At 69.7% G+C, this 57,093-nt stretch carries 51 protein-coding genes (1 of these 51 only partly in view); 21 read left to right on the top strand and 30 right to left on the bottom strand.

Annotation, left to right across the window (positions count from 1 at the left end):
- The 8 genes from OL599_RS19560 to OL599_RS19595 form a co-directional block, all read right to left on the bottom strand.
- The coding region (locus OL599_RS19560) for a heavy metal translocating P-type ATPase (RefSeq protein ID WP_264715594.1) at positions 1-1,762 on the bottom strand (1,762 nt) is incomplete at its 3' end.
- Positions 1,763-1,769: 7 nt separating this feature from the next.
- Positions 1,770-2,264 (bottom strand): FixH family protein, encoded by a 495-nt coding sequence (locus OL599_RS19565; protein WP_264715595.1) that lies wholly within the window; start codon positions 2,262-2,264, stop codon positions 1,770-1,772.
- A 23-nt stretch (positions 2,265-2,287) separates the two neighbouring features.
- Entirely contained in the window at positions 2,288-3,766 is a 1,479-nt protein-coding gene (ccoG, locus tag OL599_RS19570; RefSeq protein WP_264715596.1) for a cytochrome c oxidase accessory protein CcoG, read from the bottom strand.
- Positions 3,767-3,782: 16 nt separating this feature from the next.
- Positions 3,783-4,652: a cytochrome-c oxidase, cbb3-type subunit III gene (gene ccoP, locus OL599_RS19575; RefSeq protein WP_264715597.1), complete on the bottom strand. Its 870-nt coding sequence runs from the start codon at positions 4,650-4,652 to the stop codon at positions 3,783-3,785.
- Positions 4,653-4,664: 12 nt separating this feature from the next.
- On the bottom strand, positions 4,665-4,820 hold the full coding sequence (locus OL599_RS19580; RefSeq protein WP_264715598.1) for a cbb3-type cytochrome c oxidase subunit 3: 156 nt from the start codon (positions 4,818-4,820) through the stop codon (positions 4,665-4,667).
- Between the two features lie 9 nt (positions 4,821-4,829).
- Positions 4,830-5,549 (bottom strand): cytochrome-c oxidase, cbb3-type subunit II, encoded by a 720-nt coding sequence (gene ccoO / locus OL599_RS19585; protein WP_264715599.1) that lies wholly within the window; start codon positions 5,547-5,549, stop codon positions 4,830-4,832.
- A gap of 4 nt (positions 5,550-5,553) precedes the next feature.
- Complete coding sequence (gene ccoN, locus OL599_RS19590; protein WP_456306709.1) at positions 5,554-7,074, bottom strand: cytochrome-c oxidase, cbb3-type subunit I; 1,521 nt, start codon at positions 7,072-7,074, stop codon at positions 5,554-5,556.
- The gene (locus tag OL599_RS19595; protein ID WP_264715600.1) at positions 7,067-7,276 is read right to left on the bottom strand and encodes a hypothetical protein; all 210 of its coding nucleotides are present in this window, start codon (positions 7,274-7,276) and stop codon (positions 7,067-7,069) included. The genes ccoN and OL599_RS19595 overlap by 8 nt, the downstream gene beginning before the upstream one ends.
- Positions 7,277-7,440: 164 nt before the next feature.
- Here OL599_RS19595 and OL599_RS19600 point away from each other — a divergent pair, with 164 nt between their 5' ends.
- The 10 genes from OL599_RS19600 to OL599_RS19645 all read left to right on the top strand — a co-directional run bounded on the left by OL599_RS19600 (position 7,441) and on the right by OL599_RS19645 (position 19,695).
- Positions 7,441-8,199 carry a sulfite exporter TauE/SafE family protein gene (locus OL599_RS19600; RefSeq protein WP_264715601.1) on the top strand — a complete coding sequence of 253 codons (759 nt, stop codon included), beginning with the start codon at positions 7,441-7,443 and terminating at the stop codon, positions 8,197-8,199.
- Positions 8,200-8,276: 77 nt separating this feature from the next.
- Positions 8,277-10,313 carry an ABC transporter substrate-binding protein gene (locus OL599_RS19605; protein ID WP_264715603.1) on the top strand — a complete coding sequence of 679 codons (2,037 nt, stop codon included), beginning with the start codon at positions 8,277-8,279 and terminating at the stop codon, positions 10,311-10,313.
- Positions 10,314-10,444: 131 nt separating this feature from the next.
- The gene (locus OL599_RS19610) at positions 10,445-12,439 is read left to right on the top strand and encodes an ABC transporter substrate-binding protein (protein ID WP_264715604.1); all 1,995 of its coding nucleotides are present in this window, start codon (positions 10,445-10,447) and stop codon (positions 12,437-12,439) included.
- A gap of 35 nt (positions 12,440-12,474) precedes the next feature.
- Positions 12,475-13,425, top strand: a complete 951-nt coding sequence (locus tag OL599_RS19615) for an ABC transporter permease (protein WP_264715605.1) — start codon at positions 12,475-12,477, stop codon at positions 13,423-13,425.
- 2 nt (positions 13,426-13,427) lie between these two features.
- A complete protein-coding gene (locus OL599_RS19620) occupies positions 13,428-14,558 on the top strand; it encodes an ABC transporter permease (protein ID WP_264715606.1) in 1,131 nt (376 codons plus the stop codon).
- Positions 14,551-15,546: an ABC transporter ATP-binding protein gene (locus OL599_RS19625; protein ID WP_264715607.1), complete on the top strand. Its 996-nt coding sequence runs from the start codon at positions 14,551-14,553 to the stop codon at positions 15,544-15,546. Before OL599_RS19620 ends, OL599_RS19625 begins: the two co-directional genes overlap by 8 nt.
- Positions 15,543-16,553 (top strand): ABC transporter ATP-binding protein, encoded by a 1,011-nt coding sequence (locus OL599_RS19630; protein ID WP_264715608.1) that lies wholly within the window; start codon positions 15,543-15,545, stop codon positions 16,551-16,553. The genes OL599_RS19625 and OL599_RS19630 overlap by 4 nt, the downstream gene beginning before the upstream one ends.
- Positions 16,554-16,585: 32 nt before the next feature.
- A complete protein-coding gene (locus OL599_RS19635) occupies positions 16,586-17,614 on the top strand; it encodes an acetylserotonin O-methyltransferase (protein ID WP_264715609.1) in 1,029 nt (342 codons plus the stop codon).
- Positions 17,615-17,855: 241 nt separating this feature from the next.
- Entirely contained in the window at positions 17,856-18,218 is a 363-nt protein-coding gene (locus OL599_RS19640; RefSeq protein ID WP_264715610.1) for a MarR family transcriptional regulator, read from the top strand.
- A 118-nt stretch (positions 18,219-18,336) separates the two neighbouring features.
- Entirely contained in the window at positions 18,337-19,695 is a 1,359-nt protein-coding gene (locus OL599_RS19645; RefSeq protein WP_264715611.1) for an NAD(P)H-dependent oxidoreductase, read from the top strand.
- 49 nt (positions 19,696-19,744) lie between these two features.
- Here OL599_RS19645 and OL599_RS19650 read toward each other — a convergent pair whose 3' ends face one another.
- The 3 genes from OL599_RS19650 to OL599_RS19660 form a co-directional block, all read right to left on the bottom strand.
- On the bottom strand, positions 19,745-21,355 hold the full coding sequence (locus tag OL599_RS19650; RefSeq protein WP_264715612.1) for an FGGY-family carbohydrate kinase: 1,611 nt from the start codon (positions 21,353-21,355) through the stop codon (positions 19,745-19,747).
- A 65-nt stretch (positions 21,356-21,420) separates the two neighbouring features.
- Positions 21,421-22,476: a glycosyltransferase family 4 protein gene (locus tag OL599_RS19655; protein ID WP_264715613.1), complete on the bottom strand. Its 1,056-nt coding sequence runs from the start codon at positions 22,474-22,476 to the stop codon at positions 21,421-21,423.
- Between the two features lie 101 nt (positions 22,477-22,577).
- Positions 22,578-23,615: a glycosyltransferase family 4 protein gene (locus OL599_RS19660; RefSeq protein WP_264715614.1), complete on the bottom strand. Its 1,038-nt coding sequence runs from the start codon at positions 23,613-23,615 to the stop codon at positions 22,578-22,580.
- A gap of 179 nt (positions 23,616-23,794) precedes the next feature.
- Here OL599_RS19660 and OL599_RS19665 point away from each other — a divergent pair, with 179 nt between their 5' ends.
- A complete protein-coding gene (locus OL599_RS19665) occupies positions 23,795-25,570 on the top strand; it encodes an ABC transporter ATP-binding protein (protein ID WP_264715615.1) in 1,776 nt (591 codons plus the stop codon).
- Between the two features lie 455 nt (positions 25,571-26,025).
- Complete coding sequence (locus OL599_RS19670; RefSeq protein WP_264715616.1) at positions 26,026-26,733, top strand: DUF2270 domain-containing protein; 708 nt, start codon at positions 26,026-26,028, stop codon at positions 26,731-26,733.
- A gap of 60 nt (positions 26,734-26,793) precedes the next feature.
- On the opposite strand, the gene OL599_RS19675 is transcribed toward OL599_RS19670, so the two are convergent.
- The 10 genes from OL599_RS19675 to OL599_RS19720 all read right to left on the bottom strand — a co-directional run bounded on the left by OL599_RS19675 (position 26,794) and on the right by OL599_RS19720 (position 38,579).
- Positions 26,794-28,026, bottom strand: a complete 1,233-nt coding sequence (locus tag OL599_RS19675) for a NupC/NupG family nucleoside CNT transporter (protein ID WP_264715617.1) — start codon at positions 28,024-28,026, stop codon at positions 26,794-26,796.
- Positions 28,027-28,057: 31 nt separating this feature from the next.
- Positions 28,058-29,164, bottom strand: a complete 1,107-nt coding sequence (locus OL599_RS19680; protein WP_264715618.1) for an alpha-hydroxy acid oxidase — start codon at positions 29,162-29,164, stop codon at positions 28,058-28,060.
- Between the two features lie 69 nt (positions 29,165-29,233).
- Positions 29,234-30,412, bottom strand: coding sequence for a fumarylacetoacetate hydrolase family protein (locus OL599_RS19685; protein ID WP_264715619.1), 1,179 nt, complete (start codon positions 30,410-30,412; stop codon positions 29,234-29,236).
- A 61-nt stretch (positions 30,413-30,473) separates the two neighbouring features.
- Positions 30,474-31,415, bottom strand: a complete 942-nt coding sequence (locus OL599_RS19690; protein ID WP_264715621.1) for an N-carbamoyl-D-amino-acid hydrolase — start codon at positions 31,413-31,415, stop codon at positions 30,474-30,476.
- A 43-nt stretch (positions 31,416-31,458) separates the two neighbouring features.
- A complete protein-coding gene (locus OL599_RS19695) occupies positions 31,459-34,260 on the bottom strand; it encodes a phosphoenolpyruvate carboxylase (protein WP_264715622.1) in 2,802 nt (933 codons plus the stop codon).
- 56 nt (positions 34,261-34,316) lie between these two features.
- A complete protein-coding gene (locus OL599_RS19700; protein WP_264715623.1) occupies positions 34,317-35,447 on the bottom strand; it encodes a DegT/DnrJ/EryC1/StrS family aminotransferase in 1,131 nt (376 codons plus the stop codon).
- 9 nt (positions 35,448-35,456) lie between these two features.
- Positions 35,457-36,428, bottom strand: a complete 972-nt coding sequence (locus tag OL599_RS19705) for an NAD-dependent epimerase/dehydratase family protein (protein ID WP_264715624.1) — start codon at positions 36,426-36,428, stop codon at positions 35,457-35,459.
- A gap of 136 nt (positions 36,429-36,564) precedes the next feature.
- Positions 36,565-36,915, bottom strand: a complete 351-nt coding sequence (locus OL599_RS19710) for a RidA family protein (protein WP_264715625.1) — start codon at positions 36,913-36,915, stop codon at positions 36,565-36,567.
- 63 nt (positions 36,916-36,978) lie between these two features.
- A complete protein-coding gene (locus tag OL599_RS19715; RefSeq protein WP_347403219.1) occupies positions 36,979-37,809 on the bottom strand; it encodes a metal ABC transporter permease in 831 nt (276 codons plus the stop codon).
- A 29-nt stretch (positions 37,810-37,838) separates the two neighbouring features.
- Complete coding sequence (locus tag OL599_RS19720; RefSeq protein ID WP_264715626.1) at positions 37,839-38,579, bottom strand: metal ABC transporter ATP-binding protein; 741 nt, start codon at positions 38,577-38,579, stop codon at positions 37,839-37,841.
- 166 nt (positions 38,580-38,745) lie between these two features.
- Here OL599_RS19720 and OL599_RS19725 point away from each other — a divergent pair, with 166 nt between their 5' ends.
- Positions 38,746-40,023 (top strand): DUF445 domain-containing protein, encoded by a 1,278-nt coding sequence (locus OL599_RS19725; protein WP_264715627.1) that lies wholly within the window; start codon positions 38,746-38,748, stop codon positions 40,021-40,023.
- 13 nt (positions 40,024-40,036) lie between these two features.
- Positions 40,037-41,068, top strand: coding sequence for an LLM class flavin-dependent oxidoreductase (locus OL599_RS19730; RefSeq protein ID WP_264715628.1), 1,032 nt, complete (start codon positions 40,037-40,039; stop codon positions 41,066-41,068).
- Here the strand turns inward: OL599_RS19730 and OL599_RS19735 are convergent.
- From OL599_RS19735 to OL599_RS19745, 3 genes are read right to left on the bottom strand one after another with little or no spacing between them, the layout of a single operon-like run.
- Entirely contained in the window at positions 41,033-41,326 is a 294-nt protein-coding gene (locus OL599_RS19735) for a hypothetical protein (RefSeq protein WP_264715629.1), read from the bottom strand. The two genes, OL599_RS19730 and OL599_RS19735, sit on opposite strands and share 36 nt — an antisense overlap.
- A gap of 54 nt (positions 41,327-41,380) precedes the next feature.
- Complete coding sequence (locus tag OL599_RS19740; protein ID WP_264715630.1) at positions 41,381-41,830, bottom strand: NfeD family protein; 450 nt, start codon at positions 41,828-41,830, stop codon at positions 41,381-41,383.
- The gene (locus OL599_RS19745) at positions 41,827-42,795 is read right to left on the bottom strand and encodes an SPFH domain-containing protein (RefSeq protein WP_264715631.1); all 969 of its coding nucleotides are present in this window, start codon (positions 42,793-42,795) and stop codon (positions 41,827-41,829) included. The genes OL599_RS19740 and OL599_RS19745 overlap by 4 nt, the downstream gene beginning before the upstream one ends.
- A gap of 82 nt (positions 42,796-42,877) precedes the next feature.
- On the opposite strand from OL599_RS19745, the gene OL599_RS19750 reads away from it, so the two are divergent.
- From OL599_RS19750 to OL599_RS19760, 3 genes are all read left to right on the top strand, one after another.
- The gene (locus OL599_RS19750; RefSeq protein ID WP_264715632.1) at positions 42,878-43,663 is read left to right on the top strand and encodes an SDR family oxidoreductase; all 786 of its coding nucleotides are present in this window, start codon (positions 42,878-42,880) and stop codon (positions 43,661-43,663) included.
- Between the two features lie 115 nt (positions 43,664-43,778).
- A complete protein-coding gene (locus tag OL599_RS19755; protein ID WP_264715634.1) occupies positions 43,779-44,528 on the top strand; it encodes a PEP-CTERM sorting domain-containing protein in 750 nt (249 codons plus the stop codon).
- 47 nt (positions 44,529-44,575) lie between these two features.
- The gene (locus OL599_RS19760) at positions 44,576-45,331 is read left to right on the top strand and encodes a trypsin-like serine peptidase (protein ID WP_264715635.1); all 756 of its coding nucleotides are present in this window, start codon (positions 44,576-44,578) and stop codon (positions 45,329-45,331) included.
- Between the two features lie 22 nt (positions 45,332-45,353).
- Here OL599_RS19760 and OL599_RS19765 read toward each other — a convergent pair whose 3' ends face one another.
- The 3 genes from OL599_RS19765 to fusA all read right to left on the bottom strand — a co-directional run bounded on the left by OL599_RS19765 (position 45,354) and on the right by fusA (position 49,746).
- A complete protein-coding gene (locus OL599_RS19765; RefSeq protein ID WP_264715636.1) occupies positions 45,354-47,231 on the bottom strand; it encodes a DUF3857 domain-containing transglutaminase family protein in 1,878 nt (625 codons plus the stop codon).
- An 81-nt stretch (positions 47,232-47,312) separates the two neighbouring features.
- A complete protein-coding gene (locus OL599_RS19770; RefSeq protein ID WP_264715637.1) occupies positions 47,313-47,627 on the bottom strand; it encodes a hypothetical protein in 315 nt (104 codons plus the stop codon).
- A 31-nt stretch (positions 47,628-47,658) separates the two neighbouring features.
- Positions 47,659-49,746, bottom strand: coding sequence for an elongation factor G (gene fusA / locus OL599_RS19775; protein ID WP_264715639.1), 2,088 nt, complete (start codon positions 49,744-49,746; stop codon positions 47,659-47,661).
- A 277-nt stretch (positions 49,747-50,023) separates the two neighbouring features.
- On the opposite strand from fusA, the gene OL599_RS19780 reads away from it, so the two are divergent.
- Positions 50,024-51,322 carry a DUF1800 domain-containing protein gene (locus OL599_RS19780; RefSeq protein ID WP_264715640.1) on the top strand — a complete coding sequence of 433 codons (1,299 nt, stop codon included), beginning with the start codon at positions 50,024-50,026 and terminating at the stop codon, positions 51,320-51,322.
- 2 nt (positions 51,323-51,324) lie between these two features.
- On the top strand, positions 51,325-52,500 hold the full coding sequence (locus OL599_RS19785; RefSeq protein WP_264715641.1) for a DUF1501 domain-containing protein: 1,176 nt from the start codon (positions 51,325-51,327) through the stop codon (positions 52,498-52,500).
- 15 nt (positions 52,501-52,515) lie between these two features.
- Here OL599_RS19785 and dctP read toward each other — a convergent pair whose 3' ends face one another.
- From dctP to OL599_RS19800, 3 genes are all read right to left on the bottom strand, one after another.
- Positions 52,516-53,550, bottom strand: a complete 1,035-nt coding sequence (dctP, locus tag OL599_RS19790) for a TRAP transporter substrate-binding protein DctP (RefSeq protein WP_264715642.1) — start codon at positions 53,548-53,550, stop codon at positions 52,516-52,518.
- 163 nt (positions 53,551-53,713) lie between these two features.
- On the bottom strand, positions 53,714-54,778 hold the full coding sequence (locus OL599_RS19795) for a YeiH family protein (RefSeq protein WP_264715643.1): 1,065 nt from the start codon (positions 54,776-54,778) through the stop codon (positions 53,714-53,716).
- Between the two features lie 31 nt (positions 54,779-54,809).
- The gene (locus OL599_RS19800) at positions 54,810-55,508 is read right to left on the bottom strand and encodes a phosphoribosyltransferase (protein WP_264715644.1); all 699 of its coding nucleotides are present in this window, start codon (positions 55,506-55,508) and stop codon (positions 54,810-54,812) included.
- Between the two features lie 123 nt (positions 55,509-55,631).
- Here OL599_RS19800 and OL599_RS19805 point away from each other — a divergent pair, with 123 nt between their 5' ends.
- Positions 55,632-56,855 (top strand): ABC transporter substrate-binding protein, encoded by a 1,224-nt coding sequence (locus tag OL599_RS19805; protein WP_264715645.1) that lies wholly within the window; start codon positions 55,632-55,634, stop codon positions 56,853-56,855.
- Between the two features lie 6 nt (positions 56,856-56,861).
- Positions 56,862-57,093: the beginning of a branched-chain amino acid ABC transporter permease gene (locus OL599_RS19810; protein ID WP_264715647.1), read on the top strand. It continues 635 nt past the right edge of the window; 232 of the gene's 867 nt are visible here — the first part of the coding sequence; it begins with the start codon at positions 56,862-56,864; its stop codon lies beyond the right edge, outside the window.

Genomic DNA, 57,093 nt, shown 5'->3' on the forward strand with positions numbered 1-57,093 from the left:
CGGCCGGATCGCCGGCGAAGGCGCGGCTGCCCAGGCGCACGTCGCCGCAGCGCAGCCCCTGCCCCGCCACTTCCTGCACGCCCTCGGCCGCCGCAACCGGCCCTGCCGCCGCAACCAACGAGCGCGCCAGCGGATGCCGGCTGGCGGCCGCAAGCGCCGCCGCCGCGTGCAGGGCGGCGCGGTCGAGCCCCGGCGTCTCCACCAGGGCCAGCACCGGCTCGGTCAGCGTGCCGGTCTTGTCGAACACCACCGTGTCGGCCTCGGCCAGCCGTTCCAGTGCGGTCGGGGATTTCAGCAGGATGCCGCGCTGGAACAGCCGCCCGGTGGCGATCACCTGCACCGCCGGCACCGCCAGCGCCAGCGCGCAGGGGCAGGTGATGATCAGCACCGCGCATGCGGTCAGCAGCGCGGTCCCGAACGGTGCGCCCTGCACGTACCACCACCACAGGAAGGTCAGAGCCGCGGCGGCATGCACCGTTGGCGCGTAGCGGCGTGCCACGCGGTCGGCCAGCACCACGAAGCGGCCGCGCCGCGCCTCCGCCGCCTCGATGAGGCGCGCGCATTCGGCCAGAAGTGTCGCGCTGCCGGTGGCGGTGGCGCGCACCGTGATCGGCTCGCCCAGGTTCAGCGTGCCGGCGAACACCTGTGTGCCCGGCCCCGCCTGCACCGGCAGGCTCTCGCCGGTGACCAGGCTGGTGTCGAGCGGCGCCGCGCCGCGCTCCACCACGCCGTCCACGCCGATGCGCTCGCCCGCGGCCACCAGGATGCAGGCACCGGGGGCCACGTTTTCCTGCGGGCTGCGGCGGGTGGTGCCATCGGGCTGGATCACCGCCACCTCGGTGGCGCGCAGGGTCAACAGTTGTTCCGCGGTGGCGCGGGCGCGGCCCCGTGCACGATGGTCGAGCACGCGGCCGATCAGCAGGAAGAACAGCAGCGAGACAGCCGAATCGAAATAGGCATGCTCGCCGCCGCGCATCGTCTCGGCCAGGCTCATCGCCGTCACCAGGATCACGCCGATGCTGACCGGCACGTCCATGTTGGTGCGGCGCTGGCGCAGGGCGGCAAAGGCGGAGCGGAAGAACGGCATGCCGGCATAGGCAATGGCGGGCATGGCCACCAGGGCGGAGACCCAGTGCAGCAGTTCGCGCGTCGCCGGCCCCATGCCCTGCGCCAGCCCGGCCCATACCGCCACCGAGGACAGCATCACGTTCGCCGCGGCGAAGCCCGCCACCGCGAGCGCGCGCAGCAGCGCCTGCCCCGTCCGATCGGCGGCGGCGGCGAGGCAGGCGGCATCGAACGGAACCAGCCGATAGCCCAGCCGCTCCACCGCCGCCACGAACCGGTCGGCTTCGGCCGCGCCGCCTTCCCAGACCAGCCGCAGCCGGCGCGTGGTCATGTTCACGCGGCCCTGCAGCAACGCCGGATCCTGCGCCAGCGCAGATTCGATCAGCCACACGCAGGCGCCGCATTGCAGCCCGTCGACCGCCAGAGTCAGCGTGTTCCGGGCCTTGGCATCAGTGGTGACGTAGCGCGACAGGTCCCAGCGATCGGCCCCTTCCGGCCGCGGCGCGCGGGCGGCGGGGTCCAGCACGCGCCGCGCATAATAGCTGCCGAGGCCCAGGCCCTGGATGGTCTCGAACGCCGCGGCGCAACCCGGGCAGCAGAAGCGCCGCCCGGCCGGCGCCGGCAGGCCGCAATGAGCGCAGACAGTGTCGGCGGCCGCCGTTGCGATACCGGCGGCGCCGAGGACCGCGCCGCTCACCGCAGGCTCACCGCACCACGACCCGGTGCGTGCTGCGCAACGTCTGCTGGCCGGATGCGGCGGCGATCAGCAGGTCCCACTGCCCCGGTTCCGCCAGCGGCGCCTCGGCGACGTAGCGGCCGGGGGCGGTGGCGCGGAACACGACGTGGCTGGTTGTCTCCGCGCCCAGCGGGCGCCGTGCCGTGGCGCTCAGGCGCGCACCCTCAAGCGGCTGTCCTTCGCGCCCGGTCAGCAGCACGACGGGCCGCCCCGCCTCCACCGACACCGCCAGCGACCAGCCGAGCGCCGCCTGGCGTTGCGATGCCGCAAGCACCTTGTCATAGGCGTTGCTGCGATCGAACACGTCGTCGGCCGCCAGCCCGGGGAAACCATGCACCGCGGAATACGCCATGCCGAGGTTCACCAGGATCACGACCCCCATCGCGCCCGCCACGACCCACGGAAAGAACCGCCACGGCGATGCCGGCGCGCTGCGGAACGGGGTTGATCGGATGGTGGGCATCGCCTGCTCTCCCTTGCTGTCGGTCAGCGCCCGGCACGCCCGCCGGGGCCCATGAACACCGAGCGATAGGACGTCTGCTCGCCGGTGGCGGCGTTGCGCAGCGTGAAGGTGATGTCCTGCGACCCGTCCACCAGCCGCGCCGGCTGGCCGAACACCAGAACGCGGAACGTGCCGACACTGTCAGCCTCGGCGGTCAGCGTCAGGATGGGCATGCGGGCGTCGTTCTCCTCGGCCACCGCCATGCCGGCCGCTTCCAGCCCCTGCAGCGACAATGCGAAATCCGCCGCCTCGTGCGTCTTGTTGACGATCTTCACGGTGTAGCCGTTGCGCAAGGCGCCATCGCGCACCTTCACGAACAGCGGCGCGCGATCGTGCTGCACGGACAGTTCGATATGCGCGCGGGTCGCCAGCGCCACGCCCATGACCGTTCCCGCCAGGAGCAGCGCCGCGACATAGATCACCGTGCGCGCACGCAGCAGCCGGATCGGCTCGCGCCGGCCCTCGGCCCGCGCCTTCTGCCGCGCCAGCGTGTCCCAGGTGATCAGCCATTTCGGCTGGCCCGTCCTGACCATGATCTCGTTGCAGGCATCGACGCACAGGCCGCAATTGATGCATTCGAGCTGCACGCCGTCGCGGATGTCGATGCCGGTGGGACACACGTTCACACAAGCCCTGCAGTCCACGCAGTCGCCGAGCTTCTTCTCCGCCGCCGCGTCGCGCTTGCCGTGCCCGCGCGGCTCGCCGCGCCAGCCCTGATAGGTCACGATGAAGCTCTGCTCGTCCAGCATCGCCGCCTGGAAGCGCGGCCACGGGCACATATACGTGCACACCTGCTCGCGCGCCCAGCCGGCGAGCACATAGGTGGTGGCGGTGAACAGGAAGGCGAAGCCGTACACGGCCGATGACGCCTGCCCGGTCCAGAACGCGCGAGTCACCGTCGGCGCGTCGGCGTAGTACATGATCCAGGCGCCGCCGGTCCAGAACGCGACGCCGAGCCAGACCGCGTGCTTGGCCACCTTGCGCCAGGCCTTGTCGAAGCTCGCGGGGCCCTGGTCGCGGCGCATGCGCGCATTGCGGTCGCCCTCGATGCGCTGCTCCACCCACATGAACAGGTCGGTCCACACCGTCTGCGGGCAGGCGTAGCCGCACCAGACGCGGCCCGCGAGGCTGGTGACCAGGAACAGGCTGACCGCACCGAGGATCAGCGCGCCGGTGAGGTAATAGATATCCTGCGGCCAGAACTCGAGATTGAAGAAATAGAACCGCTCGTTCTGCAGGTCCAGCAGCACCGCCTGGCTCGCCCGGCCCGGGCCGCGATCCCAGCGGATCCAGGGCAGCGCGTAATAGACGGCCAGGCAGATGACCAGGACCGCCCACTTGAACGTCCGCGCCGGCCCGTGCACCGCGCGCGGATAGACCCGCACACGGTCGGCGTAGAGAGGCGCCTCGCTCATCTTCTCTTCCCCGGCTGACGGCTTGCGCGGCTTGGCCAGGCGGCTCATGAGGTCATCCTCCGGCCTACTCGCCGCCGCCCAGCGAATGCACGTAGAGCGCCAGACTCTTGATGGTCGCTTCGTCCAGCCGCTGGTTCCAGTTCGGCATCACGCCCTGGCGCGGATTGGCGATCTGCGCGCGCACCGTCTCGCGGCTATCGCCATACAGGTGCACCGCACCCTTCAGCGCCGGCGCCCCAACGTCCCGCTTGCCCTCGCCGTTGTCGCCGTGACAGGCGGCGCAGTTCTCGCCGTAGATCGCACGGCCCTTCGCCATGTCCGCGCCGGCCGTGCCCTTGCCGTACAGCGTCATCACGTAATCGGCCACCTGCGCGATCTCCTCGGGCTTGAGGATGCCGTCGGCGCCGAAGCGCGGCATCTGGCTCACGCGTGCGTCCGGATGTCCGCTGCGAATGCCATAGGTGATGGTCTGCTGGAGGTCGGCGAGCTTCCCGCCCCAGATCCAGGCGTCGCCGGCCAGCGCGGGATAGCCCGGCCGGCCTTCGCCGCTCGGCCCGTGGCAGGGCTGGCAGTTGTTGGCAAACGCGATCCGGCCCGCCGTGGTGGCCACCGCCATCAGCTGCGGGTCCTGCCGCACCTCGGCGATCGGCGTCGCCGTCAGCTTGTCCATGGTGACGGCGCGCTGCGCGGCCAGCGCCTTCACGTCGTTCGTGACCTGCACGCGCGTCGAGGCGCCGAGCACGCCAGGGAAGTAGCCGCTGATCCCCGGCACCGACGGATACAGCACGCACCACACAACGGCCCAGACGCAGGTGGCATACAACGTGTACAGCCACCATTTCGGCAGCGGCGTGTTCAGCTCCTTCAGTCCGTCCCACTCGTGGCCGGTGGTGTCCTGACCGGAAATGGAGTCCTTTTCGATCTTGGTCGGCACAGGGAGTGCTCCTTATCGGTCGTCTTCGAGGGGGATCCTGGCATCACGCTCGAAGCGCATGCGGCGCCCGGGCAGATACAGCGAGATCAGCATCAGCACGAAGACCGTGAGCATGACCACGACCGAATGGTGCCGCAGCCACAGCAGGATCTCGAGGAAGTCGTGCATCCCGCCCGCCTATTGCTGCAGTTGTTCGGTGCTGGTGTCGGCGAAGTCGACCATCGTGCCGAGCACCTGCAGATAGGCCACCAGCGCGTCGAGCTCCGTCGGCGCGCGCCCGTTGCCGGCGACCGTCACCGCCTTGGGGTAGCGCTTCAGCAACGCCTCGTTGTCCGCCGCGGGATCGGCCTGGGCTTCCAGGTCCTTCCGGGCGTTGGCGATCTGCTCGTCGGTATAGGGAACGCCCACGCCGCGGTTCTTGCGCAGATGCTCTTCGATGATGTCGTAGTTCAGCGGCGTCTGCGCGAGGAACGCGTATTTCGGCATCAGGCTCTCCGGCACCAGCGCCTGCGGGTTGATCAGGTGGGCGTAGTGCCAGTCGTTCGAATACTTGCCGCCGACGCGCGCCAGGTCGGGGCCGATGCGCTTGCTACCCCACTGGAACGGATGGTCATACATGCTCTCGGCGGCCAGGCTGTAGTGGCCGTAGCGCTCCACCTCGTCCTTCAGCGCGCGGATCTGCTGGCTGTGGCAGAGATAGCAGCCCTCGCGCACATAGATGTTGCGGCCCATCAACTCCAGCGGCGCATACGGGCGCACGCCCTTCACGTGCTCCACCGTGGTCTCGATGGTGAACAGGGGCACGATCTCGATGATGCCGCCGATCGCGATCGTGATCGCGGTCAGCACCAGCATCAGCACCGCGTTCTTCTCGATTGTCTCGTGGCGAATGAACACGGTCCTATTCTCCCGCCAGGGCGGCGCCGGCCGGCAGGGCCGCGTCACGCCGTTCGGTTACCGAAACCTCGGTAGTCGGGCTGTAGACCGTCATGATCAGGTTGTAGACCATGATCAGGGCGCCGATCAGGAACAGCACGCCACCGAGCATGCGGATCACGAAATACGGATGCACGGCGTTGACCGCCTCCGCGAAGGAATACTGCAGGAACCCGAACTGGTCGTAGGCGCGCCACATCAGGCCTTCCATGATGCCGGCGACCCACATCGAGGTGATGTAGAAGACGATCCCCAGCGTTGCGATCCAGAAATGCCAGGAGACCAGCCTGGTCGAATAAAGGCGGGCGCGGTTCCACAGCAGCGGCACCAGGTAGTAGGTGGCGCCGAAGCTGATGAAGGCCACCCAGCCCAGCGCGCCGGAATGCACGTGGCCGATCACCCAGTCGGTGTAATGGGCGAGCGCGTTCACCTCGCGGATCGACATCATCGGCCCCTCGAAGGTGGACATGCCGTAGAAGCCGACGGCGGCGACGGAGAAGCGCAGCGCCGGATCGGTGCGCAGCTTGTCCCACGCGCCCGACAGCGTCATCAGCCCGTTGATCATGCCGCCCCAGCTCGGCATCCACAGCATCACCGAGAACACCGCGCCCAGGGTCTGCGTCCAGTCCGGCAGCGCCGTGTAGTGCAGGTGGTGCGGGCCGGCCCAGATATACATGAACGTCAGCGACCAGAAATGCACGATCGACAGCCGGTACGAATAGATCGGCCGCCCCGCCTGCTTCGGGATGAAGTAGTACATCATCCCCAGGAACGGCACCGTCAGGAAGAACCCGACGGCGTTATGGCCATACCACCACTGGATCAGGGCGTTCTGCACGCCGGCATAGGCGGAGTAGCTCTTGGCTGCGTAGATCGAGACCGGCAATGCAATGTTGTTGCCGATATGCAGCACGGCGATGGTCAGGATGAACGTCATGTAGAACCAGTTGGCCACATAAATATGCGGCTCCTCGCGCTTCAGCACGGTGCCGATATACGCGACCCCGTAGGCGACCCAGACCACCGTGAGGAACAGGTCGATATGCCATTCCGGCTCGGCGTATTCCTGTCCCTGGCTGTAGCCCATCACATAGCTGAGCGCGGCCATGACGATGAAGAACTGGTAGCCCCAGAACACGAAGTTCGCCAGCGCCTCGCCACCGAACAGCCGCGCCCGGCAGGTGCGTTGCACCACATAGAACGACTTGGCGAACAGCGCCGATCCGCCGAAGGCGAAGATGGCGGCCGAGGTGTGCACCGGCCGCAGCCGCCCGAAATTGAGGAAGGAGAGCCCGAAGTTGAGCGAGGGCCAGGACAGCTCCAGCGCGAGATACACGCCGACGAGGAACGCCACGACCGCCCAGAACACGCTGGCGATCAGGAACTTCCGCACGACGTCCATGTTGTAGACCTCGGCGCGGGCAGAGACATGCTCCGCCGCCGCGGCGCGGCCCAGCCCGATACCGGCGAGCGCGATGTCAGACATGGCGGCCGACCCGGACACGCGCGGCGTCCTTCCGGTCGAAATGGCGCCTGATCAGCCCCAGCTCGAACACCAACGCGAAGCCGGCCAGCGAGAGGCCGAAGATGTAGATCTCGTTGTCCAGCGCGCCGGAGGCCATCACCAGGCCGAGAAATCCCAGCACCAGCATGAGCAGCCCGACGACAACTTCGCTGACCTCTTCCATTCCATACCCCGCAGACCTGAGGGCACACCCGCGCGGCTGTGCCGTCGATTCGTTCATCCGGTGCGGAACCTGGGTGACGGCGAAGCCGCCGGCATTGATCTGCGTCAATGCCGCGCCGCGGCCCGCACAACAGACTGGCCGATCATGAGGGGGATGCGGCGTTCGTGAGCGAGCACCTGTCGATGCTGGCGGCGCTGTGCGGCCCGCTGCTCGCTTCGGGGCTGCCCTGGGGCCTGCCGTTCGGGCTGTTGCTGGCGGGGCTGGCTGGCAGCACCATGCATTGCGCCCCGATGTGCGGGCCGTTCGTGCTCGGCCAGGTTTCCGACCGTCTCGCGCGCGTGCCGGCGGCCCGCCTGTGCGAAATGTCGCGGCTCGGCGCCGCCCTGCTGCTGCCGTACCATGTCGGGCGCCTGACCACCTACACGCTGATCGGCGCCGCTTCCGCCGGGCTCGGCGGGTTGCCCTGGCTGGACCGGCTCGCCGGCCCTTTGCTGCTGTTCGGGGCGCTGCTGTTCCTGCTGCAGGCGGCGGGCCGGATCGCCCCGGCGCTGCGGCGCCTCGCCCCGGGCCTGGACCGCGCCCCGCCCCGCTGGGTGCACGCCATCGGCGCGCTGACGCAGCGCATCGACCGCACCCGCTGGACCGGCGGCCTCATGCTGGGCCTCGCTTTGGGGTTCCTGCCCTGCGGCTTCCTCTATGCGGCCATCGCCATCGCCGCATCGACCGGCAGCGCCGGCGCCGGCGCGCTGGCCATGCTGGCCTTCGGCCTCGGCACCGTGCCCAGTCTCGTCGTGGTCGGGCTGGCCGGGCGGGCGGCCGGGCATGCCTGGCAGCGGGCGGTGCTGGCGGCCGCGCCGGTGCTCATGTTCGCCAACGGGACGCTGCTGGCAGTCCTCGCCCTGCAGCGGCTCGGAACCTTCTAGCAGCGCCCGCCGCCTTGCCTTACCGTTCCTTCCAACACCCCACGCAATGGCGGTGACGAAAAAAGGGAGGAACGATCATGACCACACGCAGGGCCCTTCTCGGCTACGCTTCGGCCATGGCCGCGGCCGCACCGACGGCCGAAGCACTGGCGCAGGCCGTCGCCGCCAGCGGACAGATCACGCAGTCCGGCCTGGTCGGCACGCTGGAAGGCGCGACGCAGGCCACCGTCACGCCCGCCGCGTTCAAGGAGGCGCCGCAACTTGCCGAGCTGGTCAAGCAAGGCAAGCTGCCGCCCGTCGCCCAGCGCGTGCCGTCCGAGCCCCTGGTGATCAAGCCGCTGGAGCGGATCGGCCGCTACGGCGGCACCTGGCGGCGCGCCTTCATCGGCCCGTCGGACGGCGAGAACGGCAACCGCATCATGGCCTCCGACAAGCTGCTGTTCTGGGACTTCACGGGCAGCAAGATCGTGCCCAGCGTCGCCAAGGCCTACGAGCTCAGCAAGGACGGCAAGACCACGACGCTGTTCCTGCGCAAGGGCATGAAATGGGGCGACGGCTCGCCGTTCACCGCGGACGATTTCGTGTTCTGGTACGAGGACCTCTACCTTAACAAGGATGTCGTGCCGTCGCCGATCGCCGACATGGCGGCCGGCGGCAAACAGGGGCGGCTGGTGAAGATCGACGAGACCACGGTCCAGTTCCAGTTCGACAGCCCGTACTACCTGTTCCCCTCCATGCTGGCGGGCGACACGCTGATCGGCGGCGGGCAGGCGGTGCGCCAATCCTCCGGCAACACCTATGCGGCCTATGCGCCGGCGAAATACCTCAAGCAGTTCCTGCCGAAATACTCGTCCGAGGCCGAAGTGGCGCGCCGCGCCAAGGATGCCGGATTCGACTCCTGGGTGCGCATGCTGCACGTGATGAAGGACTGGCAGCTGAACCCCGAGCTGCCCACCCTGGGCCCGTGGAAGACGGTGCGCCCGATCAACACGCCCACCTGGGCGATGGAGCGCAACCCTTATTATTACGCTGTGGACACGGACGGCAACCAGCTGCCCTATTTCGACAGCATCGTCATGACGCTGGCCGAGAATATCGAGGTGGTGAACCTGCGCGCCATGGCCGGCGAATACGACCTGCAGGAACGCCATATCGATCTCGCCAAGCTGCCGGTGATCCTGGAGAACAGGAGCCGCGGCAAATACGATGTCCATCTGGACCTCGCCTATAACGGCGCCGACACCGCGCTGCACATCAACATGGGCTACAAGGCCGATGCGGAGGTGGGCAAATGGCTGCGCACCGCCGACTTCCGGCGTGCACTGGCGCTGGGCATCGATCGCGACCAGATGAACGAAACCTTCTGGCTGGGGCTGGCGACCCCCGGCTCGACCGCGCCGGCGGAGGTGATGCCGGAAAGCCCGGGCCCGGAGTGGCGCAAGAAATGGTCGGTGCACGACCCTGCCGCTGCCAACAGGATGCTGGACGCCCTGGGCCTGACCAAAAAGGACAGCGCCGGCTACCGCCTGCGCACCGACAACGGCCAGCGCCTGGTGATCCAGCTGCTGGCGGTCAAGGCGTTCATGGACTGGCCGATGCACGCCGAAATGATCGCCCAGCACTGGCGCCAGATCGGCATCTACGCCGACGTGAAAGAGGCCGAGCGCGGTCTCGCCTTCCAGCGCATCGCCGCCAGCGACCACCACATCCTGGTCTGGACGAATGGCGGCACCGAGCTGCTCTACCTGTATCCGTCCTGGGCGCTGCCGGTCGACATCTCCAACGGCGCGTATGGCATGGACCATGCGCGCTGGTACGCCTCGAATGGCCAGCAGGGCACCAGGCCGGAGGATCCGCACATGTTGCGGGCGCTGGAGCTGCTGCGCGCCGCGGCCGGCCAGCAGGAGGAGGAGCGCAACAAGACCGCGCAGGAGATCTGGAGGATCATGGTCGACCAGCAGTTCCATATCGGCACCTGCGGCCAGTCGCCGGCGCTGATGGGGGTGCGGCTGGCCAGCCAGCGCCTGGGCAACATCCCCGGCCGCACCTGCATCGCGCAGCACTGCCGCACGCCCGGCAGCTCGCATCCGGAGACCTGGTTCTACAAAGCGTAACGCGGACAGGGAACGCGTGGCGGCGGGGATGGCACTGCCGCCACGGTTCGCCTAATGTTAGCGCAAGCATACGAAGACGTGGGGGGAACGAAATGACGACGCGCAGGCGCTTGCTGGGATATGGTGCGGCCATGGCGGCCGTAGGTGCGCCGACGGCGCAGGCATTGGCGCAGGCCGTCAGCGGCCAGTTCGCGCAATCCGGGCTGGTTGGCGCCCTGCAAGGACCGACCCAGGCCAACACGGTGCCTGCCAGCTTCAAGGAAGCGCCGCAACTGGCTGAGCTGGTCAAGCAGGGCAAGCTGCCGCCCGTCGCCCAGCGCATCCCCGCCGAGCCGATGGTGCTGAAGCCGCTGGAAAGCGCGGGCCGCTACGGCGGCACCTGGCGGCGCGCCTTCATCGGCCCGTCGGACGGCGAGAACGGCAACCGCATCAACGCCTCCGACAAGCTGCTGTTCTGGGACTACAACGGCAACAAGATCGTCCCCAGCGTCGCCAAGGGCTGGGAGATGAGCAAGGACGGCAAGACCACCACGCTGTTCCTGCGCAAGGGCATGAAATGGGCCGACGGCGCCCCCTTCACCGCCGACGACTTCGTGTTCTGGTTCGAGGATCTCTACAGCAACAAGGACATCGTCCCCACGCCGATCTCGGACATGACTCCGGACGGCAAGCCCGGCCGGGTGGTGAAGATCGACGAGACCACCGTCCAGTTCCAGTTCGACACGCCGTTCTACCTGTTCATCGACCTGCTCGCCGGCGACACGCTGATCGGCGGCGGCCAGTCGGTGCGCCAGGCCACCAGCTTCACCTATGGCGCCTATTCGCCGGCCCATTACCTCAAGCAGTTCCTGCCGAAATACTCCTCGGAAGCCGAGGTCACGAAGCGCGCCAAGGAAGCCGGCTTCGATACCTGGGTGCGCGCGCTGCACGTGAAGAAGGACTGGCAGCTCAACCCCGCGCTGCCGACCATCGGGCCCTGGAGGACGGTGCGCCCGATCAACACGCCGACCTGGGCAATGGAGCGCAACCCGTACTACTGGGCAGTCGACACCGACGGCAACCAGCTGCCGTATATCGACAACATCGTGATGACCCTGGCCGAGGACCTGGAGGTGGTGAACCTGCGCGCCATGGCCGGCGAATTCGACGAGCAGGAGCGGCATATCAGCCTGGCCAAGCTGCCGGTGATCCTGGAGAACCGGGAGCGCGGCAAGTACGACGTGCATCTCGACCTCGCCTTCAACGGCGCGGACACGGTGTTCCTGTTCAACATGAGCTACAAGGGCGATCCCGAGATCGCCAAATGGATCCAGACCACCGATTTCCGCCGTGCGCTGTCGCTGTCGATCGACCGCGAGCAGATGAACGAGACGTTCTGGCTCGGCCTCGGCACGCCCGGCTCGATCGCGCCGAACGAGAGCCTGCCGCAGAGCCCGGGGCCGGAGTGGCGGACCAAGTGGTCCACCTACGACCCCGCCACTGCCAACAAGATGCTGGACGCGATCGGCCTGTCCAAGAAGGACCGTGACGGCTATCGCCTGCGCACCGACAACGGCCAGCGCCTGGTGATCCAGATCCAGGCCGTCAACGCTCTGCTGCCCTGGGTGCAGCACTCGGAAATGGTCAGCCAGTTCTGGCGCAAGGTCGGCATCTACGCCGACGTGAAGGAGATGGAGCGCAACCTCAACCTGCAGCGGATCATGGGCAACGACCACCACGTCGCGGCCTGGCAGAATGGCGGCAGCGAGCTGCTGTACCTGTTCCCGCGCCACACTTTGCCCGTCGATCCCACCGAGCCGTTCCTGGGGCCGGAGATCTGCAAGTGGTACGCCTCCGACGGCAAGCAGGGCACGCCGCCCGCTGACGCCAACCTGCTGCGCGCCCTGCAGCTGTTCCGCGGCGCCGCTGGCCAGCAGGAGGATGAGCGCAACAAGACCGCGCAGGAGATCTGGCGCATCCTGGTCGACAACCAGTACGGCATCGGCATCTGCGGCCAGTCGCCGGCGGCCCAGGGCGTGCGCATCGTCGGCCGGCGGCTTGGCAACATCCCCGGACGCGCCTGCATCGCGCAGCATTGCCGCACCCCCGGCAGCTCGCATCCGGAGACGTGGTTCTATAAGGCATGATTGCCTTCCTGCTCCGCCGGTTGGCGCTGGGGGTCATGACGATATGGCTGATATCGGTCCTGTCGTTCGTGATCATCCAGTTGCCGCCCGGTGACTTCGTCGATGCCTACATCGCGCAGCTGGCCTCGTCCGGCAGCAGCGTCTCGGCCGAGGAAGCCCAGGCGATGCGGCTGCAATACGGGCTGGGCCAGCCCTTCTACGTGCAGTACGGCAAGTGGATCAGCCGTGTCGTGGTGGGCGATTTCGGCGAATCGATGGAATGGCGGCGGCCGGTCACCCAGGTGATCGGCGACCGCCTGTGGCTGACCCTGCTGCTGTCGCTGGGCGCGCTGATCGTCACCTGGACCCTCGCCTTGCCCATCGGCATCTACTCGGCGGTGCGGCAATACTCCGTGGCCGACTACATCTTCACCCTGGTCGGCTTCATCGGCATCGCCGTGCCGAACTTCCTGATGGCGCTGATCATCATGTATTTCGCCTTCAAGTTCTTCGGCGCCAGCGTCGGCGGCCTGTTCTCTGCCGAGTTCGCCATGGCGCCGTGGAGCTGGGCAAAGGCCTGGGACCTCGCCAAGCACCTGCCGCTGCCGGCGGTGATCCTGGCCCTTGGCGGCACCGCCCAGCTCATCCGCATCATGCGCGCCAACCTGCTGGACGAATTGCGCCGGCCCTATGTGGTGACGGCCCGGGCAAAGGGCCTGTCGGAGACGCGGGTGATCCTGAAATACCCGGTCCGCGCGGCGCTCAACCCGTTCGCCAGCAACATCGCCTATCTGTTCCCGTATCTGGTGTCCGGCAGCATCATCATTTCCATCGTGCTCGGCCTGCCGACGGTCGGCCCGCTGCTGGTGAAGTCGCTGGTCGCCCAGGACATGTTCCTAGCCGGCACCATCGTGCTGCTGCTGGGCGTGCTCACTGTCGTCGGCACCTTCATCTCCGACCTGGTGCTGATGTGGGTCGACCCCCGCCTGCGCCATCAGATGGATTGACCATGTTCGGTTTCATCACCGGGCGTCGCGCCCCCCAACTCAGCAAGGCCGAGCGCTTCGCGGTCGCCACCCAGCTGCAGCTCACCTGGTGGCGCTTCCGGCGGCACAAGCTCGCCATGATCAGCGGCGTGGTCGTGCTGCTGTTCTACGGGCTGGCGATCGCGGCCGACTTCCTGGCCACCACCGATCCGCACGCGACCGACGCCCGCACCAGCTACATCGCGCCGCAGCCGATCCATTTCTTCGACGAAGACGGCGCCTTCCGGCCCTACGTCAACGGGCTGAAGGGCGTGCGCGACCCCAAGACGTTCAAGCTGATCTACACCATTGATCCCAACCGGCGCACCTACCTGCAATTCTTCGCGCCGGGCTATCGCTACTCCTTCCTCGGGATCGAGACGGATATCCATCTGATCGGCCTGAAAAACCCGCAGCGGGGCGATGGCATCTACATCCTCGGCACCGACCTGCTCGGGCGCGACCTGTGGTCGCGGCTGATGGTGGCCACCCGGGTGTCGCTCACCATCGGCCTGATCGGCGTCTCCATCAGCCTGTTCCTCGGCGTGCTGCTCGGCGGCGTCTCCGCCATCTATGGCGGCGTGGTCGACACGGTGATCCAGCGCGTGATCGAGGTGGTCCGCTCCATGCCGACGATCCCGCTCTGGCTGGGGCTGGCGGCGGCGCTGCCGAATTCATGGAGCGTCATGCAGATCTACTTCGCCATCACCATCATCATCTCGCTTCTGGCCTGGACCGACCTCGCCCGCGTGGTGCGCGGCAAGTTCCTGTCCCTGCGCGAGGAGGACTTCGTGATGGCCGCCGAACTGGCGGGTGCATCGCAAGGCAGGATCATCTTCCGCCACATGCTGCCCAGCTTCGCCAGCCACATCATCGCCGCCGTCAGCCTTGCCTTGCCGGCGATGATCATCAGCGAGACCTCGCTGAGCTTCCTCGGCCTCGGCCTGCGGCCGCCGGCCATCAGCTGGGGCATCCTGCTGCAGGACGCGCAGTCGATCCAGACGCTGGCCCTGGCACCCTGGCTGCTGGCCTCCGCCGTGCCGGTGATTCTGGTGATCCTGGCCTTCAACTTCCTCGGTGACGGTTTGCGCGACGCGGCGGATCCCTATGGCTGAGCCGATCCTTTCGGTCCGCAACCTGCAGACCCAGTTCGCCGCCCAGGAAGGCGTCGTGCACGCCGTGGATGGCGTCGATTTCGACGTGTTCGAGGGCCGCACCCTCGGCGTGGTCGGCGAGAGCGGCTGCGGCAAGAGCGTCACCGCACGCAGCATCCTCGGCATCGTCGAGTCTCCCGGCCGCGTGGTCGGCGGGCAGATCCTGCTGCGCCCGGCCAAGGGGGGCGCGCCGATCGACCTGCTGACCCTGTCGCCCAAGGCGATGCGCGACATCCGCGGCCCTGAGATCGCGCTGGTGTTCCAGGAGCCGATGGCCTCGTTCAGCCAGTACTACACGATCGGCAACCAGATCACCGAGGCGATCCGCCTGCACATGGGCATGGACGCCAATGCCGCCCGTGCGCGCGCCATCGACCTGCTGGACATGGTCGGCGTGCCGCAGCCCTCGCGCCGGGTGGACGAATACCCGTTCCAGCTCTCCGGCGGCCTGCGCCAGCGCGTCATGATCGCCATGGCGCTGGCCTGCGACCCGCGCGTGCTGATCGCCGACGAGCCCACCACCGCGCTCGACGTCACCACCCAGGCGCAGATCCTGGACCTGCTGCGCGAGCTGCAGCAGAAGCGCGGGCTGGCCATCATCCTGATCACCCACGACATGGGCGTGATCGCGGAAATGGCCCATGACGTCGCGGTGATGTATCTCGGCCGCGCCGTGGAAACCGGGCCGGTCGGGGAGATTTTCTCGAGCCCGAAGCATCCCTACACCCGCGCCCTGCTGCGCTCGATCCCCACCGTCCTGGCCAAGCCCCGCACCCGCCTGCCGACCATCGCCGGCTCCATCCCGCATCCGTTCAACCGCCCCACCGGCTGCCCCTACCACCCGCGCTGCAGCGAGATCATCACCGGCCTGTGCGAGACCGCCGAGCCGCCCGCGGTCGGCGAGGCCAGCCGCGAGGTGCGCTGCTTCCTGCACGGAGGCCGGCCATGACCACGCTGCTGGAGGTGCGCGGCCTGCGCAAATACTTCCCCATCCGCAAGGGGCTGCTGCGCCGGGTGGTCGGCCAGGTGCGCGCGGTGGACGGCGTCAGCTTCACCATCCGCAAGGGCGAGACGCTGGCCCTGGTCGGCGAGAGCGGCTGCGGCAAGACCACGGTCTCCCGCTGCATCCTGCGCGCGCTGGCGCCCAGCGCGGGCGCCATCAATTTCAGCATCGGCGGCCGCACGGTCGATCTCGCCGCGCTGAAGCGGCGGCAGTTGCGGCCGCTGCGCCGGCACATGCAGATGGTGTTCCAGGACCCCTACTCGTCCTTGAACCCGCGCATGGTGGTGGGCGACATCATCGGCGAGCCGCTGCTGATCAACGGCATGACCGACCGGGCCGAGCGCCGCAAGCGCGTCGCCGAGCTGATGGAGCTGGTGCAGCTTCCCGCCGCCTATCTCAACCGCTTCCCGCATGCCTTCAGCGGCGGCCAGCGCCAGCGCATCGGCATCGCCCGCGCCCTCGCCCTGAACCCCGAGCTGATCGTGGCCGACGAGCCGGTCTCCGCCCTCGACGTCTCCGTGCAGGCGCAGATCCTCAACCTGATGCTGGATCTGCAGGACCGGCTGCAGCTCACCTACCTGTTCGTGGCCCACGACCTCAGCGTGGTGAAGCATGTCAGCGACCGGGTGGCGGTGATGTATGTCGGCCGCATCGTCGAGCTGGCCGAGACCGAAGCCCTGTACAACCGCCCGCTGCACCCCTACACCGAGGCACTGCTGTCCGCCGCCCCCACGCCGGTGCCGGGTGTTGCCAGCAACCGCATCGTTCTGGAACGCGAGATCGCCGACCCCGCCAACCCGCCGCCCGGCTGCGCCTTCCACCCGCGCTGCCGCCACGCCCAGGACCGCTGCCGCCAGCAGACGCCGGAGCTGGAGGAAGTCGAGCCGGGCCGCTGGGTCAGCTGCCTGCGTGCCCGCGAGCTGTCGCTACAGGGGATCGCCGACCCCGCCTGACGTCGCGCGAACCTGACCTGAAGGAGGGAACCATGACCAGCGAACCGCTTGCGCCGGACGCCGTCTCGCCGGCCGGCATCATGCAGCTCGGCATGGCCTTCTGGGGCTCCAAGACGCTGCTCAGCGCCGTCGAGCTGGGCGTCTTCACCGCGTTGGCCACTGGCCCGAAGACGCTCCCCGAGCTGCAGGAAGGGCTCGGCCTGCACCCGCGCGCCGCCCGGGACTTCCTCGACGCGCTGGTGGCGCTGCGCATCCTGGACCGCCAGGACGGGCGCTATGCCAACACGCCCGAGGCGGACCGCTATCTGGACCGGGCCAAGCCGTCCTATGTCGGCGGCCTGCTGGAGATGGCCAACCGGCGGCTCTACGGGTTCTGGGGCAACCTCACGGAGGCGCTGCGCACCGGCCAGCCCCAGAACGAGAGCAAGGACGGCAGCAACCCGTTCACCGCCCTCTACGCCAGCCCCGAGCAGCTGCAGACCTTCCTGGGCGCCATGACGGGGGTCAGCCTGCCCATTGCGCAGGCGATTGCGGCCGCCTTTCCGTGGGGCGACGTGCGCTCTTTCGTCGATGTCGGCTGCGCCCAGGGCGGCTGCACCGCGACAATCGCGGCAGCGCACCCGCATCTGAGCGGAACCGGCTTCGACCTGCCCGCGGTGCAACCGGTGTTCGAGGCCTACATCGCCGGGCGCAACCTCGCCGGGCGCGTCCGCTTCCAGCCCGGCAATTTCTTTGCCGACCCGCTGCCCACGGCCGACGTCATCGTCATGGGGCATGTCCTCCACGACTGGGACCTTCCCACGAAGCAGGCGCTCATCGGCAAGGCTTATGCCGCCCTGCCATCAGGCGGCACCCTGCTGGTCTACGACGCGATCATCGACGACGCCCGGCGCGAGAACGCATTCGGCCTGCTGATGAGTCTGAACATGCTGATCGAGACGCCGGGCGGCTTCGACTACACCGGGGCCGACTGCATGGGCTGGATGCGCGCCGCCGGCTTCAGCGCCACCCGGGCGCAGGGCCTGCACGGATCGCACGCCATGATCATCGGGACGAAATGACGCCGCCCCGGCGTTTCGATTCATGCCGATGCCAATGTGATCCCTTTCCAGTTCGTTCCGATGGGCGGTTACGATACGTAGCTTGACCCGACAGGCTCAGTCGCGGCGAACATAGCGTGCTGACCTGTCGTGCCGCGTTCCGATCCCCGGCACGCACGGCACGACTCACCGATGCCGACCGGGACGACGGTTGCTCCGCGAGGGGCCGCGCGCGCTCCCGATCCATTGAAAGGGTGCTGACTTGTCTATCCAGGTTTCTTCCGACCTTGCCGTCGGAATGTTGCGGGAAATCATCGTATCGCTTGTCCGGCGCGACGGTCCCTCGCTCTCCGCCCACCAGCTGGGCGTCTACCTCACCTGCTACCTCCAGGATCGCGATCACACGGTACGCGGGCTCGCGGCCGAGCTCAACGTATCGAAGTCCGTGATCACCCGGGCCCTCGACAAGTTGACCGAGCTGGAACTGGCCCGCCGCCGCCCGGACCCCTCGGACCGCCGCAGCGTCCTGGTGGAGCGCACCGAAGCAGGCCTGCGCCTGCTCGATGAGCTGCGCGACATCACCATCGAGAACGCCAAGACCTGGGTCGAGGACGTCGCCGCCTGACTCCACCCCCGCCGACGCGCGGGGGTACTTTCCACACGACCCTGGCTGGCGCGGGCAGACGCTGTATGCTGCCGCGCGTGAAGCAGCGTCCGCAAGGACGCCCAGGGAGATGGCCGCCATGAACCTCGCGACCATGCTCGCCGCCCGCGCCGAGTCCGGGCGGCCCATCCGCATCGGTCTGATCGGCGCCGGCAAGTTCGGCACGATGTTCCTGGCCCAGCTCCGTCGCACCGCCGGCATGCATCTCGTCGCCATCGCCGACCTCGCGCCCGCCCGCGCCCGCGCCAACCTCGCCGCCTGTGGCTGGCCCGCGGAGCGCTACGCTGCCGGCTCGTTCGCCGAAGCCTGGCAGCACGGCACGACCTTTGTCACCGACGACGCGCCGTCCGTGCTCGCGCATGACGGCATCGAAATGGTGGTGGAGGCCACCGGCGACCCCGCCGCCGGCATCCGCCACTGCCTCGGCGCCATCGCCAGCGGCAAGCACATCGTCATGGTCAACGTGGAAGCCGATGCGCTCGCCGGCCCCTTGCTGGCCCGGCGGGCTCGCGCTGCCGGGGTGATCTACAGCCTGGCCTACGGCGACCAGCCGGCGCTGATCTGCGAGCATGTGGACTGGGCCCGCACCTGCGGGTTCGAGGTGGTCGCGGCCGGCAAGGGCACCCGCTACCGCCCGGCGTTCCACCGCTCCACCCCCGACACGGTGTGGGAAAACTTCGGCCTGACGCCGGAGAAGGCCGCCCGCGGCGGCATGAATCCCAAGATGTTCAACAGCTTCATCGACGGCAGCAAGTCCGGCATCGAGATGACGGCGGTGTGCAACGCCACCGGCCTGACCCCGCAGCCGAACGGCCTCGCCTTCCCGCCGGCGAGCTGCACCGACCTCGCCCGCGTCTGCAAGCCCGCCGCGCGTGGCGGCACGCTCACCCACAAGGGCACGGTCGAGGTGGTGTCCTCGCTCAACCGCGACGGGACGCCGGTGGCGAACGACCTGCAGATGGGCACCTATGTCGTGGTGGAGGCGGGGCACCCTTACGTCCGCCACTGCGCCGAGGAATACCGGATGCTGCCCGACGACAGCTTCGAGCACATGGCGCTGTATCGCCCCATCCACATGATCGGGCTGGAGATCGGCATCTCCGTCGCCTCCATCGCCCTGCGCGGCGAGCCGACCGGCGCGCCGAACGGCTTCCGCGCCGACGTGGTCGCCACCGCCAAGCGTCCGCTCGCCGCCGGCGAGGTGCTGGATGGCGAAGGCGGCTACTGCGTGTGGGGCAGGCAGATGCCGGCCGACCGGTCGCTGGCCTTGGGCTGCCTGCCGCTGGGGCTCGCGCATCGGGTGACGCTGAAGAACCCGATCGCCGAGGGCCAGGTTGTGCGCTGGCGCGACGTCGCGATCGACGAGTCCGACCCCGGCGTGCGCATTCGCCGCGAGATGGAAGCGGTCTTCGCCCGCCCTGACGCGCTTCCGGCGTGACGGCGCACGCCGGAAGCGCAGCAGCCCCCTGTTTCAGCGCGCGACGTCATCAGGCGGCGCCCTTGCTCGCTCCGGCGAGTCCCTCCAGCGCCAGCGCGGCAGCCGCGGCCTCGTTGCGGGCCTCGAAAAGCTTGAGATAGATGCCATAGGCAACACCGTGCGCCGCCTTCCAGCGCGGATCGGCCTGCGAGCGCATCTGCGACGGCGCCATGCGGTCCAGCGCCACGAACAGGTCGGGCTGCACCCCCGCCGCCACCGCGGCCACCATGGCGGTGCCCAGCAGGACCGGCTCGGCCGTGCGCGAGAGCGTCAGGTCGCATCCCAGCGCATCGCGGTACAACCGCACCAGCAGCCGGTTGCGCGCATGCCCCCCTGACAGCGCCACCCGGTTGATGGCATAGCCGTGCCCGTTCATGTGCGCGATGATCTGGCGCGCCTGCAGCACCAGCGCCCGGGCGGTCGCGTAATAAGTCTCCAGGAAGGCGCCGTAGCCGATATCTTCGCCCTGGCCGGTGACCAGCGCCCGCAGGCTGCCATCGCCCAGCGGCGAGCGGTTGCCGAGCCAGTCCGGCACGATGTGGCGGCGCGCCGCGAAGCCGGGGCCCACGCGGTCCAGCAGGTCCAGGATCTCCGCGGCCGTATCCTCGTGGGTCTCGGGCGTGGCCAGCCGTGGCCCGCCGGGATGGTGCGCCAGCAGCGCATCCAGGGCCGCGCCGGTGCAGGACTGGCCGCCTTCATGCAGCCACATGTCCGGCAGCACGGCGCCGTAGAACGGCCCCCAGATGCCGGGGATCATCCGCCGCTGCGCGGTCACCGCCATGAAACAGGTCGAGGTGCCGCCGATCAGCGCCAACGTCGAGTCCGCCCGCCCGGCGATGCCGCGGCCCAGCACCCCCAGCATGCCCGCCTCGGCGTCGATCAGCCCCGCGGCCACCGGAATGCCTGCGGTGAGTCCCAGGAACGCGGCGACGTCCGGGCTCAGCGTGCCATGCGCCTGGCCGACCGGCACCGGCGGGTCGGACATGGCCCCCATCGTCCAGACTGCCTCGAGGCCGAGCCGCTCCAGCAGGCGGTACCGCCAGCCGCCATTGGTTTCATCCTTCGGCAGGTACGGCCATTTGGCCGCCCGCGGGCACAACGAGTGCGCGTCCACGCCGGTGGCCCGGCGCGCCAGCTCATCGCACAGGTCGCGCACGCCGGTCACCCGCGCCCAGGCCGCCGGCGCCCGCCGCTTCAGCCACAGCAGCTTCGGCAGATGGTTCTCGGGCGAGAGCACGCCGCCCATATGCGCCAGCCACCCATCGCCGGTGCGGGTGATCTCGTGCGCCTCGGCCTCCGCGCGATGGTCCATCCAGCAGAACACGTCGGCACCGCCTTCCAGCGGCGCGGCCCCGTCATGGCCGAGCACCAGCGAGGCGGTGGCGTCGAACGCCAGGCCCACCACCTGCTGGCCGGCCCCGGGAACGCTCTCCAGGCAGGCATGGATGGCCGCGCAGACGGCGTTCCAGACGGAGTCCATCCGGTAGACCGCATGGTCCTCGTGCGGCCGCAGCAGGCTCAGCTCCTGCGACGCGGTGCCCAGCACGCGCCCGGCCGGATCGAACAACCCCGCGCGGGCGGCGGCGGTTCCGACATCGACGGCGAGCAGGAGTGCGGTCATGGCCACGCAGTGTCAGGCCCGGCCGGCGGGATGTCCACACGGCCGGCCATAACAATCCGGCAGCCTTACGCGACGGCGGCGCGCGGCGCCTTGGCGTCGATCAGCCGCTGGTAGACGCGCAGGTAGTCCTCGGCCATGCGGCGGCTGGTCCAGCGCTTCTCGAACTGGCCGCGCACGCGGGCGCGGTCCAGCATGTCCAGCCGCCCGCAGGCGGCAACCGCCTCGTCGACATTCTCGACGATGAAGCCGGTGATGCCGTCATCCATCACCTCCGGCACGCTGCCGCGGCGCATGGCGATGACCGGGCAGCCGCAGGCCATGGCCTCGATCATCACCAGGCCGAACGGCTCCGGCCAGTCGATCGGGAACAGCAACGCCTTGGCGCCGGACAGGAAGGCCGGCTTCTGCGCATCGTTGATCTCGCCGATGAATTCCACATGGGCATGCGCCAGCAGCGGCTCGACCGATTCCTTGAAATACTCGGCATCCGCCTTGTCCACCTTGGCGGCCACCTTCAGCTTCACGCCCAGCGTGCCGGCGATCTGGATGGCGCGCTCGATGCCCTTTTCCGGCGAGATACGGCCGAGGAAGGCGAAATAGTCGCGCTCGCCCGCCACCGGCTGCGGCGTCAGCAGGTCCTTCGGCATGCCGTGCAGCACCGTCGCCGCCCAGCCCAGGTCCGGCACCGGCCTGCGCTGGCTGTTGGAGATGGAGATCAGCGGCACGTCCGGGAACATGCGGTAGACAGCGGCGAACTCAGGCAGGTCCAGCCGCCCGTGCAGCGTGGTCAGGAACGGCACGTTCTGGCGCGAGAACAACGAATTGGGGAAATAGTCGATGTGGAAATGCATCACATCGAACTGGTCCTTGCGACGATAGACGTATTCGACCAGCAGGTTGTAGGTGGCCACCCAGTCGCGCACGTCCGGGTCGAGGCGCAGCGCGCGCGGCCAGGGCGCATCCAGCTTCGCCGAGGTGACCGAGTCGCCCGACGCGAACAGGGTCACGTCATGGCCCATCGCCACCAGTTCCTCGGTGAGCGAATACACGACACGCTCGGTGCCGCCATACAGCTTGGGGGGCACTGCCTCGAACAACGGTGCAATCTGGGCGATACGCATGGCCTGAAGCCTCTCCGGTCGGTTGGACGTGCGCTGGTTAGGCATTGAACGTGGCGAAAACGCGGCGTGTCCGTGTCCGGCATGCCGCGTTCGGCCCGATGTCATGCGGTTCGCCGTTTTTTCATCAACCGTTCGTACAACGCCACGTAATCCTCCGCCATGCGCCGTGCGGTCCAGCGCTGCTCGAACCGCTTGCGCACCGCTTCCCGGTCCAGCGTGTCCAGCCGCGCGCACGCGGCCACCGCCTGGTCCACGCCATCGACGATGAAGCCGGTAAGCCCGTCCTCCACCACCTCCGGCACCGAGCCGCGGCGGAAGGCGACCACCGGGCAGCCGCAGGCCATGGCCTCGATCATCACCAGCCCGAACGGCTCCGGCCAGTCGATCGGGAACAGCAGCGCCCGGGCGCCGGACAGGAAGGCCGGCTTGGCCGCGTCGTCGATCTCGCCGATGAACTCCACGGCGACCCCGTCCAGCAGCGGCGCCACCACCTCGGCATGGTAGGGCGCGTCCTCCTCGCCGATCTTGGCCGCCACCTTCAGCTTTACGCCGCACGCCCTGGCGATGCGAATGGCGCTCTCGATGCCTTTCTCCGGCGAGATGCGGCCGAGGAAGGCGAAATAATCCTGCTCCCGCGGGACCGGCCGCAGCAGGTCCCGGGGCATGCCGTGCAGCACCGTCGCCGCCCAGCCCAGCCCCGGCGCCGGCGCGCGATGGCTGTCGGAGATCGACACCAGGTTCGCGTCGGGAAACAGCCCGTAGATGCCCGGCACCCAGGCCTGGTCCATCCGCCCGTGCAGCGTGGTCAGGAACGGCGTGTCCTGGCGCGTGAACACCGAGAACGGATGGAAGTCGATATGGAAGTGCAGGACGTCGAAATCCGCCGCCTGCCGCCGCACCAGCTCGATCATCCGGGCATAGGGCGCAGCGTTGTACTCGAAATTGCGGGCAAACCGCTCGGCCACCTCGCGCACCGGCACCAGCCGCGCCGAGGTCGTGCTGTCCCCGGTCGCGAACAGCGTCACGTCGTGGCCCATCGCCACCAGTTCCTCGGTCAGCCAGTGCACCACGCGCTCGGTGCCGCCATAGCGCCGCGGCGGAACCGACTCGAACAGCGGCGCGATCTGGGCGATTCGCATGGCAGGCAGGACCTCTCGACTGGCTGGGGGGCCGTGGAATGGGAGGCGAATATGGCGGAATGCCGGCGCCCCGGCCACGACAGCAGGGAATGGCGGCAGACGCTGTCAAAATTGGGCCGCATTGCCGGCGCAACGTCCCGGCACTGCGACACCAGAGAAGTACCCCGCCCGTGAAGCACGTGCCGCCCGCCCCCATCACCCGCTACCAGGGCCGCCCCCTGGCCTTCCTGCTGCACTACGTGCGCCGGCACCGGCTCGGGCATGGCGTGATCCTCGCCGCCGTCGTGCTGGCGGTGGTCGCCTCGGTCTGCACCCAGTACGGCCTCAAGGGCCTGATCGACGTGGTCTCCCACGGCCCCGGGGGGGGCGGTGGCGACGTGTGGGCGGCCTTCGGCGTGCTGTGCGCCCTGATCGCGGCCGACAACCTGATGTGGCGCGTCGGCGGCTGGGTGGCGGCGCATGTGTTCGTGCGCGTCACCGGCGACGTGCGCAGCGACCTCTTCGTCCACCTGGCCGGCCACGCCCCCAGCTATTTCTCCGAGCGCCTGCCGGGCACCATGGCCAGCCGCATCACCGCCACCTCGAACGCCATCTTCCAGACCGAGAACACCAGCGCCTGGAACGTGCTGCCGCCGTGCCTCGCGGTGGGCGTGGCCATCATCCTGATCGCTTCGGTGAACCCCGCCATGGCCGCGGCGCTCGCCGCCGTCAGCCTGGCCATGGCCGCCGTGGTCTTCTGGCTCGCGCGCAACGGCACGCCCATCCACCGCACCTTCGCCACCAGGGCCGCCAGCGTGGACGGCGAGCTGGTGGATGTCATCAGCAACATGCACGTGGTGCGCGCCTTCGGCGCCACCTGGCGCGAGCACGGCCGCATCACCGGCCGCATCAACGAGGAAATGGCCGCCCGCCGCCACAGCCTGCTGTACCTGGAAAAGCTGCGGCTGCTGCACGCGGTGATGACCGCGCTGATCACCGCCGGCCTGCTGGCCTGGGGCGTGGTGATGTGGCAGCGCGGCCAGGCCTCCGCCGGCGACATGGTGCTGATCTGCTCGCTCGGCTTCACCATCCTGCACGGCACCCGCGACCTCGCGGTGGCGCTGGTGGACCTCACCCAGCACATCGCCCGGCTGGACGAGGCGATCTCCTCCCTGCTCACCCCGCACGAGTTGCCGGATGCCACCAACGCGCCGGCCCTGCAGCCCGGTCCCGGCCGCGTCGCCTTCGAGCATGTCCGCTTCGGCTATCCCGGCCGCGCCCCGGTGCTGAAGGACCTGAACCTGGTGATCGAGCCCGGCCAGCGGGTCGGCCTGGTGGGTGCGTCCGGCGCCGGCAAGTCCACCGTCATCGCCCTTCTGCAGCGCTTCTACGACGTGCAGTCCGGCCATGTCCGCATCGACGGCCAGGACATCTCGACCATCACCCAGGAAAGCCTGCGCGGCATGCTCGCGATCGTGCCGCAGGACATCAGCCTGTTCCACCGCACGGTGCTGGAGAACATCCGCTACGCCCGTCCCGAGGCCACCGAGGCGGAGGTCCTCGCCGCCGCCACCATCGCCCGCTGCCGCGACTTCATCGAGGCGCTGCCCGAAGGCTTCGCCACCATGGTCGGGGACCGCGGCGTGAAGCTGTCCGGCGGCCAACGCCAGCGCCTGGCGATCGCCCGCGCCCTGCTGAAGGACGCGCCGGTGCTGCTGCTGGACGAAGCGACGTCGGCGCTGGACAGCGAGTCCGAGCAGGCGATCCAGGTGGCGCTGGACAACCTGATGCACGGCCGCACCGTCATCGCCATCGCCCACCGCCTCTCCACCCTGCGCAACTTCGACCGCATCGTGGTCATGGATGCCGGCCGCGTCATCGACGACGGCCCGCCGGACGCGCTGGCCGCGCGCCCGGGGCCGTATCGCGAGTTGCTGCGCAAGCAGATGATGGAAGACCTGCCGCAGGTGGCCTGACGGCAACGTTCGCCTCGCTCAGCGGACGGGCGGCGACCGCCCGTCCGCGTCAGGCCGAGAACGGTCCGGCCGGCGGCTTCCCGTGAGAAGCCGGCTTCGCACCGCCCCGGTGGATCCGGCTCCATTGCGCGGAGAAATAGGCCAGCACGGCACTGAAGCCACAGAAGGCCGCAATGACCACAAGAAGGTAGAGTAGCTGACCTGTCGGCATGGCTGGTCCCCTGCAAAGACATCGGCCGGATTCCAGCGAAACGGCGCCGCCGCGGCATTGATTCAGGTCAAACCAGGGGCGTGCGTCCCCCTTGTCCGGCCGAGCAACGCGATCACCTTTCCCGGCAGGCTCCACCAAGGCCGACGAGGGCCGCATGCGGGCGAGCCTGCCTCCGACGAACCGCGCAACGGTCCACTGATCCGGGAGAAGACGGCCGTCCAGGAAACAAGGGAGAGCAGCAGCCATGAGCGAAGGCCATGACGCGGGCAGGCCCGCATCGTTCAACGCGGCGGAAATTGGCGCATTGGCCCATCTGTATCGCGGAGAGCTCTATCGCAGCACCGTCTGGCGGACACGCCTGGACGCCACGACCAATTGGGCCGTCGTTTCCACCGGTCTCGCCTTGTCGCTGACGTTCAGCTCACCGTCGGCGTCGCCGTTGCCGCTGGTCGTGGTTGGCCTGCTGGTTGCCGTATTCCTGAACATCGAGGCGCGACGCTACCGCTTTTTCGACTTCTGGCGCGTGCGCGCGCACATCCTGGAGACCCAGTTCTTCGGGCCGATCCTGCTCGGGCGGGGCGTGCAGATCGGCAACGGCTGGAACGAGACCCTTTATCAGGACTACCGCATGCCGCGCCTCCACATCACCTATCCGGACGCGCTGGGCCGCCGCCTGAGGAAAAACTACAGCTGGATCTTCGCGATCCAGGTCACGGCCTATCTTGGCAAGCTGGTCATCCATCCTGCCCCGATTGCCTCGCTGGACGATCTGTGGGCGCGCGCCGCGATCGGCCCGGTCCCGGGGCAGCTCGTGCTGCTGGCCGGGCTGGCCTTTCACGCGACCTGGCTGGCGATCGCACTTCTGACGTTGAAAGGCCGTCGCGGCAGGGGGCAGTCCAGGACGCTTCCCGCGCGCGACTCTGTCCTCGAACTCGCACGGGAAGCAGCATGAGGATATCGTTTCCGGCCCGCCGGAGCTCGCGCCCCTCCGGAACAAAGCCGTCCGCCCGGCCTACCCCAGCATCCCCGCCACCGCCCCGCTGGTGCAGGTGGCGAGCGTGCCCGCCAGAATGGAGCGGAACCCCAGCGCCACGATCTCCTGCCGCCGCTCCGGCACCATCGCGCCCAACCCGCCGACCAGGATGCCCAGGCTGCCGAAATTGGCGAACCCGCACATCGCGTAGGTCATGATCAGGCGCGAGCGTGGCGACAGCGTCTCCGGCGGCAGCGCCGCGAGGTGCAGATAGGCCACGAACTCGTTCAGCACCGTCTTCGTCGCCATCAGCGCGGCCGCGTCCGGCGCCTCGGACCAGGGAATGCCGATCAGCCACATCACCACCTGGAACGGCCACGCGAAAATGCGCTGCAGCGTGAGCGCATGGTCGAACGGCAGCACGGCGAGCATCATGTTCAGCAGCGTCACCAGCGCCACCGTCACCAGCAGCACGGCAACGATGCCCACCAGCACCGGAATACCGTCGGCCGTGCCTTTCACCACCGCATCGAGCGCACTGACCGGCGCGTGCGGCAGCGCCAGCCGCGCCGCCTGCTCGCCCGGTCCGAACGGCACCATCAGGGCCGCGATTGCCAGCGCCGCCGGCGTGCTGATGACCGAGGCGATCAGGATGTTGCCGAGCGCATTCGGGATCACCGGCCCCAGGATCGCCGCGTAGATCACCATCACCGTGCCGGCGATGCCCGCCATGCCGCAGGTCATCAGGGCAAAGATCTCGCCGCGCTGCATGCGCGCCAGCCACGGCCGCACCAGCAGCGGCGCCTCGATCATGCCCACGAACACATGCACCGCCGCCCCCAGCGCCAGCGCGCCGCCCACGCCCAGCCAGCGCCGCAGCAGCCAGGCGAAGCCGCGCATCACCTGCTGCAACACGCCCCAATGGAACAGCAGCGACGCCAGTGCGGAAATCACCAGCACCAGCGGCAGCGCCTTGAACGCCAGGATGAAGCTGGCGCCGGGATGCGTCTCCACGAACGGCAGCGGCGGGCCGGCGAGATAGCCGAACACGAAGCTTGTGCCGGCATCGGTCGCACGCTGCAGTGCGTCGGCGGCGTCGTTCAGCAGCAGGATCGCGCGCGTGGCCGGGGGAAACCCGATCAGCAGCAGCGCCAGCGCCGCCTGCAACAGCACCCCGCCGATCACCGTGCGCCAGGGAATGCGGGCCCGGTCCTCGCTCAGCACCCAGGCCAGCGCCAGCAGCGCCGCGATCCCAGCCAGACCCTGCAGCATCCTGGTTCTCCGGAGGTCTGGCCGGCGCCGCTCAGTAGCCTTCGTTCAGCGTCAGCAGCGGGAAGGCGCTGTGCACATGCGGCGACACCACCGGCGGCGCCGGATGCACGAAGCTGCGGTCCAGTTGCGCGAAGCTGGTGGCGCCGACGAGTCCCAGGCACTCCTCGATTTCGTCCTCGAGGATCTCCAGCAGCCGCACGATCCCCGGCGCCCCCTCGGCCGCCAGGCCATACAGATACAGCCGGCCGAGCACCACCAGGTCCGCCCCCAGCGCAATGCCCTTCAGCACGTCGCTGCCGCGGCTGAATCCGCCATCGACATATACTTTCGCGCGCCCGGCCACCGCCGCGATCACTTCCGGCAGCACGTCGACCGCGCCGCGCCCATGATCGAGCTGGCGGCCGCCATGGTTGGAGACGTAGACGACGTCCACGCCCAGGCTGCAGGCCCGCTCGGCATCCTCGGCGGTGGCGATGCCCTTGATGATCAGCGGCAGCTTGTGCTTCGCCTTGAACCGCTCGACATGGCCCCAGTTCAGCCCGGCCTGATATTCCATCCCGGTGTTGTTGGCGCGCCAGGGCTTGCGGAACCGCTTGGCGAGGTCGCGCTCGCGCCGGCTGTAATGCGCCGTGTCCACGGTGATGCAGAACGCGTCATAGCCGGCATCGGCCGCGCGCCGCGCGTGGTCGTCGATGAACGCGTCGTCGCCACGCACATACAGCTGGAACACTTTCGGCCCCGTGCCCGCGGCGGCCACCTTCTCCAGCGACGGCTGCGTCACCGAGCTCACGAACACCGGCACGCCATAGGCGCCCGCTGCCTGCGCGACCGTGGCGCCGCCGCCGGCGTCGAAGGATTCCAGCGACCCTACCGGCGCCAACGCTACCGGCAGGCGGATCTTCCGGCCGAGGAAACTATGGCTGCAATCGACATTGGCGACATCCACCAGCACGCGCGGCCGGAAGGCGATGCTGTCCAGCGCCAGGCGATTGCGGCGCAGCGTCGTTTCGGTCTCGGTGCCGCCGACCAGATAGTCCCAGATGAACTGGTTCAGCTTCAGCCGCGCCGCCTTGACGAACTCATGCAGGTTCAGGAACTCGGCGTCGGTCGCGTTCCGCCCATCGGTGTTATCGCGCATGGCTTGTTTCCCCGTCCGGAATTGCCCGCGATCCTGCGACAGGGTGCGCCGCGCGGCAAGGCGCGCCGGTCAGAGCAGACCGCGCTGCGCCAGATTGCGCATCAGCGCCCCGGCCCCGAAGCTCCAGCGTTCGCACTGGTCGGTCGGGCGGATGCGGTTCACCAGCCGGCCCAGCTTCGGTGCCGAGATGGTGACGATGTCGCCCTCGCGATGCGTGAACCCCTTGCCCGGCGCCTCGCGGTCCTCGATCGGCGCGAACATCGTGCCGAGATACAGCACCGCCCCATCCGGAAAGGCGTGATGCGCGTTCAGCATCTGCCCTGCGAGGTCGGCAGGGTCGCGGCTGATCCGCGCCATCGACGACGATCCCTCCAGGCGGAAATTGTCGGCCCCCTCCACCGTCAGCGACACCACGGTCTGGCGCACGTCGTCCAGCGAGAAGCTTGCATCGAAGAAGCGGATGAACGGCCCCACGGCGGTCGAGGCGTTGTTGTCCTTGGCCTTGCTCAGCAGCAGCGCCGAGCGCCCCTCGATATCGCGCAGGTTCACGTCGTTGCCCAGCGTGGCCCCCTGGATGCGCCCGGCGGAATTCACCACCAGCACGACCTCCGGCTCGGGATTGTTCCAACTCGATCCCGGATACACGCCGGCATCCATGCCGGTGCCGACAGCGGCCATCGGCTGGGACTTGGTGAAGATCTCGGCGTCCGGCCCGATGCCCACTTCCAGGTACTGGCTCCAGGCGCCCTGCCCGATCAGCACCTGCTTCAGCGCCATCGCCTCCGCCGAACCGGGCCGCAGCTTTGCGAGATCGTCGCCGATCAGCCGCTGCACCTCGGTGCGCAGATGCGCCGCCGCCGCCAGATCGCCGCGCGCGCGCTCCTCGATCACCCGCTCCAGCATCGAAATCGCGAAGGTCACGCCCGCCGCCTTCACCGCCTGCAGGTCGATCGGCGCCAGCAGCCACGGCTTGCCGGCATCGCGCGCCTCGACCGGCGTGTTGGCCAGGATGGCGTCGAGGCTGCCGAGAGTCTCGCCCTCGGCCGCCCGCAACGCCGCCGCCGGATCGTCCGCCTCGCACAGATCGCGCATGGTCGGAAAGCTGCGCGAGACATCGAACACGCCCTGCCCGCGGATCGCCACCACCGACGGCCCCTGCACATCCGGCCGCCACACCCGGCCGGCCAGCGCACCGGTTGTCCCGTCGACCGGCAGCACCGATGCGATGGCGTCATGGAACGTGGTCATGGCGGCGCTTTCCTCCGGTTGTTGCGGGCGACTCTAAGCGGCACCCGCAACCACCGGCAAGTCAGCGTCCCAGCACGTCCCCCGCGCCGGTGCGTTCCACGATCAGACCGTAATGCTCGGGCCGCCGGTGCTTCGCGAAGTTGAAGATGCTGGTCTTGTAGCTGTTGCACAGATCGAGGTCGCAGCGCGCCACCTGCAGCTCGTCGCCCAGCGTCGTGCACTGCACCACCACCTCGCCGGATGGGGCGATGACGCAGGACTGGCCGATCTGGTCGACACCCTCCTCCACCCCAGCCCTGGCGACACCCACCACCCATGTCCCGTTCTGATAGGCGCCGGACTGCATCACCAGCTGGTTGTGGAAATTGCCGAGGTCGTCGGTCTCCGGCATCGCCGGATTGTGCACCGGCGTGTTGTAGCCCAGCAGGATCAGCTCCGCCCCCTGCAGGCCCATCACCCGGTACGATTCCGGCCAGCGGCGATCGTTGCAGATCATCATGCCCACCCGTCCGCCGAAGGCGTGCCACACGGGGAAGCCGAGATTGCCGACCTCGAAATACCGCTTCTCCAGGTTCTGGAATGGATCGCCAGGCCGCCGGTCGGTGTAGCCCGGCAGGTGGATCTTGCGGTACTTGCCGATGATCTCGCCGTCCTTGCCCACCAGGATGGCGGTGTTGAAGCGCCGCTTGCGCCCGTCCTCGAAGGCCAGCTCGGCATAGCCGAGATGGAACCCCACCTTCAGCCGCCGCGCCGCATCGAACAGCGGCTGCACCGCGGGGTTCGGCATCGCCCGCTCGAACCAACTGTCCAGCTCGTCCTCGTCGTCGATCCACCAATGCGGGAAGAACGCCGTCAGTGCCGCTTCGGGATAGACAACCAGGTCGCAGCCCATGCGGGCGGCGTCCTCCATCAGCGCCACCAGCCGGACGACGACGTCCTGGCGGCTCTCATTGCGGCTGATCGGACCAAGCTGGGCGATGCCGACGTTCAGAATACGGGCCATGCTGCTCCTCCGTTGCCCCGCGACTCTGCCATGGCGCGCGCGATCAGCCCAGCGCACCCACCTCATGCGTCACCGCCGTTCCGATCTCGCGCACCAAGGCGAACAACCGCTGCATCGGCGCGAAGATCTCGGCGTGCTCGCGCATATAGGCCTCCACCGCGCGCGGCGCCCGCGGCTCGCCGTAGTCGCGGTCGGCGGCGGGATCGGGGGCGGCGGGAAACGCCTCGGCCAGAAATGCCAGCGCCGCCGGCACGTCCAGCCGCAGGATGCGCAGATCGAGCGCCGCGCGCGTCACCCCGTGGCGCGGCGAGAAATCGGGGATCGCGGTGGCCAGCAGCCAGATGCGATGGATCAATGTCAGCCGCAGCGCATGCAGCAGCATCTCGCGCGTGGCCATGCGCGGCACATCCGGCCAGGCCGCGCGCAGGGCCACGTGGTCGGCCTGGATGCGCCGGAACATCGCCTGCGCCGGCGCCCACAGATCCAGCCGCTCCAGCCCGCGCGCCACCAGCACCAGCGCCTCCCGCCGGCCGGGGAGGCGAGCATGCGCGGCCCGGTCCAGCCACGTGCCGGGGTCCAGCGTGGCCACCACCGCGCGCAGCACGTAGACGTCGGAATGCGCCGCCGCATGCGCCGCCAGATCGAGCGCACCGCCGAAGCGCGGGCTGCCCTCGCGCAGCTCGGTGAACGTTTCGGGATGGCGCGCGGCGGCCGTGCCCAGGCCCTGCAGCGTGTTCGCGAGCCAGCCGAGCTGGTGCAGGATGGCGTTGTTCGGGATCGCGCGCAGCTCGCGCGGATGGCGGATGGTCGCCGGCCCGCCCATCCCGTCCGTCTGCCGCGCCGCCGGGCGCGAGCCCGTGGCGTCCAGCAACGCCGGCCCGAACGCGCCCAGCAGCGCCGCGTAGCCGGGGGCCTCGACCAGCTCCTGCATGCCGGCGCGGCTGGTGGCGAAGAAATCGGCGGCGAAATCGGCCTCGTCATAGATCGGATCGCCGGCCGGCACCGCATCCGGCGGGAACGCGTGCTCGGCGATGCGCGTCACCGTCGCCAGCGCCAGTTCCGGGGTGCCGAACAGCAGATAGCCATCCCCGCCCTGGAACGCGCTCTCCTCGCGCACCGCAATCCCCGCGGCAGCCAGCGCGCGCCGGCACCAGGGCGGCGACAGGTAGTCCAGCCGCGCCGCCAGCGATCCCGGATGCGCCCCGCGCCCGACGCTCTCGCCATGGGTGTCGAACAGCACCACCTCGACATCGGCCAGCCCGTGCCGGCCCAGCGCCTCGGCGATCTTCAGCCGCAGCCGCTCGATCAGATAGCTGGCGGCGATCTGCCCGACATAGCGGCCGGAATCCGAGTAGCCGAACTGCACGGCCAGCCGCCCGGTCGTCCGCAGATAGGCGCGCCAATGCGGGCTGCGCAGCGCCTCCTCCACCACTCGCGCGCCATGTTCCAGCGCGTCCGCCGTCTCGAACAACGGGCTGATCTCGACATGCCGCTCCACGCCGAACAGCCGCGCCAGCCACAGCGCCGCCAGCAGCGTGTAGCCGGTCTCGGTCTCCGCGATCAGGAAGCGGATCGGCGTCGCGCCGTCGATCAGCTTCACGATCTGCGCCACCGTCATCATCAGCCGCGCCGCCGAGGCCTGCTCGGCCAGCACCGCGCCGAAATCCACGCCGACCGGCCGCACCGCGTCCAGCGCCGCGTTGATGTCCGACAGCAGCCCGCGCCGGCGTGACGGGTCCTCCGGCGGGTCGGCCAAGCCCAGGCGCTGGCGCACCACGTTATGCACCTGCGCGGAATTGAGCCGCACATGCGTGTGCGCAAGCGACATGCCGTGCGCCAGAAGCCCCGCCCGCGCCACCGCCAGATCGAGCTTTCCCGCCTCCGGTGCCATGGCGATCGCGTCGTCGAACAGCGGCAACAGCGCGTCGGGCGTCACGAAGGCGGCATCCCGCCAGTCCACCAGCGCATGCGCGAACGCCACCGCCTGGTCGGGATCGGCCGTCTCCGGGCAGGCCGCGATCTGCGCGGCCACCGCCGCCAATGCCGCCGCCACCAGCTCCGCCAGCCGAGCCGCCGCCGGCACGCCGGCAACCTGTGCGTGCAGGCGGTCGAGTTGCAGCCGCTTCATGCGCAACCGCAGCCTTAGCGTATCCCACCAATGGATGTCGGTGCGCCCATCGGTGTCGTAGCCAACCCAGCTCGCCAGCACGACCGGGCGTGGCGTGATCGCCGTCCACCGCCCCGGCCAGGCATCGCGCGCCGCCGCCAGCAGCGATGCGGTCAGCCGGTCCAGCGCGTCGCGCCCATGCGTCATGGCGGCGACGGCCTGGGCGAATTCCTCCTCCAGCGTGATGCCGGCGGGGCGGTGCGACACGAAGCAGGCATCGGGCGGCCGGCCCGACGCCGCCTCCGCCAGCGCATGGGCTACCGGCTGGGGCAGCGCGAAGGTCGGATGCGCCGTGAAGACGGCGGCGAAGCGCGGCCGCTCGACCAGGGCCCGGAACGCCGCCAGCGGCACCGCGCTGTCGGCCGGATCGGGCCGCACCAGCCGCGCCGCCAGCCGCGCCAGCGCCGCCGCGTTGCCGGCATCGCCTGCGCCCACATAGGCGGCGAGCCGGCCGGCGCGATCGGCGAAGGCGCTGTCGCGCAGGAACCGCACCAGCGTTTCCAGCTCGGCCGCCGACACCTGGCCGGCATCGATCCGCCGCGATATCGCCAGCGACACCGCCAGCACCGGATTTCCTGACGGGTCCTCTTGCAGCCGCTCGCGCATGCGCTCGGTCAGCGCCAGCAGGTCGCGAGCGAGCGGAACGGCAGCAACAGGGTCCGGCACGGAATGCTGCATACGCGAAGACTGCGCGCGCGGCCGCGCCCGGCGCAAGCGTTCCGGCGCGCGCTATTCTACAGCCGGCGCAACGCCGCGCAGACCTGCGCCACCTGCTCGTCGGTCAGCTCGGGGAACATGGGCAGGCTCAACACTTCGGCGCTGGCGCGTTCGGTCTGGGCGCAGCGCGCGGGGCCCATCGCGACGCGGCCGCGATAGGCCGGCTGCAGATGCACCGGCATGGGATAGTGAATACCGGTGCCGATGCCCTCCGCACGCAGCCGCGCCTGCAGCCCGGTGCGGTCGGCCGCGCGCAGCACGTACTGGTGGAACACATGCGCAGCCCCGGCCCGCCGCGCCGGCGGTTTCAGTGCGCCGCCCATCAACGCGTAATCATACGCCGCCGCAATCGCCTGCCGCCGCGCGTTCTGGGCATCGAGATGCGCGAGCTTCACCCGCAGCACTGCCGCCTGGATCTCGTCCAGCCGCGAGTTCACGCCCACCTCGTCGGAGATGTAGTGGGTGTGCCAGCCATATTGCCGCAGCGCCGCCACGCGGGTCGCCAGCGCGTCGTCATGGGTCGCCACCACGCCGCCATCGCCCAGCGCACCGAGATTCTTCGTCGGATACAGGCTGAAGCAGGATATTTCCGTGAAGGTTCCGAGCTTCCTGCCGTCCAGCGTCGCCCCATGCGCCTGGCTGCAATCCTCGATCACCGCCACGCCATGCGCCGTGCAGGCCGCCATGATCGGCGCCAGATCGGCGGCCTGGCCGTACAGATGCACGGGGATCACCGCCCGGATCGGCGGCAGCCCGGCCGGCGGCCTGTCCAGCACCGCCGCCAGTTCCACCGGGTCCATCGTGTAATGCGCGGGATCGATGTCGATCAGCACCGGCGTGGCCCCCACCATCTCGATCGCCGCCACCGTCGCCACGGCGGTGTGCGAGACCGTGGCCACCGCGCTGCCCGGCCCTATGCCCAGCGCGCGCAAGGCCAGCGCCAGCGCATCGGTGCCATTAGCGCAACCCACCGCCCGGGCGGTGCCGAGCCACGCGGCATACTCGCCCTCGAACGCACGGCCCTCGCCGCCCAGGATGTACCAGCCCGAGGCCAGCGCGCGCGCGACCGCCGCGTCGATCTCGGCCTGCAGCGCGCGATAGCCCGCGCCGGGATTGGCCTGCGGAATGGTAATGACGGGAGCGTTCATGTCCGACCCTCAGAGATAAGAAGCCAGCCGCGGACGATACCAGTCGAGCGACCGCCGGATACCATCCTCCAGCGACACTCCCGGCGCCCAGCCGGTCGCCGCCCGGAAGGCGCTATCGTCGGCGTGATAGCTGCCGATGTCGATGCTGGCCCGGTCGGCCGGGAACTCCCGCGTGGTGAAGGTGGCGTCGGGTCCGGCCACCGCCTGCATCAGCTCGGCGATCTCCAGCAGACTCGCCGGCGGCGACCCGCCGATATTGTAGACCTTGCCATGGCATTCCGGCGTCGCCGCCGCGGCCAGGAACGCCTCGGTCACGTCGTCGACATAGGTCATGTCGCGCAGCTGCGCGCCGCCCCACACCTCGAACGGCTTGCGCTCCAGCACGCAGCGGATCCAGATGCCCAGGAAGGTCTGGCGCGCATCGCGGATGCGCAGGCGCGGGCCGTAGCAGTTGGTCAGCCGCAGGCTCACCACCGGCCGCCCGGCGGTGCGGTGCTCGATCATCCAGTACTGCTCGCCGGCGAACTTGGACACGCCGTTGGCGTCCGGCGGATTCACGGGGTGCGCCTCGTCCACCGGCAGGTGCAGCGGGCGGCCGTAGAACTGCCGGGTGGAGGCGTGCACCACCACCGCGGTCGGCGCCGCCTCCCGCACCGCCTGGATCAGCCGCACCTGCGCCACCGCATTCACGGCGATGTCGGCCAGCGGGTCCTTCTGGCCGCCCATGTGGCTGGTCTGGGCGGCGAGGTTGAAGATCACGTCCACCCCCTCGCAGATCGGCCGCAGATCCACCTCGCGGATATCGGCGCGCACCAGGTCCACATTGGCCCCGTCCAGATTGGCCGGGTTGGCGCCGCCACCGAACAGGAACCCGTCCAGCGCCGTCACCCGCGCGCCGTGCCCGGCCAGCGCATGGCACAGATTCGAGCCAAGGAAACCCGCGCCGCCGGTGACCAGGACCTTCCGGTCTTTCCACTCCATCGCCGTCTCGCTCCTTGCGTCGTGCGGGTACTAGATCGTTGCTCTAGAGTTGCATCGTGGCGGAACTACGCCGCGATTGCGACGAAGCCGGACCGAAACCGCTTTTATTCATGTCCGGCGAGCCTGGGCGGCGCCGTCACGGCAGCGCCGCGATCCCGGTGATCTCCACGCGCCAGCCGGGGTTGGCCAGCTTCGCCTGCACGGTGGCGCGGGCGGGCGGGTTTTCGCGGTCGAACCAGGCATCCCAGGCCCGGTTCATGCCGGCGAAATCCGCCATGTCGGCCAGGAAGATCTGCACCGACAGCAGCCGCGCCTTGTCGGTCCCGGCCTCGGCTAGCAGCGCGTCGATCTGGCGCAGGATGTCGGCCGTCTGCCCCTCGGCATCCAGGCTGGCATCGTCGGCCACCTGACCGGCCAGGTACACAATGGCGCCATGGACGACGGCGCCGGACAGGCGACCCTCGGGCTGCAGGCGGCGGATGGTCATGCGGCGATCTCCTCGGGGCATGGAATCGGTGTCGCCGCAGATTGCCGCCTTACCCTGGACCTGTCACCCGACGTAGTGGGGCCGGTGCAGCCAGCTTCGCGCCAGGCTCTCCCGCGGCCCCGCCGCCAGGCTCGCCAGCCACAGCCCGCCCGCCGTCAGCACGATGGCCGGGCCGGCGGGAATATCGGTATGGAAGGACAGCACGAGGCCGCCATAGGACGCCACCAGCGCCAGCGCCACGGCGGCGCGCACCTGGCCCGGCAGCTCGGCCGCCCAGTGCCGCGCCGCCACCGCCGGCAACATCATCAGCCCCACCGACATCAGCGTGCCCAGCGCGGTAAACCCGCCGACGACGCACAGCACCACCAGCGCCAGGAACGCCAGGTGATACACGCCGCCGCGTCCGCCCACCGCCTGCATGAAGCCGGGATCGAAGCTCTCCAGCACCAGCGGCCGCCAGATCACGGCGAGTCCCAGCACCGCGGCGCTGGCCACCCCGGCCATCAGCAGCAGTGCCGCGTCGTCCACCGCCAGCACGCTGCCGAACAGCAGATGCGTGAGGTCCATCCCGCGCTGCGCCGAGATGATGGCCACGCCCAGCGCCAGCGCGATCAGATAGACGCCGGCAAGCTGGCTGTCCTCCCGCCCGCCGGTGGCGCGCGTCAGCCACCCCGCCAGCAGCGTCACCGCCAGCCCGGCGACGAACCCGCCCAGCCCCATGGCCCACAGCGACAGCCCGGCCGCGGCGGCCCCCAGCGCGATGCCCGGCAGGATGCCGTGCTGCAGCACGTCGCTGGTCAGACTCATGCGCCGCAGCACCAGGAACACCCCCAGCGGCGGCGCCGCGATCGACAACGCGAAGCACCCCGCCAGCGCCCGGCGCATGAAGCCCATGGCGAACGGATCAAACAGGATGGCGGTGATCAAGCGGCGTCCCGGCATAGTTCCGGCCGCTCCGCCCAGGCCTCGGCGACCAGCCGGGCGCGCAGGCGGTTCGCGGCGGACAGCGTGGCTACCGTCGGTCCCCAGGCGATGGGGTCGCGCGCCAGCAGCAGCGTCTCGGGAAACTCCCGCGCCACCAGGTCCAGGTCGTGCAGCACGGCGATGACGCTGCGCCCTTCGCCGTGCCAGCGATGGATCAGCTTCAGCAGGTCGGCGGCGGTGCGTGCATCGACGGCGGTGAACGGCTCGTCCAGCAGCAGCACCGGCGCATCCTGCAGCATCAGCCGCGCGAACAGCACGCGCTGGAACTGCCCGGCCGACAGGCTGCCGGCCAGCCGCCGCTCGAATCCGGCCAGCCCGACGCTGCGCAGCGCAGCGCCGACCCGCTCCGCGGCATCCGCCGGCAGCGCGCGGAACGCTCCCATGCGGCCCCAGGCGCCCATCGCCACCACGTCCCGGCAGGTCACGGGGAAGCCGCGATCCAGCGCACTTGCCTGCGGCAGCAGGCCGATGCGGTCGCAGGACAGGCCGCCGCGGTCGACGCGGCCCTCATGGGCCGTGTGCAATCCGGCGATGGCGCGCAGCAGCGTGGTCTTGCCGGCGCCGTTCGGGCCGACCACCGCGGTCAGGCAACCCGGCGCGAAGCGCCCCGACAAATGGTGCACGGCCGGGTGGCGCTCATGCACGCAGGTCAGATCGGACAGCGTGATCGCGGGCGTCATGCCAGCGCCCACCACGCGACCAGCCAGATCGCGACCGTGAGCGCCGCCGCCAAACCCAGCCGCGCGCCGACGCCGGCACCGAGGGCAAGAGGATCTTCCATAGTTATAGTATAACGTATCCACCCCTTGCGGGTAAACCGCGCCGGCATGGTAGCGTGCGGCGGACATGACCCTTCCCTCCGCCGACCCCGACATCGCAGCCCGTGCCGCCCTCGCCCGCCACCGCGCCATCGCCACCGGCCTGCTGCTGATCATGGCCGCGCTCACCGTAGGCAGCTACTGGCTGCCGCAAGGCACCGCCACCGAAATCCTGCAGGCCGCCGCCAAGGCCGGCTTCGTCGGCGGCATCGCCGACTGGTTCGCCATCACCGCCTTGTTCCGCCACCCGCTCGGCCTGCCCATTCCGCACACCGCCATCATCCCCGCGCAGAAGGCTCGCCTCGGCCGCGCCCTCGGCCGCTTCGTCGCCACCCATGTGTTCACCGAGGCCGAGGTGGCGCGCACGCTGGGCCGGCTCGACCTGACCGGCATCCTGCGCCGCTACCTCGCCGACCCGGCCTCCACCCGCCCGGCCGCCGAGGCGCTCGCCGCCATGCTGCCGCGGCTGCTGGCCACCATCGAGGACGGCCGCGCCCGCCGCGTCGCCGCCCGCATCATCCCCCGCCTGCTCGGCGGCCCCGACGCCGGCCGGGTGGTCGGCCGCGCCCTGCGCCAGCTGGTCGAGGGCGGCCGCCACCAGGAGGTGTTCGGCTTCATCCTCGGCCAGCTCAAGACCCTGCTCGCCGAGCGCGAGGAAGCCATCCAGGCCGCCATCGAGGAGCGGGTGCGCGAACAGGGGGGGCGCCTCGTCGGCTGGGCGCTCGGCGCCTCGATCGCCCGCCGCGTGCTCGGCCTGATCAGCGCCGAGCTCGACAAGATGGAGCCCGACGGCTCCGAGCTGCGCGCCGCTTTCGACGAATGGATGCGCCGCGAGATCGCCCGCATCGAGGACGAGCCGGCCCGCGCCGCCGAGATCGGCGCGGCGCTGCGCCGCGTGCTGGCGCACGAGACGGTGCGCGCCTGGTTCTGGGACGTGTGGTCGCGCCTGCGCCTGGCCATGGAGGCCGATGCCGGCCGCCCGAACGGCCGCACCGTGGCTTTCCTGGAAGGGGCGCTGGCCAATCTCGGCGTCTTGCTGGAAAGCGATCCCACCGCCCGCGCCCGCGTGCAGCATGCCGTCGAAGGAATCGCCAGCAGCCTGCTGCCCGCCGCCCAGGCGCAGATGTCCGACTTCATCGCCGACGTCGTGACCGGCTGGGACACCGCGACCATCACCGACAAGCTCGAACTGCGCATCGGCAAGGACCTGCAATACGTGCGCATCAACGGCACGCTGGTCGGTTTCCTCGTCGGCGGCCTTGTCTACGCCGTGCTGCGCGCGACATTCGGTCACGTCAGTTTCTGAAGGAATGCCCGCGATGCACCTGTCCGTGCTCGACCAGTCCACCGTGGTGACCGGCCGCGCGCCCGACACCTCCATCCGCGAGAGCCTGGCGCTGGCGAAGCATGCGGAGGCGCTGGGCTACCACCGCTACTGGGTGGCCGAGCACCACAACTCCGACAGCATCGCCGGCAGCGCCCCGGAGATCCTGATCAGCGCCATCGCCGCCACCACCCAGCGCATCCGCGTCGGCAGCGCCGGCGTGATGCTGCCGCACTATTCCAGCCTGAAAGTGGCCGAGCAGTTCCGCGTGTTGGAGGCGATCGCCCCCGGTCGCATCGACCTGGGCCTGGGCCGCGCCCCGGGCTCGGACGGGCTGACCGCGCACGCGCTCAACCCCAACGCCGCCGTCGCCGCCGACCATTTCCCCGCCCAGATCCGCGACCTGCTGGCCTGGCTCGCCGGCGAGCGGCTGGTGGAAAAGCACCCGTTCCGCGACATCCGCGCCCAGCCCCAGGGGGCCACGGTGCCGGAGGTCTGGATCCTCGGCAGCTCCGACTACGGCGCCCAGGTGGCCGCCCATTTCGGCCTGCCCTACTGCTTCGCGCATTTCATCACCGACGGTCAGGGCGCGGCCGAGGCGATCGAGCTCTACCGCACCACCTACCGCCCCAGCGCCCGCCACCCCGAGCCCTACGCCGCCGTCTGCGTCTGGGCCCTGGCGGCCGACACCCAGGACGAAGCGGCGCGCCTGTTCAGCAGCCGCGGCCTTGCCCGGCTGTGGCGCGACCGCGGCGTGTTCGCGCCGCTGCCCTCGCCCGAGGAAGCGGCGAGCTTTGACTACACTGATAGCGACCTGGCGCGGCTGGAGCGTATCCGCGCCCGCGCCATCCACGGCACGCCGGATGTGGTGGCGGCCCGGCTGCGGGCGCTGTCGGAGGCGTTGGGAGTGCAGGAGGCTGCGGTGCTGACCACCGTGCACGACCCGGCGGCGCGGCGGCGCAGCTACGCGCTGCTGGCCGCAGAATTTGGCCTAGCCGCGAAAGATGTTGCGCTCGCCGCCCAATGACGAGCGCCGGGCGCGCCAGACCCGCCAGCGGAAAGCGCCCCAGGCGATCAGTGCCGCGCCGGCGGCGATCGGGATCAGCATCAGCGCGAACCACAGCGCCAGGGCGGCCAGCGCCAGGCCGGCGGCAACCACGGCGATGATCAGCGCCGCACGGAACACCCGCGTGGCCAGACTCGCCGGCGGCGGATCGAGGAACTCGCCCTCCGGCGTCATGTTCAGATCGCGGTCGTCGCCCGGCCGCCGAATGATGATCCTCATGCGCGCAACGTGGCCCGGTCCTCGCGGCGCTTCAAGCCTCGCCGCCGTTACGGATCATCCATTCGCGGGCTGAGGCCCAGGCCCGACCACCAGCACCGTCCCGTCCACGCCGACGACCCGCAGCACGGCCCCCGTCTCCGGCACCGGCGCCCCGGCCGCCAGCCGCGCCGTCCAGTCGCTGTCGCCCACGCGCACGCGCCCTTCCCGCCCCTGGAACGACAGCGCTCGCGCCGAGCGCCCCACCAGCCCCGATTCCGCCGTGTTCAGCCGGCTCGTCCGGGTGGCGCGGCGCAGCCGCAGCGCCACGCCGATGGACGCCGCCGCAAACGCCGCGAACACCGCCACCTGCCAGCCGAAGCCCGGCGCCACCAACAGCATGACGCCGCCGGTGCCAAGGGCCGCGAGCCCGAGCCACATCATGTACACGCCCGGCGCCACCACCTCGATCACCAGCAGCGCCAGCCCGGCGGCGAGCCACGCCAGGGCAGGATGCGCCGCTATCATGCGGAGGTGGCGGGCACGGAACCGGCTGGCGGCGAGGCCGGCGGACGCACCACCCCCGTTGGCGCCCGCAACAGCTCCATCGCCTGCGTGATGCCGCCGGCAATGGCCGTGGCCTCCATCGGCACCACCACCAGGCGGCTGTTCGGCGAACTCGCCATCGCATTGAACGCCTGCACGTAGCGGTCGGCGATGAAATAGCGCAGCGCGGACTCGCCGCCCTCCCGCGCCGCATCGGCCACCATGCGCGTCGCCGCCGCCTCGGCCCGGGCCAGCCGCTCGCGCGCCTGGGCGTCGCGCTCCGCCGCCTGCTGGCGGCCCTCGGCGGCCAGCACCTGGCTCTGCTTCTGCCCTTCGGCGCGCATGATCGCGGCCTCGCGCTCGCCGTCCGCCTTGGCCACCGTGGCGCGGCGCTCGCGTTCCGCCGTCATCTGCAGGTTCATGGCGCGGATCAGGTTCTCCGGCGGCTCGATCTTGCGAATCTCGACGCGGCTGACCTTTACGCCCCAGGGCTCGGTGGCGCCGTCCAGGATGGTCAGCAGCTGGGTGTTGATGCGCTCGCGCGACGACAGCGCGGCATCCAGTTCCAGCTCGCCCACCACCGCGCGGATATTGGTCATCGCCAGCGTGCTCAGCGCCTGGTCGAGCCGCGCCACCTGATAGGCGGCCTTCTCGGCTTCCATGACGCGGAAATAGATCACCCCGTCCACCGTCACCGTCGCGTTGTCGCCGGTGATCACGCTCTGCTCGGGAATGTCGAGCACCTGCTCCTGCACGTTCAGCTTCTGTCCGACCCGGTCGATATAGGGGATGATGAAGTTCAGCCCGGGCTGCAGCTTGCGGATGAAGGCGCCGAAGCGCTCGACCGTCCAGATCTGGCCTTGCGGCACCGTCTTGGCGCCCGAGAACACCGTGACCACCACCAGCACCAGCAGCAATATCCAGATCAGAACGAACGAACCGTTCATGAAGCCCCCCTTGTCGGCCGGCCCATTGGCGGCACGTCCCCGACGCTTCTAGCATGCGATCGTGATCGGGAGGAACGATGCGATGGTGACAGGAGCAGCAACGCCGCTGCCGGTGGACCTGACCGGCCTGCGGGTGGCTATCACGGCCGGCGCCAACGGCATCGGCCGCGTCATGGCCGACAGCTTCGCCGCCTGCGGCGCCGGCGTCTTCATCTCCGATATCGACACCGCGGCGCTGAAGGAAAGCGGCCACCCCGGCATGCTCGCCGACGCCGGCGACCTCGGGGCCATCGAGTCGTTCATGGACGCGGCGCTGGCGCACCATGGCGGGCTCGACGTGCTGGTGAACAACGCCGGCATCGCCGGCCCCACCAAAAGGGTCGAGGACATCACCCCGGAGGAGCTGGACGCCACCCTGCGCATCGATCTCTCGGCGATGTTCCACACCGCCCGCCGCGCGGTGCCGGCGCTGCGCCAGTCCGGCGGCGGCAGCATCATCAACCTCAGCTCGGCCGCCGGGCGCTTCGGCTTTCCGCTGCGCAGCCCCTATGCGGCCGCGAAATGGGGCGTGGTGGGCTTCACCAAGACGCTGGCGATCGAGCTCGGCCCCGACGGCATCCGCGTCAACGCCATCCTGCCCGGCCTGGTGGACGGCCCGCGCATCCGCGCGGTGATCCGCGCCAAGGCGCAGGCGGCCGGCGTCAGCGACAACGAGCAGACCGAGCGCATGGTGGCGAACACCAGCCTGCGCTGCTTCGTCACCCAGCAGGACATCGCCAACATGGCGCTGTACCTGTGCAGCCCGTTCGGCGCCACCATCAGCGGCCAGGCGCTGGCCGTGGACGGGGACATGCAGGTGCTGATCTAGCCCGGCTCGCAGACGCATCCTTAACGTTGCGACGTCATTCTCAACGGCGTCCGGCTCCCGTCGTGCCGTTCACACGAATGGGTGAGCGGCCCGCGCGTCCCCTGAGGATTCAGCCATGCGCCGCGCCTGCCTGCTGATCGCGCTTGCGATGACCGCCGGATTGGCCGCCCCCGCCAGGGCCAGCCCGTCGGTGGCCGTGTATGGCGGCACGGACGGCGTGGGCACCATCTTCATCGCCACGAGACTGCAGGAAACCGGCAGCTTCGGCGCCGTCACCATCCTTGACGGCAGCGAAAGCGCGGCGGCGCTCGGTTCGTACGACAGCATCCTGTTCTATACGAATATCGGCGGCGACAGCGGCTTCGCCGACAAGATGGCCGGCTATGTGGCTGGTGGCGGGCATCTGGTGGCCTCCACCTTCCTCTGGCTCGCCGATTCCCATGGCGGCAGCGACGGCCTGGGCCTGCTGGCGCCGTACCTGCCGTTCACCGGCTATCGCGGCAACTCGACCGGTCTCACCCTGGGCGCCTACGACGCGCAAAGCCCGCTGATGGCCGGGGTCGACACCCTGTACAGCGTGTACCACGACGACACCACGCTGGCCCCCGACGCCACGCTGGTCGCGTCCTGGAGCAACGGCATGCCGCTGGAGGCCGTCAGCGCCGACGGCGTGGTCGGCATCACCCTGTTTCCAAACGATTCCTACGGCTACATCTCCGGCGACTATGTCCGCCTGTTCAGCAATGCGCTGCTGACCCCGACGCCACGCAGCTTTGCGGCCAGGGTCGCCGTATCCGAACCGGCCTCGCTGGCCGTGCTCGGCGCCGGCCTGATCGGCCTCGGCTGGGTGCGCCGCCGCGCCTGACGCAACGCCCCCCTGCATCGGCCGGGGAATCCGGTGCAGGATGGCGCATGCTCCGCCTCGGCCGCATCCTCCTGGCCTGCGTCGCCGCCGTGATCGCGCGGCCGGCGGGGGCACAGCCGCCGCCGCCCATCGCGCTGCCGGGCATCGGGCCGCACGACATGCGCGTGATGGTGGACGCGCGGGCACCTCCCTGGACCGCCCTGGCACGGCTGCAGATCGCCGGGGCGGCGCGCTGCACCGCCGTGCTGATCGGCCCGCGCACGGCGCTGACCGCGGCCCATTGCCTGTATGCCGCCCGCTTGCGCGGCTTCATGCCGCCCCCGTCGGTGCACATCCTGGCCGGCTATGCCCGCGGGACCTTCGCGCGGCACACGACCGTGACGTCGTACCGGATCGCGGCCGGCTACGATCCGACCCGGCACGATGCCACGCGCGGCGCGGATGTCGCCGTCCTGACCCTGGCCGACGCGATCGTGCCGTCGGCCGCGGCCCTGCAACTGACCGCCACGCCGGCGCGCGCCGGCGTGGCCATCATGCTGGGCGGCTACAGCCAGGACCGCGCCGAGGTCATCCTGGCCGATCCGCATTGCCGCATCACCGGCGCCGCCATCGACACGGGGGGCCACGCCTTGCTGCGGCATAGCTGCGCCGCCACAAGGGGCACCAGCGGCGCCCCCCTGCTCGGGCGAACGGCGGACGGAAGCTGGCGGATCGAGGGCATCCAGGTCGCCGCCCGGGTGGCGCAGGAGGGCGGCGCGGCCGTTCCGGTCGCGACGATCCGGGCGTTGCTTGGCGGCAGCTGACGCAGCTTCGTCCGGCCCGGCGTCAAGGACCGGCCAGCACCACCTTGGCGCGCAGGTCCCGCCGGATGTCCGCCAGCGCCGCCGCAGCCTCGCGGCGCAGTTCGCCCGTACACAATGGCTGGTCGATGGTCGTGACCAGCTCGCGCCGCACGCGGACCACCTGGCCCTCGGCGGTCCAGCGCGCCGTATAGGTGAAGAACGGCGTCTCGATCCGCCGGTCCTTCGGCAGCCGCTGCGGCACGCGGCCCTCGGGAACTTCCAGGGACAGATCCTCGCTCTGGCGGCCGGAATAGCAGGGCGTGGCCTCCGTCTCCGGCAGCGTCGGGCGGTTCAGCGGGCCCAGCAGGTAGTCGCCGGGGCGCACCAGAAGCTGCAGCCCCAACGGCGGGGCGAAACTGTCGCCGTCCAGGATTTCCGGCTGCGGGTCCAGCTTGAACTGGCCGGTGACGAAGAAGGACTGCCCGAAGCTGTCCGGCGGCGGGAAGACGAACACCCCCGTGCCCTGCTGCCCCAGCGCCACCAGCTGCCGCCGTGCCGCCGGTTCATGCCCCGCGGTCTGCACCCAGCGCGCGGTCAGCCGCAGCGCGATCGCCGCCGGGCCGGTCGCCTCGGTGACGGTCGTGCCCATGATGGCGCCGTCGAGCTGCATGTGTGCCTCGGTGCGCGTGCTGATCGTCGCCGCGCCCGGGGCCAGTACCGGCAGCCGCCGCACCGCCTCGCCGTCCACGCCCACCATCACCGCGGGCTTGCCGTATTCCTGGAACGGCAATGTGCCGAATGCGGCGACGCCCGACGTCGTGTCCGCGAACAGGTCGAACTCCGGCAGGTAGCTGATGGCGTGGTTCAACTGCGCCATCGTCGGCGGGCCGCTCAACGTATAGGCGTTGTCCAGGTTCACCAGCACGGTGCGGGCCTCGATGCCCTTCGCCTTCAGCAGCGCCTCGAACAGGACGGTGTGGTCCTTGCAGTCGCCATAGCCGTTGGCCAGCACCGACTCGGCCTCGTGCGGCTCCACCCCGCCGGCGCCGAGATAGAGTGCGACATAGCGGATGCGCGCGCTGACCCATTCGTAGATGGCGCGGGCCTGGCCGCGGCGGTCCGCGATGCCCGCCGTGATCTCGTCGGCGCGGGCCTGGATGCGCGGCGTCACCGCCACTTTCGGGTCGGCCAGTCTGGCGTAGGCTGCGGCCATCGCGGCGTAGTCGGGGAAGCTGGACACGTACATCCGCGGCAGCCGGTCCCACGCCGAGACCACCGCCAGGTCCTCCGCCACCACGTCGGTCGCGCGATAGCGCCAAGCGTAGCGCACCATGCCGTCCTGCTCGGTGCGGGCGAAATCGACGCCGAAATTCTCGACCTGCAGCGGATAGGAAGCGGGTGCCACGATGGTGATCGCCACCTCCTCCCACGCGACCGCCCGGTTGAAGTTGATGTTCCAGAAGAACTGCCCGGGGAACAGCGGCTTGTCAGTCTCCTCGCGATAGCCGATCACCTCGCGGTCGCCGGCGGCGAGGTCGGGGAAGACCGCGATCTTCTGCTGCATGTCGCGGAAGATCGGCACGTTCGGCACCCCCGGCGCCTGCTGCGTGCGGACCTGGGAGAGATCGACGGGCACCCGCGTGCCGTCGCGCTTCTGCGTGTAGGCCTCGAGAATGTCGAGGCGTTGCAGCGACGGGTTGAAGCCGATGGCGTACTGCCCGATCTGCGCGGCCGCGGCCATGCTGGACGGGCTCTGCTCACGGTACTCGGTGATGGTGGAGGTGCCGTCCGGCCGCACCGTCATGTCGATGATGAGCTTGTGCACGACGATCGACGGCTGCACCGCCCAGGCGGGGCGTACCGCGGCCACGAGGCACAGCAGCAGCAGGGCCGCGAGGACGCGGGTCGCCCGGATGGGCATGCGGTGTCTCCGTACGGTCAGGGCGCCGGCAGTCTGGCAGCCGCCACTGCGCGGAACAACCGGACACGGCTGGGCGCGGCATCAGCCGCCCAGCGCCGCCTCCACCGTGCGCACCGCCTGCAGGGGCAGGGCCGCGCGCCCCACCACCTGACCGCCGACGCAGGCGAGCCAGCCCGCCCCTTCCGGCGGGCTCGGCCGCAACTCGATGATACGGGCCTCATCGTCGCGGGCAACGGCGCGATAGCTGCGCCAGCCCCACCGCACCGGCCCCAGAATGCGAACGACGCGGGCGATGGGTTCGCCCGCGTCGTCTATGCCGATCCACTCAAGGGTCCGGGGCTCCCCGGACCCTTCATCAATCCGTCCGCGCATCCAGTGCAAGCGCGGATTGTGCATTCAGCCTCCCGCCATCACGCGGACATCCCCATCAGGCGCTCTTGGCCATGATTTCGTCCGCGATGTTGCGCGGCACCGGATCGTAGTGGTGGAACTGCATGGTGAAGCTGGCGCGCCCCTTGGTCATGCTCCGCAGGTCGGAGATGTAGCCGAACATCTCCTTCAGCGGAACGTGAGCGCGCACCATCACGGTGGAGCCGCTGCTCTCCTGGTTCTGGATCATGCCGCGGCGGCGATTGAGGTCGCCCACCACGTCGCCCACATGGTCGTTCGGGGTGGTCACCTCGACGTCCATGATCGGCTCCAGGATGATCGGGCCGGCCTTCTTCATGCCTTCGCGGAAGCAGGCCTTGGCGGCGATTTCGAAGGCCAGCGCCGACGAGTCGACGTCGTGGTACTTGCCGTCGATCAGCGTGTACTTGAAGTCCACCGTCGGGAAGCCGGCCAGCACGCCGGTGTCGGCCTGCATCTTGATGCCCTTCTCGACCGCCGGGATGTATTCCCGCGGAACCGAGCCGCCGACGACCTTGTTCTCGAACAGGATGCCCGCATTGCGCTCCTGCGGCTCGAAGACGATCTTCACCTCGGCGAACTGGCCCGAGCCGCCGGTCTGCTTCTTGTGGGTGTAGGTTTCGGTGTGCGCCTTGCTGATGGTCTCGCGATAGGCCACCTGCGGCGCGCCGATATTCGCCTCCACGCCGTATTCGCGCCGCAGACGGTCGATGATGATCTCCAGGTGCAGCTCGCCCATGCCGGACAGGATGGTCTGGCCGGTTTCCTGGTCGGTCTTCAGGCGCAGGCTGGGGTCCTCGCCCGCCAGCTTCTGCAGGCCGATCGTCATCTTCTCCACCGAGTCCTTGGTCTTCGGCTCCACGGAGATGTCGATCACGGGCACCGGGAAGGCCATGCGCTCCAGCACCACGGGGTCCTCGGGGCTGGCCAGCGTGTCGCCGGTGCCGGTGTCCTTCAGGCCCACGAAGGCGGCGATGTCGCCGGCATGCACTTCCTTGATTTCCGCACGCTTGTCGGCGTGCATCTGGAACATGCGGCCGACCCGCTCCTTGTGCTCCTTGGTCGTGTTCAGCACCGTGTCGCCGCTCTTCAGCGTGCCGGCGTAGACGCGCACGAAGGTCAGCGTGCCGTACTTGTCGTTGATGATCTTGAAGGCCAGGCCGGCGAACGGCGCGTTCGGGTCGGCCTTGATCCGGCGGCGGTCGCTGTGCTCGCCGTCCTCCTCGCCTTCCTCGGCGGCGACCGAAATGCCGGGCACGTCGACCGGGCTGGGCAGGTAGTCCAGCACGGCGTCCAGCAACGGCTGCACGCCCTTGTTCTTGAACGCGGTGCCGCACAGCACCGGGCGGAATGCGCCGCTGATCGTGCCGGCCTTGATGCAGCGCTTCAGGGTCGCGACCTCGACGTCGCCCTTGTCGAAATATTCCTCCATCGCCGCGTCGTCCATCGACAGGGCGGTGTCCAGCAGCAGCTGGCGGTATTCCTGCACCTTCTCTTCCAGCTCGGCCGGAATCGGCTCGTCACGGAACTTGGCGCCCAGCTCGCCGCCTTCCCACACGATCGCCTTCATCTCCACCAGGTCGACCACGCCGATGAACTGGTCTTCCGCGCCGATCGGCAGCTGCAGCGGCAGCGCCACGATGTCCAGCTTCTCCTTCAGCGTGTCGAACGCGCGGTAGAAGTCGGCCCCGGTGCGGTCCAGCTTGTTGATGAAGATGATGCGCGGCACGTTGTAGCGGTCGGCCAGGCGCCAGTTCGTCTCGGACTGCGGCTGCACGCCGGCCACGCCCTCGATGATGAACACGGCGCCGTCGAGCACGCGCAGGCTGCGGTTCACCTCGATGTTGAAGTCGATATGTCCCGGGGTGTCGATGATGTTGATGCGGTGGGCCTTCCACTCGCAGGTCACCGCGGCCGAGGTGATCGTGATGCCGCGCTCACGCTCCTGGTCCATGTAGTCGGTCGTGGTGTTGCCGTCATGCGTCTCGCCAAGCTTGTGCGAAACGCCCGTGTAATACAGGATGCGTTCGGTCGTGGTGGTCTTGCCCGCGTCGATATGGGCGGTGATCCCGATGTTGCGGATCTTCTCAAGCGGCGTTCCGGACACGATGGCCTCCATTTGCCCATTGGGCATAGCACAACGGGCGCGGCGAGGCCCCTGCCTTGCACGCCCGAGACGCCCCGGCCCGACGAGCCGGTTTCAAACTGCGCGTCAAATGCCCCTAAGGCCGCCGTTTTGCAAGTGCGTTTCACGATAGCTTTCGCGACGATGCTGCATAACGCATCACGCCGGCCAACGCGAAACGGGGGCGTCCCCGCACTGGCCCGGCATCATGACGAATTCATCACGCGCGCTCAACACAACTCCTTGCTATCGTGCGGTTATGGACACGCACACGGCACATGCCCTCATCCGCTTCGGACTGGGGCGGCGGGGGGCGGAAGACCCTCCCCACGACCCCCAGGCCTGGCTCGCCGGGCAGCTCGACGGCCCCGACCCGGCTCTCGCCGTCCCCTGCCACACCGGCACCGAAGGCCTGGAAGCGATCCGCACCTTCCGGCAGACCCCGCTCCCCGAGCGCAAGCCCGAAACCAACCCCATGCGCGCCATCTTCCGCGCCGACACGGCCGCGACCATGGACGGCATCGTGGCTTCGCAGGCGCCGTTCCGCGAACGGCTGGCCTGGTTCTGGGCCAACCATTTCACCGTCAGCCTGCACGCCGGCGAATGCGCCGCCCTGGTCCACGCCTTCCTGCGCGAGGCGATCCGTCCCCACGTCACCGGCCGTTTCGCCGACATGCTGCTGGCGGTGATGCGCCACCCGGCGATGCTGCTCTACCTCGACAACGCCCAGTCGACCGGCCCGAACAGCCCGCTGGGCCTGAAGCAGCGCCGCGGCCTGAACGAGAACCTGGCGCGCGAATGCCTGGAGCTGCACACCCTCAGCCCGGCCGCCGGCTATACCCAGGCCGACGTGACCGAGTTCGCCAAGGTCATCACCGGCTGGTCCATCGTGCTGCAGCGCAATCCGCCCGGCTTCATCTTCCGCACCGAAAGCCACGAGCCCGGCGCGAAGACGGTCATGGGCCGCACCTATCCCCCGGGCGAGCAGGGCGGCATCCAGGCCCTGGCCTGGCTCGCCGACCACCCCGCCACGCATCGCCACCTCGCCGCCAAGCTGGTCCGCCACTTCGTCGCCGACGACCCGCCGCCGGCCCTGGTGCGGCGGATCGAGGGCGTGCTGCGCGACACCCATGGCGACCTGAAGGCGGCATCGCTGGAACTCATCCGCCTGCCCGAGGCGTGGCAGCCGCTGGCCAAGCTGCGCAGCCCGGCCGACTATGTCGTCGCCGTGATGCGCGCCCTCGACCTGCCCGACGGCAACCGCCCGGCCGCCCAGAACGTCATGGCCACGCTCGGCCAGCCGCTGTTCAACGCCCCGCTGCCCAATGGCTGGCCGGACACCGCCGCCGACTGGTCCGGCCCCGAGGCGATCCTGCGTCGCGTCGACTGGACCTATGCCGTCTCCGCCCGCGCTGGCCGTCTGGACCCAGGCGCGATCGCCCGCGACAGCCTCGGACCGCTGCTGCCGGACGCCACGCTCGCGCAGATCGGCCGTGCCGGCTCGAAACGCGAGGCGTTCACGCTGTTGCTGGCTTCCCCCGAATTCCAGAGACGCTGAACATGAAACTCACCCGTCGCTCCGCCCTGCTCGGGCTTGCCAGCGCCGTCAGCCTCGGCCGCGCCTCGCTGGCGCTGGCCGAGGCCCCCACCGACCGCCGCTTCGTGGTGGTGATCCTGCGCGGCGCGCTGGACGGCATGGCCGCCGTGGTGCCGTACGGCGACCCCGCGCTCGCCGGGCTGCGCGGCGAGCTGCTGCCGCCACAGCCCGGCGAGCCCAACGGCCTGCTCGACCTCGGCGGATTCTTCGGGTTGCACCCGGCGCTGGGCGGCCTGCACGCGCTCTACCAGGAGAACCAGCTGCTGCCGGTGCACGCCGTCGCCGGCCCGTATCGCAGCCGCAGCCATTTCGATGCCCAGGATTACATGGAATCGGGCGCCAGCCATCGCCTGACCAGCGGCTGGCTGAACCGTGTCGCCGGCCAGCTCTCCGGCCGCGCCGCCGGCGACCTAGCCCTGGCCGTCGGCGGCACGGTACCGGTGCTGCTGCGCGGCCCCACCCGCGTGGGCAACTGGGTGCCGCCGACTACCGTGCATCCCGAACCCGACCTGTATGCCCGCCTCGCCGCCCTGCACGCGCACGACCCCGTCACCGGGCCGGCCATCGCCGACGGCCTGAGGGAACGCGGCTTCAGCGCCGCCGTGCTCGCCGGCGTGGAGCAGCCACCCAACCGTTTCGCCTTCTCCGCCCTGGCTGGCGCCGCCGGGCACCTGCTGGCGGCGCCCGACGGCCCGCGGCTGGCGGCGCTGGAGATCGGCGGCTGGGACACGCATTCCAGTCAGCCCGGCCGCCTGAACGGGCCGCTTGGCCAGCTCGACGCGGGCCTGGTGGCGCTGCGGGAGGCGCTCGGCGAGGTCTGGGCCAGGACCACGGTGCTGGCCATGACCGAATTCGGACGCACCGTGCGCGTCAACGGCACGCGCGGCACCGATCACGGCACCGGCACGGTCGCCTTCGTCCTGGGCGGCGCCGTCGCCGGCGGCCGGGTTCAGGCGGACTGGCCCGGCCTCAAACCCGACCGCCTGTTCGAGAACCGGGACCTGCAGCCGACCGCGGACCTGCGCGCCGTGGCCAAGGGCCTGCTCGCCCAGCACCTGGGCCTGGACGCCGCCGCCCTGGCGAAGGTGTTCCCGGACAGCCAGGCGGCCGGCACGATGCGCGGCCTGCTGCGGACCTGAGCGGCCGCGCCGGTATCAGACGCTGCTGCCGAGGTCCTCGGCGAGCAGCTTGTGCAGATCCGCCGACATCTTGAGCTCTTTCATCAGCTTGTCCTGCTCGGGCAGCATGCGCTTGCGGATATCCGCGATTTCGGCGGCCTCGGGGGCGACCATCTGCAGGCCATGCGCCTTCAGCTCCTCATACGCCTTGTCCTGGGATGCCGCCATGTTCGCGCGATAGGCGGCAATGTTCTCCCGCCACAGATCCACCACCAGCTTCTGCAGGTCCGCCGGCAGCGATGTGTAGAAGCTGTCGCTGATCATCGGCACATAGGCGTTCACGTTCTGGTGGTCCTGCAGCGAGTATTTCAGCCCGGCTTCCCACAGCTTGGAGCTGAAGCAGCTTTCGTTGGTCGAGATCAGGCCGTCGAACGTCCCCTGCGACAGCGCCAGCGGCACGTCGGGCCAGGCCGTGGTGTTCGGGTTGCCGTCGAAGAAGCGCGTGCGCCAGGCGAGCGCGGCGCCGCCGGCATTGCGGATCTTCATGCCCTTGAGGTCGGCGAAGCTCTTGAGCGGGCGGCCGGCGGAGTACCAATGCTCCATCCCCAGCTCCAGCCACGGCCCCAGCACATGCACCCGCAGCTTGGCCTTGCTCTGGGCGTTGATGAACGCGCCGGTCTTCCCGTCCAGCGCCTTGCGCACGACTTCCAGCGGCTGGCCATACAGCATGGGCAGATTGACCACGTCGTTGTCGGGAATGAACCCGGTCATCACCCAGGTGCCCGGGCAGGCCATCTCCACCTGACCCTGCACCAGTGCCTTGGCCACGTTGGCGTCCTTGAACAGGGCGCCGGCGCTGAACAGCTCGGTCTTGATCCGCCCGCCTGAGCCGGCTTCCAGCTTCTTCAGGTAATCGCCCATCGACACGTTGCGCATGTGCGTGGGCGCCGTGTCCAGCGAGCAGCGCAACCGGATCGGTTCGGCGGCGGCCGCGCGCCGCGGCAACGCGCCGCCGGCCGCGACGGCCGCGGCAGCAATGGCGAGGCGGCGGCGGGTGATGTTCTTCTGCATTCTGGTTCCCCCCTGTTGAGCCGGCAGTCGTTTTCTGAGCCGACAAAAGTTTTCAAGAGGTTACCATACATCTCGAAACAGGCAAACGCCGCCCCGGTCCGCCTTCATGCCGGCGGTCGTGACGAACGACCGCCGGCATGACTTCACGGTGCTGGCGGCCGCCTCAGAGCTGCGCCGTCCAGGCCTGAACGACGAGGCTGGAGACCGCGACCACCGCCCAGGTGCCCAAGCCCAGCAGCAGCGGCCCGAAGCCGGCGCCGGCGAAGGCGCGCCAATGCGCCTGCAGCCCGACCGCCGCCAACGCCACCACCAGCACGAAGCGCGCCAGCAGCTGCAGCGTGGGCGCCGCCGGGCCCACCAGCCCGAGCGTGTTCGCGAGCGAAGCGAGGACGAACAGGCCGATGAACCACGGGATCACCTTGCCGATGCGCCCCAGCAGGTTCGTCTTTTCGGCCCGGTGTTCCGGGTCCAGCCAGGGCATCAGCAGGCCGAAGCCCAGCACCAGCGGAATGATCAGCGTGGTCCGCGTCAGCTTCACGATGGTGGCGTACGCCCCGGCCTCCGGGCTGTACGCGAACGCCGCCGCGACCACCGCCGAGGTGTCGTTCACCGCCGTGCCGGACCACAGGCCGAACCCGGTGTCGGACAGATGCAGCATGTGCCCGAACCACGGGAAGATGATCACGGCCAGCATGTTGAAGAAGAAGATGACGGAGATGGAATAGGCGATCTCCTCGGTCTTGGCGCGCAGCACCGGCGCCAGGGCGGCGATCGCCGAGGCGCCGCAGATCGTCGTGCCCATGCCGATCAGGCAGCGCATGCGCCAGTCCACGCCCAGCGAGCGCCCGACCAGTAGCGGGAACGCCAGGCCCAGCGTCAGGGTCAGCGCCAGCAGCGGCAGCGAATTGGCCCCCGTGTGCGCGACGTCGCCCAGATTCAGCGTCGCCCCCAGTATGACGATGCCGGCGCGCAGCGCGAAGCCGCTGACCTCCTTGATCCGCAGGCGTCCGGCGACCGGAGCGTGGCCGACCAGGTTGGTGATGGCGACGCCGATGACGATGGCGATGATGGGGGCGCCGATCACCGGCAGCAGCCGCCCGGCTGCCTCCGCCACCAGGGCGATCACAACGCACACCGCAACGCCCGCAATCAGCGGCCGGTTCGACGTGGAGGCGGCCCGAACCGGCGCCGCCCGCGCCGGCGCGGGGGGATGCGCAGTCTCGTTCATGAAGATCCTTGTTCGAAGTTGTCCGACGGGGTCAGCCAGTCGCCGGGGCTATCGGCGGGCAGCAATTCTGCACTGCCGTCTCCGCCCGCGCCACCCAGTCGCCGCCCGCCCGCGCGAACAGCGGGGTGGCGAAGGCGGCGGCCACCGGAACCGAGTCGGGCCAGCCGGCCTGCCAGCGGTTGCCTTGCGCCATGGCCACGCACAGCGCCACCGGCTCCACCCCAGCGGCGCGCAGCAGCGCCAGCCCGGCCAGCGACGACGAGCCGGTGCTGATCACGTCGTCCACCAGCAGCACCCGCCGCCCCTGCAGCCGCGGCAGCAGGCGCGGGTCCAGCCACATCCGCCGCCCGGCCATGGGCGAGGTGATGCTCACCAGCGGCACCGACAGCGCCGCGTCGTACCACAGCTTGCGCGACGTGCCCGGCGCCACCCAGTTGGCATGCCCCAATGCCCGCGCCACCGTTGCGCCATAGACATGCCCCAGCGTCGGCAGGCCCACTACCACCTCGGGCGCGAAACGCCGCGCCTGTCCGGCCATCCAGTGGCTGATCCGGTCGAGCACCGGGAAGCTCGCCTGGTTGGCGATCATGCCGGCCACCGCCGCGTCACCCAGGTCGCGCAGCGGCAGGCGCAGCCTCGTGCCGTCCGGCATCGTGGCATCGAAAAAGCCGCTCCAGACCGCGGGAGCGGGGCGGTCCGAAGGTGGAAGGAAGTCCTGCCAGTACTGCATGCGCCGAATCGTTGCACGCACCCGCGCGCGCGGCAAGGAAGCCGCGCACGCAACGACGCGGGCATGTAAAGACTCCGCGAGATGTATTATAGCCATGACAACCAAACGAGGAGGGGAACCATCATGACCGACAAGACTCGTCCGGACGCTGCGCGCCTGTCACGCCGCGCGGCCCTGGCCACCGGGGCCGCCACGCTGGCGCTGCCGCTCGTCGCCCGCGCCCAGGCGCCCGTCGTGAAGGTCGGCCTGATCCACCCCGTCACCGGCGCGCTCGCCGGGGCCGGCCAGCGCTGCCGCATGGGCGGCCAGATGGCCATCACCGACATCAATGCCGCCGGCGGCATCAAGGCGATGGGGGGCGCGAAGCTCGAAGCCCTGCTGGGCGACGCCCAGGGCCGGCCGGAGATCGCCGCCAGCCTGGTGGACCAGATGGCCGAGGCCGGCGCCTCCGGCTTCACCGGCTGCTTCGCCTCCGCCCTCGGTCTCGCCGCCACCCAGGCGGCGGCCAAGTACAACATCCCCTTCTCGATCGACAGCGGCATCGCCGACGCGCTGACGACTCGCGGGCTGAAGAACGTGTTCCGCTTCTTCCCCAACAACACCACCGCCACCACCGACGCCATGGCCGCACTCGACCAGATCAACCGCAAGGCCGGCTCGCCGGCCAAGACCGCCGTCATCGTGCACGAGGACAGTGAATTCGGCACCAACTCGGCGAAGCTGCAGGCCGCCGCCCTGCCCAAGATCGGCATCGAGGTGAAGGCGCTGATCCCGCACGCGACCCCCACGCGCGATTTCACCAACATCGTGCTGCGCATCAAGTCGGAGAAGCCCGACCTGGTGGTCATCACGAACTACGAGAACGAATACGTGCTGCTGGCGCGCACCCTGGTGCAGCAGCGCGTCGACCTCGTTTCGACCTTCTCGATCTCCGGCGGCGGCTTCAGCCTGAAATTCGCCAAGGAGGCGCCGGCGGTCGCCGAGAACATGATCGACTTCAACCACTGGTACAATCCGAAGGACCCACGTGCGCTGGCGTTCCGCAAGCGGATCGAGGACAGCGGCCAGATCTTTTCCTGGGAGTACCCGTTCGGCTACTTCGCCGTGCGCCTGCTGGCCGATGCGTGGGAGCGTGCCGGCAGCGCCGACAAGGACAAGACCATCGCGGCCCTGGCCGCCTCCACCTTCTCCGACCATTTCATGCCGTATGGCCCGACGAAGTTCACCGATGGCCAGAACGCGGGCAGCCATCCGGTGGCGCTGCAGATCCAGAAGGGCGACATCAAGGTGATCTGGCCGGAGGCGTTCGCCGACGCCCCGGCGGTGTTCCCGCGCCCGAAGGCGTAGCCTTTCTTGGCTGAGATCATCGCGGCGGCCCTGGTCAACGGGCTGCTGACGGGCGGCGTGTATGCGCTGGTGGCGCTCGGGCTGACGCTGATCTACGGCGTGCTGCACATCGTCAACTTCGCGCATGGCAGCCTGCTGATGGTGGCCATGTTCGCGGCCTGGCTGCTGGCGGCCCAGGGCGGGATCGATCCCTACCTGGCGCTGCCGCTGGTCGCCGCCTTCATGTTCGGCGTCGGCT

Origin of the sequence: Limobrevibacterium gyesilva (genome assembly GCF_025989185.1) — a bacterium.
GTDB classification, from domain to species: Bacteria; Pseudomonadota; Alphaproteobacteria; order Acetobacterales; family Acetobacteraceae; genus Limobrevibacterium; species Limobrevibacterium gyesilva.

Bases quoted from the DNA above. Each gene is read 5' to 3' on its own strand.
- OL599_RS19680 (WP_264715618.1), bottom strand. From the start codon at position 29,164: ATGCGCGATAACACCGATGGGCGGAACGCGACCGACGCCGAGTTCCTG.
- OL599_RS19730 (WP_264715628.1), top strand. From the start codon at position 40,037: ATGCACCTGTCCGTGCTCGACCAGTCCACCGTGGTGACCGGCCGCGCG.
- OL599_RS19750 (WP_264715632.1), top strand. From the start codon at position 42,878: ATGGTGACAGGAGCAGCAACGCCGCTGCCGGTGGACCTGACCGGCCTG.
- OL599_RS19740 (WP_264715630.1), bottom strand. From the start codon at position 41,830: ATGATAGCGGCGCATCCTGCCCTGGCGTGGCTCGCCGCCGGGCTGGCG.
- OL599_RS19720 (WP_264715626.1), bottom strand. From the start codon at position 38,579: ATGACGCCCGCGATCACGCTGTCCGATCTGACCTGCGTGCATGAGCGC.
- OL599_RS19780 (WP_264715640.1), top strand. From the start codon at position 50,024: ATGGACACGCACACGGCACATGCCCTCATCCGCTTCGGACTGGGGCGG.
- OL599_RS19580 (WP_264715598.1), bottom strand. From the start codon at position 4,820: ATGCACGACTTCCTCGAGATCCTGCTGTGGCTGCGGCACCATTCGGTC.
- OL599_RS19695 (WP_264715622.1), bottom strand. From the start codon at position 34,260: ATGCAGCATTCCGTGCCGGACCCTGTTGCTGCCGTTCCGCTCGCTCGC.
- OL599_RS19565 (WP_264715595.1), bottom strand. From the start codon at position 2,264: ATGCCCACCATCCGATCAACCCCGTTCCGCAGCGCGCCGGCATCGCCG.
- ccoG (WP_264715596.1), bottom strand. From the start codon at position 3,766: ATGAGCCGCCTGGCCAAGCCGCGCAAGCCGTCAGCCGGGGAAGAGAAG.
- OL599_RS19630 (WP_264715608.1), top strand. From the start codon at position 15,543: ATGACCACGCTGCTGGAGGTGCGCGGCCTGCGCAAATACTTCCCCATC.
- OL599_RS19765 (WP_264715636.1), bottom strand. From the start codon at position 47,231: ATGCCCATCCGGGCGACCCGCGTCCTCGCGGCCCTGCTGCTGCTGTGC.
- OL599_RS19735 (WP_264715629.1), bottom strand. From the start codon at position 41,326: ATGAGGATCATCATTCGGCGGCCGGGCGACGACCGCGATCTGAACATG.
- OL599_RS19785 (WP_264715641.1), top strand. From the start codon at position 51,325: ATGAAACTCACCCGTCGCTCCGCCCTGCTCGGGCTTGCCAGCGCCGTC.
- OL599_RS19685 (WP_264715619.1), bottom strand. From the start codon at position 30,412: ATGACCACGTTCCATGACGCCATCGCATCGGTGCTGCCGGTCGACGGG.
- OL599_RS19690 (WP_264715621.1), bottom strand. From the start codon at position 31,415: ATGGCCCGTATTCTGAACGTCGGCATCGCCCAGCTTGGTCCGATCAGC.
- OL599_RS19625 (WP_264715607.1), top strand. From the start codon at position 14,551: ATGGCTGAGCCGATCCTTTCGGTCCGCAACCTGCAGACCCAGTTCGCC.
- OL599_RS19770 (WP_264715637.1), bottom strand. From the start codon at position 47,627: ATGCACAATCCGCGCTTGCACTGGATGCGCGGACGGATTGATGAAGGG.
- OL599_RS19715 (WP_347403219.1), bottom strand. From the start codon at position 37,809: ATGGGCTTCATGCGCCGGGCGCTGGCGGGGTGCTTCGCGTTGTCGATC.
- OL599_RS19670 (WP_264715616.1), top strand. From the start codon at position 26,026: ATGAGCGAAGGCCATGACGCGGGCAGGCCCGCATCGTTCAACGCGGCG.
- OL599_RS19620 (WP_264715606.1), top strand. From the start codon at position 13,428: ATGTTCGGTTTCATCACCGGGCGTCGCGCCCCCCAACTCAGCAAGGCC.
- OL599_RS19705 (WP_264715624.1), bottom strand. From the start codon at position 36,428: ATGGAGTGGAAAGACCGGAAGGTCCTGGTCACCGGCGGCGCGGGTTTC.
- OL599_RS19610 (WP_264715604.1), top strand. From the start codon at position 10,445: ATGGCGGCCGTAGGTGCGCCGACGGCGCAGGCATTGGCGCAGGCCGTC.
- OL599_RS19595 (WP_264715600.1), bottom strand. From the start codon at position 7,276: ATGGAAGAGGTCAGCGAAGTTGTCGTCGGGCTGCTCATGCTGGTGCTG.
- OL599_RS19660 (WP_264715614.1), bottom strand. From the start codon at position 23,615: ATGCGAATCGCCCAGATCGCGCCGCTGTTCGAGTCGGTTCCGCCGCGG.
- OL599_RS19760 (WP_264715635.1), top strand. From the start codon at position 44,576: ATGCTCCGCCTCGGCCGCATCCTCCTGGCCTGCGTCGCCGCCGTGATC.
- OL599_RS19805 (WP_264715645.1), top strand. From the start codon at position 55,632: ATGACCGACAAGACTCGTCCGGACGCTGCGCGCCTGTCACGCCGCGCG.
- OL599_RS19615 (WP_264715605.1), top strand. From the start codon at position 12,475: ATGACGATATGGCTGATATCGGTCCTGTCGTTCGTGATCATCCAGTTG.
- OL599_RS19675 (WP_264715617.1), bottom strand. From the start codon at position 28,026: ATGCTGCAGGGTCTGGCTGGGATCGCGGCGCTGCTGGCGCTGGCCTGG.
- OL599_RS19605 (WP_264715603.1), top strand. From the start codon at position 8,277: ATGACCACACGCAGGGCCCTTCTCGGCTACGCTTCGGCCATGGCCGCG.
- OL599_RS19725 (WP_264715627.1), top strand. From the start codon at position 38,746: ATGACCCTTCCCTCCGCCGACCCCGACATCGCAGCCCGTGCCGCCCTC.
- OL599_RS19700 (WP_264715623.1), bottom strand. From the start codon at position 35,447: ATGAACGCTCCCGTCATTACCATTCCGCAGGCCAATCCCGGCGCGGGC.
- OL599_RS19800 (WP_264715644.1), bottom strand. From the start codon at position 55,508: ATGCAGTACTGGCAGGACTTCCTTCCACCTTCGGACCGCCCCGCTCCC.
- OL599_RS19710 (WP_264715625.1), bottom strand. From the start codon at position 36,915: ATGACCATCCGCCGCCTGCAGCCCGAGGGTCGCCTGTCCGGCGCCGTC.
- OL599_RS19755 (WP_264715634.1), top strand. From the start codon at position 43,779: ATGCGCCGCGCCTGCCTGCTGATCGCGCTTGCGATGACCGCCGGATTG.
- OL599_RS19795 (WP_264715643.1), bottom strand. From the start codon at position 54,778: ATGAACGAGACTGCGCATCCCCCCGCGCCGGCGCGGGCGGCGCCGGTT.
- ccoN (WP_456306709.1), bottom strand. From the start codon at position 7,074: ATGTCTGACATCGCGCTCGCCGGTATCGGGCTGGGCCGCGCCGCGGCG.
- OL599_RS19650 (WP_264715612.1), bottom strand. From the start codon at position 21,355: ATGACCGCACTCCTGCTCGCCGTCGATGTCGGAACCGCCGCCGCCCGC.
- OL599_RS19745 (WP_264715631.1), bottom strand. From the start codon at position 42,795: ATGAACGGTTCGTTCGTTCTGATCTGGATATTGCTGCTGGTGCTGGTG.
- OL599_RS19655 (WP_264715613.1), bottom strand. From the start codon at position 22,476: ATGCGTATCGCCCAGATTGCACCGTTGTTCGAGGCAGTGCCCCCCAAG.
- OL599_RS19645 (WP_264715611.1), top strand. From the start codon at position 18,337: ATGAACCTCGCGACCATGCTCGCCGCCCGCGCCGAGTCCGGGCGGCCC.
- dctP (WP_264715642.1), bottom strand. From the start codon at position 53,550: ATGCAGAAGAACATCACCCGCCGCCGCCTCGCCATTGCTGCCGCGGCC.
- OL599_RS19635 (WP_264715609.1), top strand. From the start codon at position 16,586: ATGACCAGCGAACCGCTTGCGCCGGACGCCGTCTCGCCGGCCGGCATC.